33 protein-coding genes and 1 tRNA gene are annotated in these 44,093 nt (G+C 35.6%); 10 read left to right on the forward strand and 24 right to left on the reverse strand.

What is annotated here, in order from left to right:
- The 4 genes from AC07XN_RS04885 to AC07XN_RS04900 form a co-directional block, all read right to left on the reverse strand.
- The coding region (locus tag AC07XN_RS04885) for an HlyD family secretion protein (RefSeq protein ID WP_494742224.1) at positions 1–829 on the reverse strand (829 nt) is incomplete at its 3' end.
- 78 nt (positions 830–907) lie between these two features.
- On the reverse strand, positions 908–3,097 hold the full coding sequence (locus AC07XN_RS04890) for a peptidase domain-containing ABC transporter (protein WP_494742225.1): 2,190 nt from the start codon (positions 3,095–3,097) through the stop codon (positions 908–910).
- Positions 3,098–3,132: 35 nt separating this feature from the next.
- Positions 3,133–4,689: a cysteine peptidase family C39 domain-containing protein gene (locus AC07XN_RS04895; protein ID WP_494742226.1), complete on the reverse strand. Its 1,557-nt coding sequence runs from the start codon at positions 4,687–4,689 to the stop codon at positions 3,133–3,135.
- A gap of 1,000 nt (positions 4,690–5,689) precedes the next feature.
- Entirely contained in the window at positions 5,690–5,911 is a 222-nt protein-coding gene (locus tag AC07XN_RS04900; protein WP_494742227.1) for a hypothetical protein, read from the reverse strand.
- 231 nt (positions 5,912–6,142) lie between these two features.
- Between AC07XN_RS04900 and AC07XN_RS04905 the strand changes: the two genes are divergently transcribed.
- Positions 6,143–6,352, forward strand: coding sequence for a helix-turn-helix transcriptional regulator (locus AC07XN_RS04905; protein WP_494742228.1), 210 nt, complete (start codon positions 6,143–6,145; stop codon positions 6,350–6,352).
- Positions 6,353–6,445: 93 nt separating this feature from the next.
- Here the strand turns inward: AC07XN_RS04905 and AC07XN_RS04910 are convergent, their stop codons facing one another.
- The 3 genes from AC07XN_RS04910 to AC07XN_RS04920 form a co-directional block, all read right to left on the reverse strand.
- Positions 6,446–10,399: a S8 family serine peptidase gene (locus tag AC07XN_RS04910; protein ID WP_494742229.1), complete on the reverse strand. Its 3,954-nt coding sequence runs from the start codon at positions 10,397–10,399 to the stop codon at positions 6,446–6,448.
- A gap of 332 nt (positions 10,400–10,731) precedes the next feature.
- Complete coding sequence (locus tag AC07XN_RS04915; protein WP_309921692.1) at positions 10,732–10,977, reverse strand: hypothetical protein; 246 nt, start codon at positions 10,975–10,977, stop codon at positions 10,732–10,734.
- Positions 10,952–11,554 (reverse strand): RNA polymerase sigma factor, encoded by a 603-nt coding sequence (locus tag AC07XN_RS04920; RefSeq protein ID WP_309921688.1) that lies wholly within the window; start codon positions 11,552–11,554, stop codon positions 10,952–10,954. The genes AC07XN_RS04915 and AC07XN_RS04920 overlap by 26 nt, the downstream gene beginning before the upstream one ends.
- 455 nt (positions 11,555–12,009) lie before the next feature.
- Here AC07XN_RS04920 and AC07XN_RS04925 point away from each other — a divergent pair, with 455 nt between their 5' ends.
- On the forward strand, positions 12,010–15,129 hold the full coding sequence (locus AC07XN_RS04925) for a serine hydrolase domain-containing protein (protein ID WP_494742230.1): 3,120 nt from the start codon (positions 12,010–12,012) through the stop codon (positions 15,127–15,129).
- A gap of 196 nt (positions 15,130–15,325) precedes the next feature.
- On the opposite strand, the gene AC07XN_RS04930 is transcribed toward AC07XN_RS04925, so the two are convergent.
- The gene (locus tag AC07XN_RS04930; RefSeq protein WP_494742231.1) at positions 15,326–15,901 is read right to left on the reverse strand and encodes a peroxiredoxin-like family protein; all 576 of its coding nucleotides are present in this window, start codon (positions 15,899–15,901) and stop codon (positions 15,326–15,328) included.
- 224 nt (positions 15,902–16,125) lie between these two features.
- Between AC07XN_RS04930 and glyA the strand changes: the two genes are divergently transcribed.
- Positions 16,126–17,418: a serine hydroxymethyltransferase gene (gene glyA / locus AC07XN_RS04935; RefSeq protein ID WP_309921678.1), complete on the forward strand. Its 1,293-nt coding sequence runs from the start codon at positions 16,126–16,128 to the stop codon at positions 17,416–17,418.
- Positions 17,419–17,523: 105 nt separating this feature from the next.
- Here glyA and AC07XN_RS04940 read toward each other — a convergent pair whose 3' ends face one another.
- The 8 genes from AC07XN_RS04940 to AC07XN_RS04975 all read right to left on the reverse strand — a co-directional run bounded on the left by AC07XN_RS04940 (position 17,524) and on the right by AC07XN_RS04975 (position 29,070).
- Positions 17,524–20,547: a type I restriction endonuclease subunit R gene (locus AC07XN_RS04940; protein ID WP_494742232.1), complete on the reverse strand. Its 3,024-nt coding sequence runs from the start codon at positions 20,545–20,547 to the stop codon at positions 17,524–17,526.
- On the reverse strand, positions 20,525–21,505 hold the full coding sequence (locus tag AC07XN_RS04945) for an HNH endonuclease family protein (protein WP_494742233.1): 981 nt from the start codon (positions 21,503–21,505) through the stop codon (positions 20,525–20,527). The genes AC07XN_RS04940 and AC07XN_RS04945 overlap by 23 nt, the downstream gene beginning before the upstream one ends.
- Positions 21,502–23,406, reverse strand: coding sequence for an AAA family ATPase (locus AC07XN_RS04950; RefSeq protein WP_494742234.1), 1,905 nt, complete (start codon positions 23,404–23,406; stop codon positions 21,502–21,504). Before AC07XN_RS04950 ends, AC07XN_RS04945 begins: the two co-directional genes overlap by 4 nt.
- 55 nt (positions 23,407–23,461) lie before the next feature.
- Positions 23,462–24,898: a restriction endonuclease subunit S gene (locus tag AC07XN_RS04955; RefSeq protein ID WP_494742235.1), complete on the reverse strand. Its 1,437-nt coding sequence runs from the start codon at positions 24,896–24,898 to the stop codon at positions 23,462–23,464.
- Positions 24,898–26,724 carry a type I restriction-modification system subunit M gene (locus AC07XN_RS04960; protein ID WP_494742236.1) on the reverse strand — a complete coding sequence of 609 codons (1,827 nt, stop codon included), beginning with the start codon at positions 26,722–26,724 and terminating at the stop codon, positions 24,898–24,900. The genes AC07XN_RS04955 and AC07XN_RS04960 overlap by 1 nt, the downstream gene beginning before the upstream one ends.
- A 236-nt stretch (positions 26,725–26,960) precedes the next feature.
- A tRNA-Asn gene (locus AC07XN_RS04965) sits at positions 26,961–27,034 on the reverse strand.
- 161 nt (positions 27,035–27,195) lie between these two features.
- Entirely contained in the window at positions 27,196–27,837 is a 642-nt protein-coding gene (gene rsmG, locus AC07XN_RS04970) for a 16S rRNA (guanine(527)-N(7))-methyltransferase RsmG (RefSeq protein ID WP_309921665.1), read from the reverse strand.
- Between the two features lie 171 nt (positions 27,838–28,008).
- Complete coding sequence (locus AC07XN_RS04975; protein ID WP_494742237.1) at positions 28,009–29,070, reverse strand: glycosyltransferase; 1,062 nt, start codon at positions 29,068–29,070, stop codon at positions 28,009–28,011.
- Positions 29,071–29,327: 257 nt separating this feature from the next.
- On the opposite strand from AC07XN_RS04975, the gene tgt reads away from it, so the two are divergent.
- From tgt to AC07XN_RS04995, 4 genes are all read left to right on the forward strand, one after another.
- Positions 29,328–30,461 carry a tRNA guanosine(34) transglycosylase Tgt gene (gene tgt / locus AC07XN_RS04980; protein WP_494742238.1) on the forward strand — a complete coding sequence of 378 codons (1,134 nt, stop codon included), beginning with the start codon at positions 29,328–29,330 and terminating at the stop codon, positions 30,459–30,461.
- 7 nt (positions 30,462–30,468) lie between these two features.
- Positions 30,469–31,569 (forward strand): non-hydrolyzing UDP-N-acetylglucosamine 2-epimerase, encoded by a 1,101-nt coding sequence (wecB, locus tag AC07XN_RS04985; RefSeq protein WP_309921656.1) that lies wholly within the window; start codon positions 30,469–30,471, stop codon positions 31,567–31,569.
- A gap of 257 nt (positions 31,570–31,826) precedes the next feature.
- Positions 31,827–32,528 (forward strand): hypothetical protein, encoded by a 702-nt coding sequence (locus AC07XN_RS04990; RefSeq protein ID WP_494742239.1) that lies wholly within the window; start codon positions 31,827–31,829, stop codon positions 32,526–32,528.
- A gap of 33 nt (positions 32,529–32,561) precedes the next feature.
- A complete protein-coding gene (locus AC07XN_RS04995; RefSeq protein WP_494742240.1) occupies positions 32,562–34,292 on the forward strand; it encodes a hypothetical protein in 1,731 nt (576 codons plus the stop codon).
- 237 nt (positions 34,293–34,529) lie between these two features.
- Here AC07XN_RS04995 and AC07XN_RS05000 read toward each other — a convergent pair whose 3' ends face one another.
- Entirely contained in the window at positions 34,530–35,255 is a 726-nt protein-coding gene (locus AC07XN_RS05000; RefSeq protein ID WP_494742241.1) for a pyridoxine 5'-phosphate synthase, read from the reverse strand.
- A gap of 213 nt (positions 35,256–35,468) precedes the next feature.
- On the opposite strand from AC07XN_RS05000, the gene AC07XN_RS05005 reads away from it, so the two are divergent.
- From AC07XN_RS05005 to AC07XN_RS05015, 3 genes are all read left to right on the forward strand, one after another.
- Complete coding sequence (locus tag AC07XN_RS05005) at positions 35,469–35,921, forward strand: GatB/YqeY domain-containing protein (RefSeq protein WP_323252206.1); 453 nt, start codon at positions 35,469–35,471, stop codon at positions 35,919–35,921.
- Positions 35,922–36,130: 209 nt separating this feature from the next.
- Positions 36,131–36,640 carry a CvpA family protein gene (locus tag AC07XN_RS05010; RefSeq protein ID WP_309921642.1) on the forward strand — a complete coding sequence of 170 codons (510 nt, stop codon included), beginning with the start codon at positions 36,131–36,133 and terminating at the stop codon, positions 36,638–36,640.
- 19 nt (positions 36,641–36,659) lie between these two features.
- Positions 36,660–37,997 carry a dihydroorotase gene (locus AC07XN_RS05015; protein ID WP_494742242.1) on the forward strand — a complete coding sequence of 446 codons (1,338 nt, stop codon included), beginning with the start codon at positions 36,660–36,662 and terminating at the stop codon, positions 37,995–37,997.
- Between the two features lie 151 nt (positions 37,998–38,148).
- On the opposite strand, the gene AC07XN_RS05020 is transcribed toward AC07XN_RS05015, so the two are convergent.
- The 7 genes from AC07XN_RS05020 to AC07XN_RS05050 form a co-directional block, all read right to left on the reverse strand.
- Positions 38,149–38,565, reverse strand: a complete 417-nt coding sequence (locus AC07XN_RS05020; RefSeq protein ID WP_494742243.1) for a type II toxin-antitoxin system VapC family toxin — start codon at positions 38,563–38,565, stop codon at positions 38,149–38,151.
- Between the two features lie 4 nt (positions 38,566–38,569).
- Positions 38,570–38,716, reverse strand: a complete 147-nt coding sequence (locus AC07XN_RS05025) for a hypothetical protein (protein WP_494742244.1) — start codon at positions 38,714–38,716, stop codon at positions 38,570–38,572.
- Positions 38,717–38,844: 128 nt separating this feature from the next.
- Positions 38,845–39,522 carry a DUF2306 domain-containing protein gene (locus AC07XN_RS05030; RefSeq protein ID WP_494742245.1) on the reverse strand — a complete coding sequence of 226 codons (678 nt, stop codon included), beginning with the start codon at positions 39,520–39,522 and terminating at the stop codon, positions 38,845–38,847.
- 252 nt (positions 39,523–39,774) lie between these two features.
- Entirely contained in the window at positions 39,775–40,569 is a 795-nt protein-coding gene (gene trpC / locus AC07XN_RS05035; protein ID WP_494742246.1) for an indole-3-glycerol phosphate synthase TrpC, read from the reverse strand.
- 15 nt (positions 40,570–40,584) lie between these two features.
- Positions 40,585–41,571, reverse strand: coding sequence for an anthranilate phosphoribosyltransferase (gene trpD / locus AC07XN_RS05040; RefSeq protein ID WP_494742247.1), 987 nt, complete (start codon positions 41,569–41,571; stop codon positions 40,585–40,587).
- A 49-nt stretch (positions 41,572–41,620) separates the two neighbouring features.
- Positions 41,621–42,187, reverse strand: a complete 567-nt coding sequence (locus AC07XN_RS05045; RefSeq protein WP_309921626.1) for an anthranilate synthase component II — start codon at positions 42,185–42,187, stop codon at positions 41,621–41,623.
- 217 nt (positions 42,188–42,404) lie between these two features.
- On the reverse strand, positions 42,405–43,829 hold the full coding sequence (locus tag AC07XN_RS05050; RefSeq protein ID WP_494742248.1) for an anthranilate synthase component I family protein: 1,425 nt from the start codon (positions 43,827–43,829) through the stop codon (positions 42,405–42,407).
- Positions 43,830–44,093: the final 264 nt, after the last annotated feature.

Consider the following 44,093-nt stretch of genomic DNA (forward strand, 5'->3'; position numbering starts at 1 on the left):
CTGCCAATTGCTTTTGTCTTTCCGAAAGTGTTAAACTATTTTCTACTAATACTTTAGCATAGTTCTCATTGTCTTTCTTCTTTTGTAAAAAGGTATTTTCGAAGGCTAAAAACTCTAATTTCCCATATACTTTATCTTGATAAAGCTTTTTGTCCGCTACATATTTAATCTCTACATTGTGAAACTCTTCTTGGTTGATTTCAACTTGTCGCTGATTGATAACCACTAGCTTTTTATAATCTGTAATTTGTTGTATTAAGATATTCTTACGTTGCAAGTAAATCACATCTCCTAAAAGTCGTTCGGATTCTTGGTAATTTTTTAGCAGATTATTATACTCTATTTGTAAATCACCAAAGGTGAATGTGTTAGAAGGAAAAGCTACTTTTAAAGAAGTGTTTTGTAAATACGATTTTAATTGCTGCGAAAGTGTTTGAAGAATTGGTCGGTTTTCCAAACGAGTAGTATTTTCAATTTCGGCAATAAAATCTCCTTGTCTAACTAATTGATTGGGATTAACCAATAATTTTTGTAATCGCCCCGATACTTTGGGAATTACTTTCAATGGTGGAATTTCAGTAGTAATCATCACACTTCCTTTGATGACTTCAGGATACTTAATATACCACGAAGCAACGATGCCTAAAATCCCTAGAAAAGCAATTATTGTTAAACCATAACGAATAATTAGAGCTGGTCTTTTACTTAAAATCTCATTGACTTCTTCTGAACGTAGTTCCAATTTGGGTTTTGGCAAATCTACTTTTTTCAGTTGTGAGCCGTTCAAGTAGACTATTGGAGGCTCTATGTCTTTAATATTAATTTCCATATTAGGTAGCACAGGTTTTCAACCTGTCTTGGTCTTACTTAAAGATACACAGGTTGGAAACCTATGCTACTATACTCATTAATTCCCTAATTCTAACTGATTTTTCACTAAGTTGAAATATTCTCCTCGTTTGGTTGTTAGGCTCTCATGCGTACCAATTTCTGTTATTTCTCCATTATGAAGCACTACAATCTGGTCTGCATTTTTAACAGTACTTAATCGGTGTGCAACAACGATAACCGTTCTTCCATGAAAAAACTCATCAAGATTTTCTAAAATCTTCTTTTCATTATTAGCATCAAGTGCATTGGTAGCCTCATCAAAAAACAAGTATTCTGGGTCTTTATACACAGCTCTAGCAATCAATAAGCGTTGTTTTTGTCCTTGACTTATTCCATTTCCTTCCGAACCTATTTTTGTATTAAAGCCTAAAGGCAAGCTTTCAATAAAGCTTAAAATATTAGCTACTTCACAAGCATGATAAAGTTTTTCAAGATTTGGTTGTTCGTCGCCTAAAGCGATATTACGAGCAACAGTATCCGAAAAAATAAAACCATCTTGCATTACTACCCCACATTTCCCTCGCCAATCTCTTGCCCTAAAACTATCGAATGGTGCATTGCCGATTTTTATTTCTCCTTTTATGTCATAGAATTTTAATAATAATTTCAGTAGGGTCGTTTTACCACTGCCACTCATACCAACAATTGCCGTTATCTTTCCTTGGGGAATTTCTAAATTAATATTTTTCAAAACAGGTTCATTGCCTGCCCCTGGATAGGTAAAACTTATGTTTTTCAACATAACACTTGCCCCTTTATCTCCAGCATGTTTATACGATAACACTTCATTTTTTTCCTCATCCTGCAATTCATGTATTTCATTCAATCGTTCTAAACTAATTTTAGCACTTTGGGCTGATTGTACAAATTGGATTAGTGATTCTATAGGGGCATTCAGTTGTCCTATGATATATTGTATCGCCAACATTGTCCCCAAAGTTAGTTGCCCATCTACCACTGCTTTGGCTGAGAAAAAAGTGATTAAAATATTTTTTCCTTCATTCAAGAAAAAAGCCCCTGCCTGTTGATACTGATTAAGTGCCAAGCCTTTGGTTTGAAATTGAAATATTCTGGTTTGAATACGCTCCCATTCCCAACGTTTTAGATGTTCGGCATTAGCTAATTTAATTTCTTGCATTCCTTGAATCAACTGCACCAAAGATCCTTGATTTTTAGCAGCCACATCAAACATTTTAAAATCTAATTTGCGTCTTTCTTTCAAAAACAATACTACCCAAAATGCATAGAGAACAGACCCAATCATAAAGATTGAAAAAATGGGTAAACTATACAAAGCCAACACACATCCAAAAATCAAGAGATTGACCAAAGAAAAAAGTGTATTAAGCGCTTGCCCAGTCATAAACTGTTCGATACGACTATGGTCTCCAATCCGTTGCATGATGTCGCCAAACATCTTTGTATCAAAAAATGACATGGGCAACTTCATCAATTTTATCAGAAAATCAGAAAGAATTGAGAGATTGATACGGATACTGATATGCAATAATATCCAAGAGCGGATAAATTCGACGACTGTTCTACTGGCAAACAACATTAATTGTGCCGCCAACATCATATATATAAAGTTAAGATTACGGGTCTGAATACCAACATCAACGATAGATTGTGTAAGGAAAGGGAAAACCAATTGTAAACCACTCCCGACCAATAGACCAATGGCTAATTGAAATAATAGTTTTTTATATGACCAAACATATTTAAGGAGATAACTAAAATCTAAGCCTTGTTTTTTGTCGTCTTCTTGCTCATAGAAAGCAGGTGTTGGGTCTAATAATAAGGCTATGCCTACTGGTTGACCATCTTCTTTCGTAGTAGCCCAGTGCTCGCAAAAATCGGCTTTAGATATTGTCCTTAAACCTTTGGCGGGGTCTGCCAACAAAACAGCATTTTTGTGTACTTCTACCAAAACCACAAAATGCTGTTGTTGCCAGTGAATAATACAAGGAAACGGAACATCCTTGAGTAGTTTATCAATAGGGACTTTTACGGCGATGGTTCTAAAGCCTATACCCTCTGCTGCCTCTGCAATACCAAGTAATGAAACTCCTTCCCTACTAAACCCCGAAGCATCTCTCAGCTTTTGAATATTTAAGCTCAGTCCATAATGTTTAGCTATCATGCGTAAACAAGTAGGACCACAATCCATTTGGTCTAGTTGTTGGTAGAAGGGAAAATTGGGCATTTTTAATGTGTTTCTTTGTTATAATTTCGAAACTCTCAAACAATTACTTGTTCTGTAAGTACCTTGACATGATATTTCAAATCCTGAATAGTGTAAGGAGATACCAACTCTTTTCCATTTATAAAGAAAGTAGGTGTATGAGTTATTCGTGCATTACTACTCCACTCCAAAAAGTTATTCATTTGACTTTCAGAGTATTCCGAAATTTCTGTAGGATATTTTTCTACCCATTGTTCAAAATTAACCATCTTATACCAATCATTTAGAGCTTCTTGAGTTTGTGATTCATCTAAACTACAAATATGTTTTATTACTTCTAAACTTTCCCCCCTACCCGTGAAAATAAATTCAATCTTGAGATAATCTCCATAACTCGCCATTAGGTTTTCTAAAACTTCGTGTGCTTTGGCACAAGGTCCGCAGAAAGGATTGGAAACCATTGTTATCAATACATTAGCATTTCTATTTCCTTGAGTGATGGGACTGTAACCAACTGATACAACTCTTTGGGTTTCGAGGTGGCTTATAAAAATTTCACTGTTGTATTTGTAGGTCATTACAGAACGTTCCAAATTGGGAACGATACGTGCTTTTTCAAGTGAAGGCTTAATAAAAAACCAGACAGACATAGTAGCCAACATATTAATTATCAACAATATAACCGAAAAAAAATCAGGAATTTCAAGTGAATTATTGGTAATTAAAACTATAAATTCCAAAATCAAAATAGCCTGAATCACTAAACAAAGTGTACACCACTTCTTAACGATTTGCTTTTGATAATAGACTGAAAAAATGGTGTAAGGTAAGCTAATCGTTGAAATAATGGTAAGCGTATTTAATGATGAAAAATCTTTTATCAAGAAAATAATAATCGTAAAAATACTTGTTCCAACAAAATAGCAAAAGCCAATCTCCGCCCAACTAAAATGATTGAATAATTTTGAGCCAGAAGATTGCAAAACCATATCACAATTAGTCTGATTATTTAAATTACATAATTTTTTTATAGTGGGGCTTTTGATACCGTATTCACCCAACATAATGATGGTACTTATTGTAGTACCTAAGACCAGAATCAACCATAATAAAGCATTTTTCCAAGTTTCAGAAATAGCAAAACCACATAAAGCTACAAGCCCTAATGTGATAAATCCAATCCATTTTTCTATACTTCTAAAGGTTTCTTTTCTTGTAACTTTTTCATAATCTGGCTCTCCTGAACTTTCAGATTGTTCTAAAAGTAATGTTACACCTTGCCATTTTGAAGTAAAGAGTTCAATAGTTTCTGTAACAATTCCATTTTCAGAATCCCAGTAAGTAACTTTCTGATTTTCAAATTTTTGCAACAAAACAAAATAATCATCCCTTTCATCTTCTAAGTGTGCAATAGCGGGGTAGGTTATTTCTTTCAATTGTTGCGGAGAGATTTTGACTGCCAAATTATCAACCTTCCATTCAAATAAAATATCTGAAAGAGTAGATAGACTTGGATAGTCTGGATGAAATTTGAAAGCAGTTTTTATAGTATTTTCTGTAACCTTTAGTCCTAAATGTTTTATGACTGCTTCGACATTATTTTTATATTTCATAGAGGGAGTTGAGTTGATTTTTGAAATAATTACCATTATATCAGAGACTAGCTAAATTTAATTTATGCAAAACAAACCACGATACTACTAAAATACCAAGTATAATAATGAGTATATTCCATTTTAAACTATTAAAACTTGTCTCTCCATTTTTATTCATTTTTTCCCAATAAAAAGTGTTTTCAACAATTGCGTTTCCATTATCAAAATTGGTAGCACTTATATATTTTATGAGCGATATTTCTTGTCATTTGTCGTTTATATAACCAAATTTATCGTTCTTCTGTACGAGTGCTATACTTTCTTTAAAAGGGTACAATTGGTCAATTCTTTTTGTAGAAGAATTCCAAAACACTTTCCTTTTCGAATAATAGCTTTTCCTAATGTGTCGAATTATATTACTGAATCACATTCAAATGGTATTTTCCGTAGAGGTCTATTACACCTCATTTATCTAATTTTTTACCCATACAATATTTAATTTAGATAGAAATACTTTTTAAAACCAATTCTTGGCTGGACTACTTCAAACAATTACATCTAGAAAAGTATATAGATTGTTTTTAAAATCAAACTCTAATCCTCCCATAAAACGTAATCACCAGAATTTTCAATAACAAAATCATAAAATGGTATTAATTTTCATTTCTAATTATTAAGATTTCTTTGTACAAGAATAATATAACCTTCCGAAAAATCTGATGAAAAAAAATTGAACTAACTGTTTTAAAATCTCTTGATATCTTTCTGTAAACTTTATATTTATAGTTTTTAATTCTCAATCAATGTTCTTATTTACCTAAAAAGTTCAATTTTAATTATAGTATATTATTAATACTATCTTATTGTGTAATAAAGCATTAATCTTTATTTTCTTTCTTAATCTTAAGAGTTTTTTTTGTATTAACAAATTAGTATTAACTTTTTAAAAAGGTACATTCACATTAGGAATGTACCTTTAAAGTAGTCGTAATACAAGAATAACTATTCTTTGATAAGGTTACTTAGGATCATAGCATCCTTCACGTCCTCCCATTGCTGCCACATCACTGCATTTAGCACGAGTCCAGGCACAACCAGCACCAGGACAGCAGCATTGATGCCAAGGTCTTGCACCTAGATCATCTCCTCCATCTTCATCACCATCAGATCCGCCAATAATTGTTTTCATTTGTGCTTTTGATAAAAACTGGTCACTCAACTTTAAAAATGTATTTTTCATAAAAATAGAAACCAAAGTGATAAACCAATCACACAGTGTGATTGGGGCTTTGATTAAAACAAATTTGCCAAACTCCTTCCTACTCTCCAATCTGAAATCAGATAATTTTCATCTACTTTTAGATAATTAGAAAATTTTACAATTTTTACTTGTGAAATACGTTCATCTCTAAGATATTTGGTTTAGAATCAATAATTCATCATTTAATTCTACTTTAAAAAATTAATAGTTATGTCCAACCTAGGAAAAAACATTAGAAATCTACGTATGAAAAATCACCTTTCACAAGCAGCTTTAGCTGATTTAATTAACATTCCTTCTCAAAGTAAAATATCAGCTTGGGAGAGTGACCAAAGTCTTCCAAATATCGTTGAAGCAAAAAAACTTAGCCAAGTATTGGGCATTTCAATAGAAGATTTATTAAGTAATAATTTTCAATAGCTATTTATTCTTGATATTTCCTCAATAAAAAAATCCCAGTCGTAAGTAGTAAGCACTACAAACAACTGGGATTTTTTATGAAGCTTTAAGACCCTAGTTTCTATTGATTACAATAGGTACTACTTTCACAGATTTTTCTGAGTAAATTCTGATAAAGAATGTACCCGCATTTTGTTGAGATACATCAAACTCTGTTTTATAAATACCATCCGATTTTACCAATTCTTTCGCAGAAATAGTTACTCCTAATAGATTTATCATTTCGGCATAAACATATTTAGGATTTTGTGGCGTTGTATATTCTACTTTAAACGACTGGGGAGCAGGATTTGGATATATTTTGGCTGTTTCCTCTGTATTTACTTCAGCCTCAACCGCAGTTACTGTAAAGGTATATCCCTCAGAAAAAACTGAACAGCCATTGGTGTCAGTCACCTTAGCCATGTACACGCCTGATTTCGTTGGAGTAATGGTATTAGTAACAGCATCAGCAATAATGCTTCCACTAAGGTACCAAACGGGATTCGAACCAGAAGTAAGGCTTAATGCACCAGCTTCCAATTTTACTTGTGGAATAATAGGTGTTATAAGAGTGCCATTCACAGCCGCTGACGTGGCAGAACAAAAACCATTTTCAGTAACCTTTACACTATAAGCTCCTGATTTTATCACTGAATACGTCGCTGAGGTAGCTCCAGCAATTGACTGACCATTTAATAGCCATTGATAAGTATAATTAGTACCACTGCTTGCAGTTAATAACTTAGCGTCATCTTGACAAATACTAAATGCTGTGGATGGACTAACCGTTACTTTTGGCGCTGCTTGTGTAGTAATTGGCACTTCTACCCTAGTACTTGGACAACCATAAGATTTTACTTTCATGTCATACGTATAGTAATATCCCGTTTTGATGGTAGAGCTGTTGTATAATGAGCCTGTGATGCTTATTACATTAGGAATAGTAAAGGGGAAACCGATTAAATCAGCGCCAGATACAGTCGAATTAGCATTTAAGTTACTTCTATAAATAGATGCTCCGTTTGTACATTCTTGTGATAATACATACGTACCTGCTGTTGGAATCGCTAAATTTAGCGGTAACACAATTCCTTGGTCGGTCAAATCATCCACCAACTGATTACTTGAACGGGTTGAGTTGGCTGTTGTACGAGTAGGCGTAACATCAAAACTCACCGAAGAAATTGGTGTCGAGTCTGACTGTCGGTAAATTGTAAAAGTAATTTTACCTGCTGTACCAATATATACTCTTGCACTTTCAATCACCAAAGGGGTTTGTGTAACAATGATTGGTTCTGGGCCAAACGATTCATAATAACTTCCTCCGCCGTAAACATACTTATCTTTTGGTCCCACAGAACCCGCAATATCATTTACACCAACATATATTTTATCTGTATTGGCTGGTTTAGTAAATGAGCCCGAATTTCCTGTGAACAATAGGTTTCCGCCCGTTAGTGCATCATACCAAAGCAAAGTAGATGTTTCAGTACCTTTAACATTTAAAGTAGTCGCTCCTTCACAGACCGCCGCAATGGCCGTTGTTGGTGTTGCAGATGCCGTAACTTGGCGTACAAATGTTTTTGTATCATTCGTCACATCTTGATCATTAGCTAAGCCTAATTTTACGGCAAAAGTATAATTCCCCCCAACCTTAGCACTGAAAGTACCATCTAACAAAAGTGTTCCATCACTTAAAGTAGCTAATTGATTTTTATAAGTACCTGTCAATACAGCTATTACGCCTGTACCGTCTGATACATTTACAGTTACAGGAATATTTTGTAACGTAGCAGTACCATTATTCCTTAATGAAATGGATACTGAACCTGATGCAGAAGCACAAAAGTTACTCACTTCTGGTGTTATCAAATCTAGGACAGCCACATCTATGCTCGGGCGAACAAAATCTATTTTATAGTCTTGTGTGATACCTTTTGCATAAGTTCCACAACTACTAATACTGGCAGTACCAAGGTCTTCTCCTGTAACTACCCTCATGATAGTACTGTTTCCAATCGTTAAGCCAGATGGCACAGCAATCGTGGCTTTGAAAACACTCGCTCCTACAATATCACCAGAACTTGCAGCTAATTCTGTAGCTTCTTCAAATGTTCCGTTAGCATTCCAGTCAATATAAACACGTACTTTTTTAGTACTAGTACCCTTTAAACTAATTTCTAATGGTAAACTCTGAGAAGAAGATGCTTTATATCCTGTCGTTACATCTCCTAATTTGATACTTTCAATATTGTTCAATGAAGTAGTTGGTACTGAGGCACAATACTCTGTCCCTCCTATTCCACTCAATATCAAAGCATAGTCTTGTGTACTGTTTTTCAGCGTATTCTTATGATTGATAGTTATCGTATAGCTTTTACCCGGAACAGCATCAGCAATCAAAATCTGTTCAACGTTATCTCTGATGTTATCTCCTTTGGTAGCTAAAGCACTTGGTTGGTCGGGATTAAGAATAAAAGGCAAATAATTATTGGTGCCATCTGAAATCCTGATATCTAAATCGTTAATTAATTTAGGTGTACGATTATTCAAATTCGCAGCAGTTGCGCTCGTTGCTGTTCCTTCTGGGTCTGTCCAACAAATAGTAGCAGTTAAAGCCCCTTTGCCAGAAGCAATAACTTTTTGAGTGTATGAACCTCCATTCGCTAACGTTCTTTCAGAAATATCATACGATTTATCAGCATTCTGAATCACTTTCCCTGCTCTTTCCATGTTTAATAAACCCCAACCATAAATATAGTCTGGACCAACATTCCCTGCATCGTCGGCTGTATGCAATACCAAGCCTTTTAGTGTGGACGAACGCATCAATAAACCATCATTTTTTTGAGCATACAATTCTTGTAACAACAAGATACTTCCAGCAGCCTGTGGTGAAGCCATCGACGTTCCACTTAAAATAGTATAGCTAGTCGCAGAAGCATTTGAGCTTGAAAGTAAGTTAACGCCAACCGCTACAATATCTGGTTTTATTCTACCGTCGTCTGTAGGGCCCCAACTACTAAAAGATGAAATACTAATATCTGATGCCCTTAAAGGTGCTTTGCCACTCGTTCCATTTACAGCACCTACTGTCAAAATATTTTTGGCTGTGCTAGTTGTGGCTAAGATATCATAGCTATCATTTTTACTTCTTACAACCGAGCTTGTATCACTCGAAGAACCCAAGTAATAATATTCTCCTGCTGTAGGCCCTGTTTCACCCCTGTTATTCCCTGCTGATTTTACGATAAGGTAGTATGGTGCGTTATTAGCAACCTTATCCCACGACTGTGTGTTGGTGTCATAAAATCCAAACTTATAGTCTTCCGTTTGGCTAATGCTTGTATTACCATACCATGCCCAACGGCTTCTAGTATCATCATAACTCCAGCCTGCTAAAAATCCATAAGAGTGATTCGAAACTAATAAGTCTGCTGCTCCAGCAGTCATTTCAGAGACATCACTGGTAAAATCCCAAGCTTTTAAATTTGCGCCAAAAGCCATTCCTTTGGCAAGGGGTGATATGCCTTGGGCAATTAATGTTCCTGCTACGTGCGTAGAGTGTAAGTTCGTTCCTGTTACTTTATCTTGCTGAGTTACTCTTGATGTTAGTTCCTGATGCGTTGCCAATACTCCTCCGCCATCCCACACACCTAATTTATTTTTTACAGAAGCACTACTCCCATTCAATGACACTCCTAATGAACCTCCCGTATACAATTGATCAGTACGCGTAGTAGCAGCCGCTTGTGCATTACTCTCAGTAGCTACATATAGCGGATGTCCTGTTTCGTCTATTCCGTAAAGTTTAAAGAAACGATTGTTTTTTAGATTTCCATTGAGTTGCCATTTCTTTTCGGTAGCAACTTTAACAGCTTTTTGATAATTATTATCTTGTTGAGTAGAAAACTCAGCCGATAAACTTTGTAGCCTTTTTTGTTGAGAAGTATTATACAATTGTTTCTCTTGAGCAAAAGAAGCAAATCCCCCCAACAAGAGTGTCAGTGTAATCAGTCGTTTCATGCTATGTTTTTTGTTAATGGATAGGGAACGATTTATCGTGTAAGTAAAATGACCTTGAAAAACAACATTTTTAAAGTAAGGATTATGTGATGTTAGACAACCCCAATCTTCCAAGCGTTGCTTCGTTGATAAATTATATTTTTACTTATTCCTATAAACCTACGACTATCAAGCAATTAAGGGTTTATTGATGAAAAATTATAAAATTTGGAAAGTCAAAATACTCTTTTTTATTGTAACCCCAAAGGACTATAAAAACAAAGCTGTACCAAGAAGCCTCGGCAAGGAGGTTTCTTAGTACAGCTTCACAAAAAAAAGTCATCAATCCTAGGTTAAACAACTAAGGGTTGATGACTTTCTGTATGGTTTCTCGAATACGCAAGAATGTTGTCTATGCTTCTTTCGGAAGGTTGTTGGAAACTTTTATCTAAACCTGCTTTCACATCAAGCATATCTAAATAAAATTCTAGCATCTCATTATCATGGACAAGTCCGTCCTGAATCATAAGATTTTCCTCTTCCGTTGTTTCTTGATAGACGTAACGGATAACGTCATGCTGCGTAAAGGTTTGTATCATAGCTCGGAGAATGTTTACTCATCATTTTGCGTAGATTTATCAACGCATAACGCATTCTTCCTAGTGCCGTGTTAATGCTTACGCCTGTGGCGTCTGCAATTTCCTGAAAACTCATATCTTCGTAATGACGCATCACTAGCACTTCTCTTTGCGAGTCTGGAAGACGTTTAATCAGGTCTCTTAGATGAGCATGCGACTCATTACGAATTTGCAAATCTTCATAAGAATCTTCTGCAAAATCTAATGTATTAAACACACTGCTACCATCTTCGAATACGACATTTGGATAGCGTTTATCACGACGGAAATAGTCAATCGCCATATTGTGAGCAATTCTGAGCACCCATGGCAAAAATTTCCCTTCATCATTGTATTTTCCCGAACGAAGCACGTCAACAGCTTTAATGAAAGTATCTTGCATTAAATCTTCGGCTACGAAGGTGTCTTTAACAATTAAGTAAATCGTTGTGTAAACTTTGGATTTGTATCGGCGAACAAGAGTTTCAAATGCCTTTTCGTCACTGTTTTTTATATAGCGTGATACAAGCTCGCTGTCGTTAACATGGATTTTTTCCATTTTGATAAATCTATTTAGTTAACGTAAAGCTTTATATCATATTATATCTCCTATATTTTTATTTTAGCGAATTTTGTAAACTCTTTTTAGTAGTTATTCTGAAAGGTTGATTCAAAGATAATTGTTGTAATATTAATTCCAAAAAAAATGCTAAAGTTTTTAAGAGCATTAACAAATATTAACAACCTGTTTTTCGTTTAGCCATATTTCTTGCATTATGCCCTAAATATATACAAAATATATGCATTGTTTTCTGTTTTTTAGCAAAATTTTATTCTTTTTCTCAAAATCATGCAATCTACCCTGCTCTAGTATTTCTTAAATATTGTTAAAAAATCTTGCCAGATACGCTTCATCAAAATATAAAAAAATCCATCTCTTTCAGAAATAGGCTGTCCTGAACTATCCCTATTTTTTTTTGTGTAAATTGCATAATCAACTAATCAGCATTTTGTATGAAAAAATTCAGCTTCATCACTTTTATACTTTGTACTTTCCTTACTCTTCACACTAAAGCCCAAGACCTTTTCCCAAATGCTAACAAGCGTTGGGTCGATTCTATTTTCAATTCCCTTTCTGTAGATGAAAAAATAGGACAACTTATGATGCCTAGGGGCAATTATAGTTATGATTATGATACTGCACGTTTATATAAAATAGTAAGAGATTATCACGTCGGAGGTTTTGTTTTCTTTAGGAATCGCCCAACGGCACAAGCATTGATGGTAAACAAGCTACAGGCTATGTCTAAAGTACCTATGTTAATAGGAATGGATTTGGAATGGGGACTTGAAATGCGTTTAGATAGCACAGTGCGTTTTCCATACCAAATGACCTTGGGCGCTATGCAAGGTAACGAGCAATTGTTAGAAGAAATGGGCTTACAAATTGCCCAACAATGTAAGCGAATGGGCGTGCATATTAATTATGCACCAGTGGTGGATGTCAATAATAACCCTAACAACCCCGTTATCAATTTCCGTTCTTTTGGTGAAAATCGCGAGAAAGTTACCTCTAAAGCTTTGGCTTATATGCGTGGCTTACAAAAAGGTGGTATTATTACTTCTGCTAAGCACTTCCCAGGGCATGGTGATACTGGGGTGGATTCTCACACAGACTTACCCGTAATTCCCCATAATAGAACCCGACTAGATTCTTTAGAGCTTTTCCCGTACCGTGCGTTAATCGAAAATGGTTTACAAGGTGTGATGGTTGCTCATTTAAGCATTCCTTCGCTGGATACTACCAAAAATTTAGCTTCTACTTTATCTAAAAATATTGTTACTGATTTATTAAGAAAAGATTTAGGCTTTAAGGGATTGGTTTTTACAGATGCGATGGATATGCAAGGGGCTGTAAAATTCTTTCCTGAGGGAACTGCCAATGTAAAAGCTATTTTGGCGGGTAATGATGTGTTAGAAACTTTTATTGATGTGCCAGCGGCTTTCAATGCTATTAAAAAAGCCTTGGTAAAAGGAGAAATCTCGCAAGCGGATATTGATTTAAGGGTAAAAAGAATCTTGACGGCCAAAGCTTGGGCTGGTTTGGATAAATACCAACCTATTGAGCTTAAAAACTTGATTGCTGATTTGAATCCTAAAAAATCAGAAGTATTAAATCGTCAGTTAGCTGAAGAAACTATTACGTTGTTGAAGAATGACGAGAATATTATTCCACTCAGAAACTTAGACACGTTAAAAATTGCCTCTCTGAATATTGGCAATCCTACTTTTGGTAGTAAAAAACCTACTGATTTTCAGAAGATGCTTTCAAATTATACCGATGTTCAGCATTTTAATTTAGATGAAAATTCGAGCAATGAAGTGATTCAAGCGGTGAGAGATTCTTTGAAAAACTATAATTTGGTATTAATGGCTATCAATGGGCAATCGGTTCGTCCTGCCAAAAACTATAGTATTCATCCTAAAATACAGGAATTGGTAAAGGAGTTTGCCAATTCGTCTAAAACCATTGTTTCGCTTTTCTCCAACGCCTATACCTTATCTAAATTTGAAAATCTTGACAAAGCCAAAGCTTTAATGATTACATATCAAGAAAGTCCGCAGATGCATGAGTCTGTCGCAATTGCTGAATTGATTTTTGGTGCTATTGGTGCTAAAGGTAAATTGCCAGTAGGCGTAAGCATGGCGTTTAGATACAATGATGGTATTAAAACAGAAGCAATCAAGCGTTTTCAATATGCCGTACCAGAAGCTGTGGGCATTGATACGAAATTCTTAACAAGCAAAGTTGATTCAATTATTAATGAAGCTATCAGACAAAAAGCTACTCCGGGGGCAGTAGTATTAGTGGCAAAAAATGGCAAAGTAATTTTGCATAAAGCCTACGGAAAACAAACTTATGAAGGCACAGCAGTTTCTACCAACGATTTATACGATTTAGCTTCTATTACCAAAATCAGTACGTCTGTGCCTTCGATGATGAAAATGGAAGACGAAGGGAAATTTACGTTGAATACTACTATGGGTGAATTGATTCCAGAATGGGCAAATTCAAACAAAGCTCCTTTGATTTATAAAGATGTCTTTACGCATCAGGCACGTTTAAAAGCATGGATTCCCTTTTGGATGGACTGTCTGGATTCTACTAAAATGGTATTAGCTAGTAAGATTTATAAAGAAAAATATGCTGATAAATACGCTATTACTTTCTGGGATAAATTGTTCCGTCGTAAAAAGGCGTTAGCTAGAATGTGCCAAATTATCCAAACCGACAAGGCTCTTTGGAAAGATTGTATCAATTTGGTAAAAGACCCAACCATTTGGAAGCCAAAGACGTTCTCTTACACCAAATCAGGTGATTATTCTGTACAAGTAGCTGATAATTTGTGGTTGCATAAAGACTACAATAAAACAATTTATAAAGCCATTGAAGATTCACCTCTAAGAGAGAAAAAGGAATACGTTTATTCAGATTTATCTTATTATATGTATCCCAAAATCATTCCTCGCCTAACGGGAAAAGATTTTGAATCATTCTTGAAAGATACTTTCTATAAACCTTTGGGGGCTACTACGCTGACTTATAATGCGCGTGAACATTTTCCATTGTCGAGAATTGTTCCTTCTGAGTATGATTCACTGTACCGTAAAACGCTTATTCATGGGCGAGTACACGACGAGGGGGCTTCTATGTTAAATGGTATTTCTGGACACGCAGGACTTTTTGGTACAGCACAAGATTTGGCTAAATTGATGCAGATGTATCTTCAAAATGGATATTATGGAGGCAAACAATTTATCAAAGAATCTACGATGAAAGAATGGACGGCTTATCCTTTTTCAATAGAAGAAAATAGTAGGAGAGGAGTAGGTTTTGATAAACCCGACCGCAAACGTCCGGGCATTAGTGCGGCTGCAAGTGCTAGTCAATCAAGTTTTGGGCATTCTGGTTTTACAGGAACTTATACTTGGGTAGACCCAGAACATCAATTGGTATATGTTTTCCTTTGTAATAGAGTGTATCCAACCAGAAACAATTCAAAACTTTCTGACTTGAACGTACGCACAAATATCAACGAAGCGATTTATCAGGCTATTAAGAGAGGGATATAGGGGATTTGAAAATTTGAAGATGAGGTGATTTGAAGATTGATATTTTCAAATCACCTCATCTTTTTAGCATCTAGAAATGGTTTAATTTTATAATTAATATTTAAAATTATTACATTTTTCCAGAATCGAAAGATACTTCAATTTCATAATTAACATTTTCAAATCACCAAATCTTCAAATTTTCAAATTCAATCCCTTACAGCTTCATCAAAATATCCTTAATTTCTGCTCTTTTCTGGTAATTTTCGTCGAAGTGAAAGAATTCTATTTTACCGTTCTTGCCAATTACGTAGGTTGCAGGTACGGGCAGCATCCAATCTCCCTGTTGTTTTTGCAAATCTAAACCATAGCCTTTATACTTAGTTTGTAATTCGGGCGACATCTCATAGGCTACCTTCCACTGTTTCATGATTGCTCTGTCTTTATCATAAATAATTGAAAAGGTAGCCTTTGTTTTTTCAACGGCTTTGCTGATAGATTCTTCTGGTTCAGGCGTTATGGCAACTACCGTGGCATTTTTTGCAGAGAAATCTGGTAAGGCTTCTTCAATCTGACTCATGTACTTATTACAATACGGACACCACGCTCCGCGATAGAACATCACGACTACCTTTCCTTTTTTAGTTAATTCTTTTAAACTAACGATATTTCCTGCATGATCTTTCGCTGTAAAATCGGGTGCTTTATCACCAATTTTTAATGCCGTTGGGCCATCTTGTGCAAAAACTGATAATACACTGATTGTTAGCAGAATTGTTAATAACTTTTTCATTTATTCTGTTGATTTTAGTTAAATTTTCATCACAAATTTCAAAGATTTTACTTTCTTGGAAGGTAAGCATGCCGACATTTACAAAAATGTTTTTACAATCCATTTTTAAGCAGTATTTTTACCCATAAATTATCACATTGTTGATGAATTTATAACAATTTGTTGATTTTCTTTAACAGAACCAACCATGTACGGCATTTTAACCCGTGCAATCTTCTAATAAAATGGCAACAGCAACTTTCACGCTCGAAAGAGATACCGAAATTTTCAACTTGATTAATCAAGAAGCTCACCGTCAGGAGTACGGTATCGAATTGATTGCTTCAGAAAACTTTACTTCAAAGCAAGTAATGGAAGCTCAAGGCTCAGTTTTGACAAACAAGTATGCAGAAGGACTACCAGGGAAACGCTATTATGGCGGTTGCGAGGTAGTTGATCAAGTAGAAACAATTGCAATCGAGCGTGCTAAAGCATTGTTCGGTGCCACTTGGGCAAACGTTCAACCGCACTCTGGTGCACAAGCAAACGCTGCGGTTTTCTTATCTTTCTTGAATCCAGGGGATAAAATTTTAGGTTTCAACCTTTCGCATGGTGGTCACCTTTCGCATGGTTCTCCAGTAAACTTCTCTGGAAAATATTTCCAAGCGTTTTTCTACGGTGTAGAAGAAGAAACAGGATTGATTGATTGGGATAAAGTAGAAGCAACAGCTTTGAAAGAACAACCAAAATTGATTATCTGTGGTGCTTCGGCTTATTCTCGTGATTGGGACTATGTACGTTTACGTGCTATCGCTGACCAAGTAGGCGCTATTTTATTAGCAGATATTTCTCACCCATCGGCTTTGATTGCTAAAGGTTTATTGAACAACCCAATGCAACACTGCCATATCGTAACGACAACTACACACAAGACGTTAAGAGGTCCTCGTGGTGGTTTGATTATGATGGGTCAAGATTTTGAAAACCCATTCGGCTTAAAAACCTTGAAAGGCGAATTGAAAACAATGTCAGCTTTGTTAGATGGCGGTGTTTTCCCAGGTACACAAGGTGGTCCATTAGAACACGTAATTGCCGCTAAAGCAATTGCTTTCGGAGAAGCCCTTACAGACGATTTCCAAGCGTATGCTGAACAATTGCAGAAAAATGCCAAAGTAATGGCTCAGGCATTTGTTGACAAAGGATATAAAATTATCTCTGGCGGTACAGATAACCATTTAATGCTTATCGACTTACGTCCAAAAGGATTGACAGGTAAATTGGCTGAAAACACGTTGATTAAAGCTGATATTACTATCAACAAAAACATGGTTCCATTTGATGACAAATCTCCATTTGTTACATCAGGTATGCGTGTTGGTACTGCTGCGATGACTACTCGTGGTATGAAAGAAGCTGAAATGTTACATATCGTAGAGTTAATCGATAGCGTATTGATGAATCACGATAACGATACATATTTAGGTTCAGTGAAAACAGAAGTAAATAAATGGATGGAAGCATTTCCATTATATGTTTAATCGTTTTTGATTGTTGACCAAAACAAAACCCTGATAATTCTTGTGATTATCAGGGTTTTGTTTTTTATACGTCTTGTGTTTCTTTTTAAATCTGTATATGCTGATTTATGGTCTCAAATTATTAAGCCCTTGATTAAATATTTCTTTTACCATTCCAAACAGCATCGAGTTAAAATCTTCTTTGGCTTCTTTGTTATCTGTAATCAATTTGTAGAAGTCAAAATTGGTCATTACGTGTTTTAATAACTCTTTCTGTCCTACTGAATCACTGGTTATTCTTGCATTTTGTTCATCAGAGTATTTTAGGGAATTGGCTAAATCTTCATTTCTTGCCACATCATAAGCAATACTTTCAACCATTTGCCTTACTTTGTCGGCATCTTCAAATTGTGTCCCAAAACGGTCATTAAAACTTTGTAGAATATTCGATAACCTATCTATTTCTGGTTGATTTTTTCCACCTCTCATATCCGTTGGAATAGGCTTCAAATCTTCTCCTTGCTCCATCGCAATATTGGTTGTTGCTTCTAACTGCAAACGGTAACTATCCATATCAATATTATCTAATATTCCTTGTGCAAAATCGGTGGGTGTTTCTGCCCCCAATTTGTTTTGCAAATGATTCAAGAAAATATACAGTCTTTCTAAATATGGGTTTTCAAAAGGTACAATCTGAGAAAGGAAAATATACAAACGAACATAGGTTTTAACCTTTGCTCTAAAATCCATCTGTTGTTCTTCGTCTAAATCATTCTTGAATATATACGATGACCTATCGAGGATGGCATGGAGTTGGTCGATAGCACCATTCGACAAAATCTTTTCAGAAAATTCATATACCTGCTCTTTGGTATAAACTTGGTAATTATCTAAAACATCTTGCAAATCAAACAATTTATTAGGGTCTGTTCCTTCACCTAAAATGGTGCTTTCATAATATGGTTTAAATGCGTTCTCTATTTCTTCAGCTGAGTTTGCAAAATCTAACACGAAAGTATCATGCTTTAATGGATGACTCCTGTTTAGCCTTGATAACGTTTGAACAGCATTTACTCCACCCAATTTCTTATCTACATACATGGTATGCAAAAGTGGCTGGTCGAAACCTGTTTGAAATTTATTTGCTACCAATAAAAAACGATACTCGTTTTTCTTAAACTCTGAAGGAATAGCATTACTTGCAAATCCGTTTAAACTTGCTTCTGTTTGCCCATCTACCTCTCCAGAAAATGCTACGACTGCTTTAAATGGGCTGTTTATTTTAAGTAAATAACTATCAAATGCCTTTTTGTATTTTACAGCATTGGCTCTCGAACTCGTAACTAACATTGCCTTTGCCAGCCCTCCCATTCTTTTTTTACGGATTACGTTTTCCATAAAATGTTCAACCATTAATATTGTTTTCTTTTTTATGGCATGTTCATGGCTTTCTACATAGGCTTTTAATTTCTTTTGTGCCTTTGTTTTATCATATTCTGGGTCGTCTTCAATCCTTTTCAGTAATGCGTAATAGCTTTGATAGGTAGTGTAATTCTGTAAAACATCCATGATAAAACGTTCTTCTATGGCTTGTTTCATTGAATACAAATGAAAGGCTCTATACTTCGTTTTATCTCCTTCCTCAAAAGGAACACCAAACAACTCTAAGGTTTTGTTTTTAGGCGTTGCCGTAAATGCAAAGTAACTGGCATTAGGCAATAGCTTTCTCGACTTTATTAAATCCGTAATTAAGTCTTCCCCTGTTACGGTATCATGGTCTTCGGTTTCTATTTCATCATCATCATTTGGTTTTGATAATGCCTCATTTAGCTTCCTTGCCATCTGCCCACTTAAACTACTGTGGGCTTCATCAATGATAACCGCAAAATTTACACTGGGCAATTCGCCAATTTCGGCTACAATATGTGGGAATTTTTGAATGGTAGTAATGATTAATTTTTTACCTTCTTCTAATGCTCCCTTCAATTGTTTACTTCCTTCGGTGATGGCTTCAACTACGCTATCAACTTGCTGAAATTGTTTAATATTTTCTCTGATTTGAGCATCTAAAACCCGACGGTCTGTTACGACGATTACGGTATCAAAAACATTGTTTTTCCCTGCTTTATCATGCAAACCCACTAATTGATGTGCTAACCAAGCAATAGAGTTTGATTTGCCCGAACCTGCCGAATGTTGTATTAAATATTTTTGTCCAGAACCTTTTTCTTGTGCATCTGCCAACAGACTACGTACTGCCATTAATTGGTGATAGCGTGGAAAAATAAGTTTTCGCTCCTTACTCGTTATAATTTTGCCTTTGTCGTCTAAGCTCTCTTTATCTTCTACGATGAGTTGACAAAAATTCTGAATAATGTCGGTAAGGTTTTTTTTAGTTAAAACCTCTTTCCATAGATAATCGGTTTTGATACTATTTTTCGGTGGGTTGCCAGCACCATTGTTATGTCCTTGATTAAAGGGTAGAAAATAAGTTTTATCTTTTTTGAGTTGGGTACACATCCAAACCTCTTCGGTATCTACCGCAAAATTTACCATCAATCTCCCTAATCTAAAAAGCTCTTCTTTGGGGTCTCTATCGTTTTTATATTGTTTTATGGCATGATGAACATTTTGTTTGGTAAGCTCATTCTTTAATTCAAAGGATATAACTGGAATACCATTAATGAATATCATCATGTCCAACGATTTTTTGTCGTTGGGTGAATAATAGACTTGTCGCATCACCGAAAACAAATTGGCTTGATATAATGTATTTGCCTCTGTATTGTAGGTAGAAACTGGCTTATCGTAAAATAAGTGTAGTTTGGTATTGGTAAAACCCTCTGTTATTCCTTTGCGAAGCAAGTTGATAAGACCACCCATTGGCATATTTTTAGCGAGGGTTTGGTCTGTTATTTTTTTATTAATCAACGACACCACTACTTTTTGCCATTGTTCTTTATGGTGTTTTTTAATTTTATCTATCGCTTTGGCTTGGGTAGATTCTAAGAATTGAAAAAGTAGGTCTGTATCAAGACACAAAACATTGTTATATGCCTTGTTGTCTCGTAATAGGTATTTATTTTCTTCAACTAAATATTGTGTAATATGGGCTTCTAAGCCTTTTTCAGTGGTGTCGGTGTGTAGCATAGTTTTTAATTAATTTTTGATAAAATGCCACTTCTACAAAATAAAAAGGTTCCAATTCATTATTTGAATCAGGTAATGCTTTTTGAACAATTAGTTTACTTATGGATTCCCTTAACAAAACAGGGTCTTCCAAGAGGTAATTCATATTCTCCGTAAAATAGCGTTCAACATTATTCCACTTATTCTTTCTGCGGTCTTTTAGTGAAGAGCAATTTAAGTTCAGTACTTCTATCGAATTTTCTATTATTAAATCGTCTGCATTGTTAATTATATCAAAATCAATATCCCCTTCATTTGAAAATTGTAATCGATTTATAATCGAGATGTGGGCATTAAGGCATGGATTAATTATGTTAGTGATAGTAGTATTACCATCAAAAACGCTCTTACTGTCATCACAATGTGGGGGAATTGGGATTTTTATCTCATCTCCAGCATTAACAGCTTCACCTATCCCTGCATTATGTTCTAAGATATTTGCCTCTGAAATATCTGTAATTTCGGCAAGGTCAGCAATTGAGTTGATAAGTTTGCCTTTATATGATTTTCCGATTTCAACCTTTTTCACATTGCTACTTTCTTTGCAGGTGAGCATTAGATTGTTGTAACTAAAAATTAAATCTTTATGACGGTTCTTTGGAAGAAAGTGTTCGATGGCATAATTTGAGTATTTCCAACAATTATTTTCTTCGTCCCAATTTCTTTCGATTTTATTAGCACAATAGCAACACAGCCCATGTTGCTCTTCGTATAAGGCATCTAACAATTTGTTTCTGACTTCAATGTCACTAATTTCAGTTGGGGTTTCAAGACCAAAAGTTTTACCAAATTCAGCCCAAATTGTACTGCCTTTTCTTGGGCTTGCAATCCATTCGTTAATAACAGCCTCATTTTCGTTTAGCCATTGGGTAAAAATTGCAGGATGGTTTATTGCTTGCTTTTTCTCAAAATATCTCATTTGGCTAATATTTCTTTAGTTCTAATAAGCATTTTCATTCTTAATAACTCAGAATCATTGGGATCTATATCTGAAAAACTATTTGAAATAAACTTTTTAGCCTCCTCTAATTCGTTGTCATTGATTAATTTAGAAAGTTTGGTAAATCTTTCTTGGACTTTTGATACAAATCGACCGTTTACTCCAAAAAGCTTTTCAGATAGCTTATCAAGATTAGCACCATAAGCATTAAACTCTTCAAAAGTCTCAATATCAACTACATTTTGGGTTTTGATGCAGGTATAAATCTTTATTTTATCGCCTGGAATACTACCAATAATGTAGGGAGAATGAGTTGTTACGACAAATTGCACATTCGGAAATCTTCTAACCAAAACCTCTAAAATTTTGGTTTGCCAAAGTGGATGCAAATAGGTGTCTATTTCGTCAATTAATACAATGGCTGGTGTTTTTGTAAAATCCGTTTCGCTTGATGGTGTAACTTCTTTCAAACGCTTCATAAAATAGCCAATCCATCCAAAAACATTATTGTACCCTTGACTAATTAAGTCGAATAATATTGGAGAGCCATTTTCACCTATTTTAACCCAAATAGGATGCGTACTGTGCTCGGTTACAACAATTCTGTCTAAGGTGATTGTTTCACCTGTTACTTCCGAAATAATTTCAAATACTTCCTTCAACAATGCTCTCTCTAAAGGGGTAGCTTCACCTTTGACTTGTTTATCGTTGGCTAAATTATTCAATCCTCTTAGCCAATCGGAAAATGCCCCAAATCTATTATCTGGTTTATTGTTGAGCATTGAAATGGCATCACTTATATGAGGGAAAACTTTATTTTGAGCAGCATTCTTTTCCTTCTCTTCTTCTTGAAGTTGGGGAAAAGCTAAAAATAAACTTTTGTATTTATCATCACTGATATTTCTGAAATCACTTTCACTATCATCACTTACTTGAGGGTCATTATTTTCTGAGAATAGAATCACCTTATTATGATAAAGTGTTGCATCATCGCTCTGCAATGTAGATTCTACTCGGTAATATATTTCAGAAAACCCTTTTTCGGCATATTTAGGTGTTCCTGAGTCTGTTACGCCTTTGATATGCAGTAAATTTCTTAGACGTGAAGTAAGCAACTCAGAATCTTCAATTCCCATTGTTTCATTTTGCTCATAACCTGTAAAAGCTAAAACCAAGGCTCTCAAAATGGACGTTTTACCAGTTCCGTTCAATCCTATAAAGCAAGTTAGGCTTTCGTGGAAACGTATTTTATTGGAATTTGAGAATAATGAAATATTATTGATTTCCAATGAGTCAAGAGTAATTGACTTCACTTCATCATAATCAGCTTTAAATTCATAATCTTTCTTTATCTTCTTTCTTTTAGTATCAATACGTTTCTTGTTTTTTTTAAACTCTTCCTCAGAAATTGGCTCAAACAAATCACTTAATTGATTGCTCAGGATAAAAGCATCAATAATTTTCTTATCCCTTCTCAAGAAGTCATCTAAGGCCAAAATGTAATCGTTACCTTTATAGTTTTTTACCCAATGTTCAAAGGTGTCGCCTGATTTTGCTCTTGTTTTTTGTTGCATACCGAGAGCTTCCGCAACGTTGGTAAAGAATTCTATTTTTATTTTATCGTCATAAGAAACAAATTCTAAGCGACTATCTCCTTCTTTAGAAATGGAAAAGTAAATATTGGGTGTTTTATTTCTCCAATCTAAACCAGACCAGAACGAAAATGCCAAATAATCATCGTTGCCACTAAACCAGTAACCTTTGTCTATTCTATCGGCTCTGTTTTTGGCTCTGAGGGTAAATCTCAATTTCTGGTCACTAAGGGTTTCGGTCAAATGATTAAATACCTTTTCATGAATTATTGAAATATTATTTTCCATTGTTTTACTGATTATTTTACCAATACTTTTTGTGTTCAATAAAGATAGTTTTTATTTATTCAATTCCATACTCAACTTCATCTTCAGCCGCCAAACTAAATTCTCCTTCCAATTCTTCATAGACTTCCTCTTCTAAGACTTCAGCAATTTCATAATCTCTTACATCTATCTTCCCAGTTACGGCTTCGGCTATCAGTGCTGTTTTATATTCTTCTACCAAGGAAATTTCCTTCTCTATGGTGGAAATGGTAGTGTTAATGAAGGCGGTTTCTTGTTCGATGTAGGAAACAATATCTTTTTGCTCAAAAATATTTGGAAGCCATATATCTATCTTTGACAAGTCCTTATAATAGATTGCTGAGACATTAGTCGTGCCTTTGGCTATTAGCTTTAGAAAATTAAGTATTGCGTGTGAATTGAAAAGGTAATTCATAAATTCATTATTTACCTCCGATTTGAAAGATATCCTAAGTATGTTTGAATTGTAAAGTGATAAAGGAAGTTCATTTCTCCAAAGCCCAACTTTTCCAACTAAGTCTGCACTATTTCTGGTATTGAACAGGAAATCACCATAGTTCAAAATGTGCCTTACTTCGTAAAAGGAATCTTTTTTTAGATATTCGATTCTGCTTAACTTGATAAATGACCTATCAAGATTTCCCATTTTCATAACCGGAATTCCGTCTGAAACTTCCGAACTGTCATAGTTTCCACCTAATTCGGCACTTATTATTATGGTTGACAACTTCCTAACCTCCCAATGCTCAGGAATATCGCCCAACCATTCAATACCCGAAGGTTTCATTTTTACATTTGGGTTTAAACCTTTGGTAACTGCATCATTAATAATAGCAGATTTTTGTTCATTCAACAACTTTATCAATTGCTTTTTCTTAGCTATAAAACGGTCTATTTTGGATAATTTATAATCTAAGAAATTGGCAATGGCTTGTTGTTCAGAGTAAGATGGTTTTATTCCAAAGGCGTTAACTAAATCATATACTCCTAATCCTACTCTTGTTACTCCGTTAGAGCAAATTTCAAATTGTGAGTTAAATTTTTTATGTTGAAATAATCTAAAAAGGTATTTTGCATAGACATCATTGTTAGCCCTAATAACAGATAAATGATAACCGCAAACGACATTTGTTAAACTTTCAGTTACAATGGCTGGTACAGCAATATCATTTGATGTTTCAGAATCCTTTGTAATAATCACATCATCTTTCAATAATGTAAATTTTTGTATTTGTTCATTAGAAGCCGTAGCAAGCATGAATTTCATTTTGTCAGAGATAAAGTCATTTTTGTAAACATCTGTATAATTACAAAGACGAACTTGAGTTTCTCCTTCTCTTGAATGTTTATCTACATTACTTGGAAAGCAAACAGCTAAATATTTCAACTTCCTCACCTCCCAATGCTCAGGAATATCCCCCAACCAAGCAATGCCAGAGGGTTTGTATTTAGCGTATGGTTTTATATTTTTCATTATTCAATAATTTCTTTTAAAAGCCCGTCCGTTTCTTGTTCTAATTTCAAAATATCTGCTGCTATTTCGCTTAAAGGTCGTAAGCCTTGGTACTGGTAAAAATATTTATTGAACGCAATTTCATAGCCTATTTTCATTTTGGTTTTATCATACCAAGCATCAGGAGCAAAAGGCAATACTTCTTTTTTGAAATAGTTCTCAATCAATACTTCATGCGATACTCCTTTTTGCATGGGTACATTTTCAATATCTTTTAAACTACTATCAGATTTTTTCTTGCCTTTACTATCCAAAATAAGTTTGCCATGCTCATCTTTTTCAGGTTGATGTACCGATATTTGATAAAACCCAAAGTCTTCATTATCAAATATTTTACTGTAAGTATTCTCTTCAAAAGCAAAATACAATGCTTGAACGGCTTCAATATGTCCTGTTGTTAATTCGTTTCGTTTGCTTCCCAATGATTTACGCATTTTTTGGTAAAACTCAGCAGAAGAAGCATTGATAAGCTGTATTTTTCCCTTGCGTTTTTCTTCTTTTACATTGCTGATAAACCATACATACGTAGCGATACCAGTATTGTAAAAAATATCGTTTGGTAGTTGTACAATACATTCCAGCAAATCATTTTCGATAATGTATTGGCGAATCCCACTTTCACCACTACCAGCATCGCCTGTGAACAAAGCAGAACCATTATGAACAGAGGCAATTCTACTACCACCGTCTTTAGGGTCTTTCATTTTAGAAAGCATGTGCAACAGAAACATTAACTGTCCGTCGTTACTTCTTGAAGTCAAACAAGTTTCCTCCAATTCACCTTTAAAGTTTTTGATTTTAAGGTTAAAGCGTTTGTCAATGATGCTTACTTTCTTTTCAGTACCCACATTTAGGTTATCAATATCTTGTTTCCAAGTAGTGCCATAAGGAGGGTTTGTGAGCATGAAATTGAATTTCAAATCTGGGTCAAAACCATATTCGCTTAGGGTAGAGCCAAACTTAATTTTGTCAGGGTCTTCTCCTTTCAGCAACATATCCGACTTACAAACCGCATACATTTCACCTGTATTTTCCTGTCCGTATAAGTGAAATGTAGCCGTAGATTTGATTTCACCTTCGGGATTAGTGGCGAATGATTTAGATTGAGTAAGCATCGCCCCCGACCCCGCACAAGGGTCATATACCAAGAAAGTACCTTTTTGAATTTTATCTTTTACAGGCAAATACACCAAATGTGTCATTAATTCAATGATTTCTCTCGGTGTAAAGTGTCGCCCTGCTGCGGCATTTGTTTTTTCATTGAATCTGCGAATCAAATCTTCAAACATATAGCCCATAGCCATTGGCGATATTTTTTCAGGTCTTAATTCTACTTTAGGATTGCAGAATTTTTCAATGAGGGCAAAGGTAATTCCAGTCGTTTCAAAGGTTTCTAATTGATTTCTGAACTTAAACTTACTGATAATGTCTTGCACATTTGAAGAATAACCATTGAGGTAATCTACAAAATTGGCATCTATATTTTTAGGGTCAGCCAATAGCTTTTTCATCGTAAAAGCAGAGGTATTATAAAACGCCAAGCCAGAACCATGTTGCTCACTGCTAAGCAAACCTGATAAATCATCCATTTTACCTTTAAAAGCCTCATAAGTTTCCAAAACTTTATCTTTAGTAGGCTCAAGAGCCAAATCCAAACGACGTAAAACTGTCATTGGAAGAATTACATCTTGGTACTGGTTTTCAAGGAATTTATTAATCAAAACATCATCTGCAACTGTCCAGATGAAATTGATAATAGGTTGGAGAGATTGTGTATTTAAACTCATAATGGAAGACTAATGCTAGTTTTTTTGTTTAATATAATTTCGTGAAATTTTGCTTTAAAACAAAAAGAGGACATTGCGTTTACAATGTCCTCTTTTTGCTAATACTTAAAAATGTTTGAGGAACTCAATAAGTTATTATCAATTATTTTGTTCCAAACCTTATGGAACACTCTTTAAACTTGTTCCAACAAAAAACCCCTCATACGTTATGTATAAGGGGTTTTTGTGATTTTTTGCTCCCTCTCCTGGGCTCGAACCAGGGACCCCATGATTAACAGTCATGTGCTCTAACCGGCTGAGCTAAGAAGGATTGTTGTTAATCGTGATGCAAAAGTAGTCCGTTTTTGAATATCATGCAAGTGTTTCCTATGAAAAAAATAGCAAGATTTTAAATAAAAATGATTATTCCTTGATTTTCAGATTATTACAAAAAACATTTTTTTTCATTTTTATTGATTTAAAAACCACTTTTTACTTCATCGGAACGTGAACGACCATCTTTGTCTCGAAAAATTCTTCTTCAAAATAATCAGACAATTCAAATACTCTTGTCTTTTTACCTAATTCTTTTAATTCTTCTTTCATATCGCCACCTTTTAAATAAAGAATGCCATTATTCAACTTATTATAATTATTGATGTTTATCTTCCCTTTTACCCATCCGTAAAATGGTAAAAGGCGTGTAACGGCACGACTTACAATAAAGTCATATTCTCCATCTATCTCTTCTGCTCTGATTTGTTCTGCACGAACGTTTTCTAATCCTAACGCTTTTGCTACTTCATTGACTACTTTTATCTTCTTACCAATGCTGTCTACCAAATGAAATTGGCAATGAGGAAACATAATCGCTAAAGGAATCCCGGGGAAACCTCCGCCTGTGCCTACGTCTAGTATTTCACTGAAATCTTTAAAGGTTATTACTTTGGCTATGCCCAATGAATGTAAGATATGTTTTTCATAAAGATTGTCCATATCTGTTCTCGAAATCAAATTGATTTGAGCATTCCAATGCGTATATAATTCTCCTAACTGAGCAAACTGTTGTTTTTGCTTTTCTGTAAGTTGTGGAAAATACTTTTCTATTAATGTATGGTTGTTTGTCATGTTCATAATTTATTGTGTGATTGAGCGAATTGATTTTACCCGCTGATTTTCAGAGATTTGTACGCAGATTTTCGGAGACAAATAGCTTCTGCGAAAATCTGCGATATTAATCTGTCATATCTGCGGGTAAAAAAATAATTTAATCGAAAAACTCATCATTCAAAACTCAAAATTCCCTTATTTCCATCTCATTTTTTTCTTTCTCGGAATCAAATTATTGGTTCCCATAATCAAAAAATAACTGGTAAATATAAAATCCCAAAAGGGTAATGTTGCAGTATTAAGTGTCTTATCTAAACGATTGTTGGCCTTGGCAAATACAATCCACTGTGCTAATAATCTTATTCCAAAAACACCTAATACGCCATATAAAAGCACTGAGTGAAATGTAAATGGAATTAATACGCCTAATAAAACCCAAGAAAATATCTGGGTAGAAGCTAGGCTTCCTAACACTAATTTGTTTTCAAAACGATAATATTTACTAACTGAAAGATGTCTTGTTTTTTGTCGATACCAAGTTTCCCACGTTGTTTTGGGTACGGAATACATAAATGTATCAGCGTTTAAACAAATAGCGGTGTTTTCAGCAGTCGCTACGTCGTTCATAAATAAATCATCATCGCCACCTACTATGTTTGTATGTTTTGCAAAGCCTTTGTTTTCAAGAAATAACGATTTGCGGTACATCAAGTTTCGCCCAACACCCATATAAGGCTGTCCTTTTAAGGCTAATGAAAAATATTGTACAGCCGTAATAAAGGTCTCGTAACGAATCAGCTTATTCAGGAAAGATTTTTCGGAATAATAAGGCGAAAAACCTAGCACAATCTGTTTTTCTGGCAATAAACATTCCGCCATTCCTTTAATCCAAAATTCATTTTGAGGTCTGCAATCAGCATCTGTTAGCAATAACACATCATATTTTGCCGATTTGATGCCTAATGTCAAAGCATATTTCTTGGCTGAAAGATGGTCAGGCGTTTTTTCTATTTGAATAAACCTAACGTGCTGAAATGCTTCACATTCTTGCATTAAATATTCGTGCGTGCCGTCCCAAGAACGATCATCCATGATGATTACTTCAAAAGTAGGATAAGCCTGATTATCCAATAGCGGAATTAATGCTTTCAAATTTTCTAATTCATTCCATGCGCAAACAATTACTGATACGCCTTCGGAAATATTTGCTTCATGAATTGGTGTTTCGTGCGTATTGACTTTGGCAAAAACGAACAAAATAAAAAATAGTTGAAGGCCAACAGAAAATATGTATATGCTAAATAGAAAGGGTATCAAGGTATTAAATATCAGTTGGTTAATCTTTTGGGAGTGCAAAGATAAGTAAAAGCCTAAAGGCTATGAGTAAAAGAAGAAAGATTTGTTGAGAAAACTCGTAATTTTGTAATCTTTTCGGTAAAATAAATTCAGAAAGGATCATTAAACGCATAATCAATCTGTTTTAAGTCTTTTAAAAAATCCTTTTTGTTCAGCAAATGACTTTCGATATACTTAACAATGACCCTAATTCTAAAGCCCGTGCAGGCGTTCTTCAAACTGATCACGGACAAATAGAAACACCTATATTTATGCCTGTGGGTACAGCAGGCTCGGTAAAAGCTGTTCATCAGCGTGAATTAAAAGAGGATATCAATGCCCAAATCATTTTGGGTAATACCTATCACCTGTATCTTCGTCCTGGCTTGGATATTATTGAAAAAGCAGGGGGTCTGCATAAATTCAATGGATGGGACAGACCTATTTTGACGGACTCAGGAGGATATCAGGTATATTCTTTGGCAGATACTGGTCGTAAAATCAAAGAAGAGGGTGTTACCTTCAAATCTCATATTGATGGTTCTAAACACTTTTTTAGTCCAGAAGGAGTGATGGATATTCAAAGAACCATTGGCGCAGATATTATCATGGCTTTCGACGAATGTACGCCGTATCCTTGCGAATATGGTTATGCACGCGAGTCGATGGAAATGACGCACCGTTGGCTAAAACGCTGTTGCGACCATTTCGACCGTACCGAACCTAAATATGGTTATAGTCAAACACTTTTCCCCATTGTTCAAGGCAGTGTTTACAAAGATTTAAGAGTAAAATCGGCGGAGGTAATTGCGAGTTTTGAACGTGAAGGAAACGCCATTGGCGGACTTTCGGTAGGAGAGCCTGCTGAAATGATGTACGAAATGACGGAATTGGTAACGGATATTTTGCCAAAAGACAAGCCTCGTTATTTGATGGGAGTGGGGACACCAGCCAATATTTTAGAGAGCATAGCTTTGGGAATAGATATGTTCGACTGCGTAATGCCTACCCGCAATGCCCGCAACGGTATGTTGTTTACTACTGAGGGGACAATCAATATGAAGAATGAGAAATGGAAAGATGATTTCTCACCGATTGATACGGGGTTAGACTGTTTTGCCAGTAATTTTTATACAAAGGCTTATGTTCGCCATTTGTTGAAAGCTGATGAAATGCTAGGGGCGATGATAGCGAGTGTCCATAACCTAAGCTTTTACTTATGGTTGGTAAAACAAGCTCGAGAACATATTATCGCTGGTACTTTCAAACCTTGGAAAGATACTATGGTCGTGAAATTAATGCAACGTTTATAATAACATTATGATAAAAATATTAAACATCGTCGGTGCAAGACCAAACTTCATGAAAGTAGCACCTTTGCACCGTGCTTTTGAACAACGTCCAGAGATTGAATCGAAAATTGTCCACACTGGTCAGCATTTTGATGCCAAGATGAGTGACGTTTTCTTCGAGCAACTTCAAATGCCAAAACCTCATTATTTCTTGGGTGTTGGTGGTGGTTCGCATACGGAAGTAACAGCCAAAACGATGCTTGAATTTGAGAAGGTTTTATTAGCAGAAAAACCTGATTTAGTGTTGGTCGTAGGCGATGTAAACGCTACGTTGGCTTGTACGTTGGTCGCTATCAAATCACATATTCCTGTGGCACACGTAGAAGCAGGTTTAAGAAGTGGCGACCGTGCGATGCCTGAGGAGCTGAACAGAATCTTAACCGATAGCGTATCAGAATATTTATTTATTACTGAACAGTCGGGTGTGGATAATTTAAAGCATGAAGGCGTACCCGATGAAAAAGTATTTTTTGTAGGCAACGTGATGATTGATTCATTGGTGCATTATTTAGAAAAAGCGAAACAAACGAGCGTGCTGGATGATTTGAATCTGCAAAAAGATGGCTATGCTGTAGTTACCATGCACCGCCCTGCGAATGTGGATACGTCAGAAGGTTTAGAAGCGATTTTGAATGTAATCGAAGATACTGCTCGTTACAAAAAAGTGGTGTTGCCCATTCACCCTCGTACGGCTAATAATTTCAAGAAATTTGGTTTATCTGAAAGACTTGAAGCTATCGAAGGCTTAGTTTTAACTGAACCACAGGGATATTTAGAGTTTTTGCAGTTGATGCAAAATGCCACTATTATTATTACAGATTCGGGAGGGATTCAAGAAGAAACTACTTTCTTACAAATCCCTTGTTTGACTTTTAGGGATTCTACTGAAAGACCTATTACGGTTGAAATTGGTACAAACCAACTTTTAGCTGATTTAAATCCTGTAACAGTCCATGAAAAGTTCTTAGAAGTTTTAGCAGGAAAAACGAAAAAAGGACAAATTCCTCCACTTTGGGACGGACATACTTCTGAAAGAATTGCTGATATTCTAATAGAGAAATTAGGATAAAAATAAGTGCTTTAGTGAATTGGTTGTAAAAGTACCTGATTCACTAAAGCACTATTCATTACCAACCCGTTCTTATTATCAAACCACTTCCGTTCTATCACTCAACTTAGGGATTAGTGTCATCGAATACCTACTACTAGGTATTTTTCTTCTGTAAAGTAAAGTTCCTACCTACCGTATAATAAAAACAACAAGCAATATATTGCTCAAAATCAAAAAGAAACTATATTTACCATCATATCTTAAACTTAACTCCGATGAAAACAAAAACTACCACTAGTTTATTGCTTTTGTATTTGTGTCTCATAAGTAGTATAACCTTTAGTAAAGGTATTACCACAGGTGACTCGTCAAAAACTAAAAACAATCATAAACTAGGTCTTTCTTTGAATCTTGGCACAACGCCAGGAATTGATTTAGCCTACGCATTAAGTCCTAAAGTAACAGCACGACTTGGTTTTGCGTATTTCAAGTACAATGTAAACACTACTGCGAAATCATCAGACGAAGAAGTAAAATTAAAGGGTGATGCCGACCTAGCAATGGTAGGATTATCATTTGAATATTTTCCTTTCAAAAAAAGCAGCTTCAAGCTTTTTGGAGGTGCATCATATATCGATAAAGGAAAAGTTTCAGTGGTAGTTACTCCTTCTGGATCATATACTTTTGGTAACACTACTTTTTCTCCTGATGATATTGGTAATGTTAAGTTTTCTGTAGATTATGGAAAAAGCATCGCTCCATTTGCAGGTATTGGCTTTGGACGCACTATCCCTAAAAGCAGAATAGGCTTTGGCTTTGAGCTAGGCACCTATTACACAAAAACTCCAGAAATAACCTTAACTGGTGAAAAAAGGCTAAGTAGCATGAGCGAACAACAAGCTAAAGTACAGGAAAACATGAAGGATTGGCACTATTGGCCAGTTATCAACTTAAGATTGGCTGTTAGATTAGACTAATCGAAATCATTTAAACTTTATTATTTTAATAAAATGAAAACAACCTTTACCTCTGTTTTTCGTCCAATATTATATATTTTGTTTGGACTTACTATAACTGTTGCTTGCCAAAAAATCAATCCATTAGATGGCGTTGAGTTGACGGTGAATGAAGAAATAGCCGTTTCTCCTCTTCTAGTACAATTTGCCAATGCCAATAGTAGTGGTACACAATTACCTGATTTTAATGTAACTATAAGTGGGGCAAACGCCAACTTAGTTCGTATGGATGGGGGAGCGACATCATTTCGCTCTCAAGGAGGGTTTTTACCATTATATCTCATCTCAGATGCACACCCTTCTGCTTCAAACCCCATTAAGTTCAATATCTATGCAGAAATCCCTGGCTTTTCCCCTATTTCTCAGTTAGTAACAATCACTTCTGATTCTGTCAAAACTGTTGATATAACAGCTATTGAGATGGCAAAACCTGCTGATGGTACTTCTGTTTCAACAGCAACTATTGCTGTAACAGGTGGAACTGTAACTACTCCGCAGACAATAAAAACTGCAAGTAGTGCTACTATGGCAGAAACAACTACTATCACCTTGCCAGCTGGTACACAAATTCAAGATGCTAATGGCACTCCTATTAATGCAAATCAGGTTTCAACTGCAGTAGTTTATTATGACCCTAGCTCGCCTACATCTTTTAGTGCTTTCCCAGGGGGATACAGCCCGACCAATGTAGTAGATGCAAACGGGCAACAAATTAATAATGGTCAGGGTGTACAGTTTATGTCTGCTGGCTTGGTTTCAATTAATATGAATGCAGGAAATACGGCTGTAAAAAAATTCTCTCAGCCAATCACTGTATCAATGGAACTTGACCCTAATACTACTAACGCTGTAACTGGCGATAATATAAAAGCAGGAGACATAATACCCTTATGGAGCTTAAATGAACAAACAGGACAATGGAAAAGTGAAGGAAATGTTACTGTAAAAAGTGTAAATGGAAAATTAATTACCGATTTCCAAACTACACACTTGTCTTGTTTTAACTTAGACTGGGATATATTCTATGGTATACCTAGTTGTAATAACTCATTAAAAGTTACTCTTAATATTGGTGCTGGGAAATCAGGTGTCTATGATGTTGCTTTAGTAACTCCGAACAATCAATATTTAGCGGCAGCCCACTATGTAAACATTAATCAGGAAAAAGTGATAACTTTTCCTAGAGTTCCTAATATCAAACAAGCGAAAATTGTCATTTCAGCATTTAACCTTTATCTATACCCTAAACTTCCTATATTAGCAGAAACACCATTGTTTGCTCCATGCTCACAAGGGGCTATAACGCTAAACTATGGTGCACCAGCTCCTCCTACGTATATTAACCTAAATGTTACTATAAAAGGAAGTTGTTCAAATAAAAATGTAACTGTTTTACCAACAGGTTGGTACAATATTATTGACAAAACTAATAAGGATGCAGGTTTACCAAGCACCATTAGCGTTTATATAGCAAATGGTCAAGTTGCTCAAATCATAGGTGGTACATTCACTAAAACGGGTTCTGTATATAGTACTAAACTTATTAGTGGTCATACTTATTATATTCAAAATAATTATAATAACAAACTTTATACCTCGCCAACATTTGTTATCTCTAATGCTAATATTACATTAACAGGTAGTGATGCTTCTGGTAAGGGTGTTTATAATTCTCAAACAAATACAATAGATCTTGCTGTATCACTTAATATAAACTGTAATTAATTCCGGTTTTAAGATTATCTTATTTGCATCGATGAACTTGAGTCATCCCGAATTTTAAAATCATAAAAGAGCGGTCGAAATTAGTTTTTCGACCGCTCTTTTGATTTATGGATACAGATTATAGTTCCCTTAGGAACACTATATCGGCGGCGACCGACATTTCGCCTCTATGAGACTATTTTATCAAACCTCCCTATTTTAATGACTCATGTTTATCTTTTAAATAAGTATCAATACTTAATCAATCGCCTTCGTCTCTCTCAAATACAACTGTACTGTATTCTCTAAACCCAAATAAAGGGCATCGCAAACTAATGCGTGACCGATAGATACTTCTAAAAGGTTAGGAATATTTTGTTGAAAATACCTAAGGTTATCCAAACTCAAATCGTGTCCTGCGTTCAAGCCTAAACCTAATTCGTTGGCTCTGGTAGCGGCAGTTACAAAATCACGAATGGCTAATTCTTTGTTTTTAAAGTAATGTTCGGCATAAGGTTCAGTATAAAGTTCGATACGGTCTGTACCAGTTTCTTTCGCCCCTTCTACCATTCTTACATCGGCATCTACAAAGATGGATGTTCTGATGCCTGCGTCTTTGAACTGAGCCACTAAATCAATTAACTGACTTTTGTATTTTATGGTATCCCACCCTGCATTAGATGTCACTGCTCCTAAGGCATCGGGTACTAAGGTTACTTGTGTTGGTTTATTAGCTAAAACCAACTCTACAAACTTTTTCTCTGAAGGGTTTCCTTCAATATTAAATTCCGTCGTTACCACCTCCTTTAAATCAAATACATCACGATAACGGATATGGCGTTCGTCTGGTCGGGGGTGTACTGTAATGCCTTCTGCACCGAAACGCTCGCAGTCTAACGCTACTTTTACTACATTGGGGTTATCGCCTCCTCTTGAATTTCTTAAAGTAGCAATCTTATTGATATTAACACTTAATTTAGTCATACTGAAAAATGATAAAAGCTCCGTATTTGTATATTTTACCACCATCATAGATAAAATACTGATACGCTAAGCCAAATAACTGATAACTGTTTTAGTACCTTTGTAAAAAGAACATTTATCCAAATAATAATGTTCTGTGAATGGGCCAAAGATACGTATTTTGAAAAAGAAACATTTTCAAAATTACATATTTTCAAAATCTCAAATAAAATCATGTCATTAAAAACCAATATTGAAAGCGGCATTAAAGATGCCATGCGTGCAAAAGACCAAGACCGTCTTCGCACTTTACGTGCTTTAAAAGCATTAATTCTGTTAGAAGAAACTTCTGGAAACAATGCCAGTGGAGACTTGCCAGCAGATGTTGAATTAAAATTATTGACAAAAGCTGCTAAACAAAGAAGAGATTCTTTAGATATATTTACAACACAAGGTCGTGCGGATTTGGCTGAAAAGGAACAAATCGAGCTTGCAATTATCGAGGAATTCTTACCAAAGCAATTAACAGAAGACGAACTTCGTGCTAAATTAGAAGAAATCAAAGTACGTGTAGGTGCTTCTGCTCCGTCTGATATGGGTAAAATCATGGGCGTTGCTACGAAAGAATTAGCTGGACTAGCTGACGGTAAAGTAATTTCTGCGATGGTGAAAGCTATTTTGAGTTAGTTTTTTGTTTTAAGGAAATCTTATTATAACAAAACGACCAGTTTTGCATAACCTTATCCGTAGGCACAGCACCTCTAACCGAGTATCTGTTGGGCTATTAAGTTAATTTTCTATCACTAGCGAGGGACTTAAGTCCCTTGCTAGTGACAGAAAATTGAGGATGAGGTAATTAATATAGGAAAAATCCTATATTACTCAATCTCGTATCTATGCAACCAATCGATATTTTCATACTTCTTCCAACCCTCTGGGGAGCTTACATTGGTTATCAACGGGGCATTATCATTGAAGTCATTTCTATCATCGCTTTCGTAGTTTCTGTCATTATTGGTTTTCGCACATTAGGGTTTGCTAGCGACCTTGCTTCGCCTTATATGAGCAATAGCGTAACGAACAAAATCATGCCTTATATTGGTTTTGGAGCCGTTTTCTTTCCTATTGTTTATCTTATCAATAAACTAGGATGGACCTTACGCAAATCTATCCGTTATACTGTTTTAGGAAATTTTGATTCTTTTGCTGGTGCTGTTGTCGGGGCCTTCACTTGGGCTTTTGGTATCAGTATCTTCATTTGGTTAATTACCGCTATTGGCATTAAAATTCCCGCAAGTGATGCTGAAAAAGTTTATCTTTACCCACTGGTACAACCACTCGCACCGAAAGTGGTGGAAAGAGCCATCGATATAGTACCCAAACAAATTGATAAATTAAGCAAGTAAATTTGAGCCTGATTTAAGGATGAACACAATACTTATTCTGAATGCCCAAGTAGTTAACGAAGGCAACATTCAATCGGTAGACGTTTTTGTAAAAGACGGATTCATTGAAAAAATTGACAATAATCTATCTGGCTTAACTGCCGATACTGTCATTGATGCTAAAGGTAAATACCTTTTTCCTGGCGTAATTGACGACCAAGTACATTTCCGTGAACCAGGACTTACCCATAAAGCCTGTATTCATTCAGAAGCTCGTGCTGGGGTAGCGGGTGGTGTTACTTCCTTTATGGAAATGCCTAATACGGTTCCCAATGCTTTGAACCAAGACTTATTAGCTGATAAATACGATATTGCTGCTCGCACGTCGTTGGCCAATTACTCTTTTTATATGGGGGCATCTAATGATAATATTGAAGAAGTACTGAAAACCAATACTCAAAATGTTTGTGGTATTAAGGTTTTTATGGGTTCTTCAACAGGCAATATGTTGGTAGATAATGAGAAAACACTTGAAAATATTTTCTCTAAAAGTCCAATGTTGATTGCGACACACTGCGAAGACGAAGCAACGGTTCGCGCCAATACGGAGATTTATAAACAACGCTTTGGCGATAATCCACATCCGAGAGTCCACCCTGAAATCAGGAATGTGGAGGCTTGTTATAAATCATCATCAATGGCGGTTGAATTAGCCAAACGTCATAATGCTCGACTGCATATTCTGCATATTACTACTGGCGAGGAAACAGCATTATTCACCAATGATATTCCTTTAAAAGAGAAAAAAATTACGGCGGAAGTTTGTGTTCATCATCTTTGGTTTGATGCCCGCGACTATGAAACCTTGGGTAATCAGATAAAATGTAATCCTGCGGTAAAAGCGGATGGACATAAACAGCAATTGCTAAAAGCGTTGTTAGACGATAGAATAGACGTAATTGCTACCGACCATGCTCCGCACACTTGGGCTGAAAAACAAAATCCTTATTGGTCATCGCCATCAGGTTTGCCTTTGGTACAGCATCCTTTGAATTTGATGTTAGAGTTTTATAAAGAAGGTAAAATCTCTTTAGAAAAAATTGCAGAGAAGATGTCGCACGCTGTGGCAGATTGTTTTCAGATTGCTAAAAGAGGCTATATTCGCGAAGGCTATTGGGCTGATTTAGTGTTGGTAGATTTGAATGAAAGTACTACAGTTACCAAAGAAAATGTTTACTACCAATGTGGATGGTCGCCATTAGAAGGACAGACTTTGCATTCTAAAATCACGCATACAATCGTTTCAGGGCATTTAGCATTCCAAGACGGTACATTTGACGAAAGTGTTACGGGCAAAAGAATGTTGTTTGAAAGGTAGTATTGCTTTAGGCAATAGGCAGTAAGCCTTAGGATTTTGTTCAATACTCATGGCATGACTAACAAGTTGTTTTCAGAAGAAATAATAACGATAGTCATGCTATGAGTGTTTTCTTAGTACTTACTTTACGCTTATAGCTAAGATATTAGTTTTATATCACTACACTGATTTTATCATAAATCGGGAAGTACTCATCTGTACTCAATACAGGCATTTTCTCACAAATTGCTTGAGCAATAATCAATAAATCAAATGGGTCTCCATGTGATTTTACGCTACCTGTTTTTATTGGAACAAAAGACAATTCTAATATTTTATCGTAATGGGCTTGTTTTAGCTCAAGTATCCTAATCTTTCTTTTTGAGATTTCAACAATAGCTTCTTGATACGAAATATTAAATGGATTACTCCCTTTTCTTACCTTAATTGCTAATTCATGAAGACTGGCACTACTAATCCAAAGCTGATTTAAAGGATTTGTAAGAATATCAATTTGCTCTTTTGACATTCTATATTTATCATCATTTAACCAGAAGATGTAGATATTTGTATCTAAAAGGTAGTCCATACTACTATTTATTTACTTTCTTATATAATTCTTTATTCCGTTCTACGGCTTTTTTCCTCTCCTCAGGAGTTGATAACTCATAAGGTTCAAGTATTCCTTTGTATTGTTTTTTAGGAATGATTTCAGACTTATTTTGTGTTTTCGCTACCATTTTTGAAACGATTATCTAAAACAAATATAGCAAAATTTACTTAATGATACTCATGACATGACTACCAAGTTATTTTCAGAAGAAATAATATTATGTTAGTCATGCCATGAGTGTATATTAATATTTGCCTAAAGCCTACTTTTTGCCTTCTCCATATAATATCTACGAGTTCTTCCAATAATTATTCCGCCTATTACACCCGGTGCAATCCAAACTACTAAACCTGGAATATAAGGAGGATTGTTTACTACTAAAAATGCTGTTACGGTAGCGATATAGGCACCACCCATTCTCGAAATATGGTTTTGAAACCAATATCTTGCTTGTACAGCTCCTGTATTATTGACAACCTTCTTCCCTAAAAATACCCTTAAGTCTTCTGTTGCCATCAATAAAGAAAACACGCCAAAAATAGTAAACAAAATAGCATAAAAAGCAACCCCTTTTTGATAGGCTAACACCCCAAAAGCCATCATAGCAAAAGCACTAACAACGGTTAAGATAGCACCAAACCAATCAACAAATTCAGGTTGTAGATTTTTCTTCATACGTACCAGTCTCGCTCCCGTGAAGGTATTATAAAAACTAAAAACGGCAATACCTGTCAAGAAAATTAGGCGAAATTCCATTTTAAAGCGCATCAAAGCAGTTAATGCTACTAAGAACATCGCCCAGTAAAATACATTGCCCCAAAACACATGAGCCTTTCCTCCTTTTTTGGTAAACATGGGTACTAAACCAGTTGTTAAAGCTGTAAAGCCTGCAACGATATGAACATATAATGCCATTTTTAAAACTATTTCCATTTCAGTATTCGATTTGTGTTAAATGCTTGTTTTTTGATTGGTTCAAAATTAGCACTTACATAAAAGCCTGTGAAATTCTTGGGGGAATGAGCAAGAAAATGGGATATTTGGCAAGAATAGGGGAGTTTTAAGCCTGTTTGGGACATTTGACAAAGCTTAATGGGAGCATAATAAGGGAGAAAAGCCTACTTTTCTATTAGCTGGCGACTTAAGTCACCAGCTAATAGAAAAGTTTTGAGGGAGTAGTAAGTTTTAAGCATTAACCTCATCAATCAATGTTTTCAAAGCCTCCGCAGGATTATTGGTTTTCATAAAGGTTTCGCCAATTAAAAAGCCTTTATAACCCACAGTTTTTAATAATTTAATCGTCTCAGCTTGTGAAATACAGCTTTCTGAAATCTTGATACATTCAGCAGGAATTTTTTCGGCTAATTCCAATGATGCATTTACATTTTGCTCAGCAAAATTTTTGAGGTTGCGGTTATTGACACCAACGACATCAATATACTGATTCAAACTACGATTCAATTCTTCTTCGTCATGAATTTCTAAGAGGGTTTCCATGCCCAATTCTTTCGTCAGCTTTCCTAAGTCTTGTATACGTTGAGGCGTCAAATTTGCTGCAATCAAAAGGATTACATCTGCACCCAAAGATTTTGCTTCGATGATTTGGTATTCATCTATCATAAAATCTTTGCGTATCATCGGAATTGTCGGATTGGTACGACGAGCTTTGAGAAAATCTTCGCTAGTACCTCCAAAAAATTCAAAGTCTGTCAATACCGATAAGCACGCAGCACCAACTTTTACATAGCCAGCCGTTACTTCCTCTACCGTTACATTTCCATTGATAATGCCTTTTGAAGGCGATTTTCGTTTAAATTCAGCAATGATGCCCGAAGAAGCAGGATTAAGCAAACTTGTTTTTAAGGAATTATTCGTTTTGGCAAAAAAGCCACTTTTTTCTAACTCCTGAACAGAAACTTGCTCTTTGCGTTGGGCTACTTCCTGTGCTTTATGGGCGATAATTTTATCTAAAATAGTCATTTGTATCTAAATATTTTACTGAATAAATTGCTTGAAACCCGCCAAGGCTGTACCACTTTCTAATGATTCTTTGGCCTTCAAAATGGCATCTGGTAAGCTCAAAGTATTATCGGCACAATATAATGCCGTAGCAGCATTGGCGATTACAGCCTCTGTTTGGGCTTTTGTACCTTTATTTTCAAGAATATTGATTAATATTTTAGCCGATTCTTCTACCGTACTTCCTCCATGCAAATCTTCTTGTTTGCATCTTGTAAAACCCAACTGCTCAGGTGAAAAAGTCTCTTCTCCTTTTACCGTAATCAATTTAAAATCTGATGTCAATGACACTTCATCATAGCCATCTAAGGCATAAATTACACCATAATTCTTATACGACTTTTGAAGTAATTCGCCATAGAGTTTCAAGACATCTAAATTATAAACTCCTGTGATTTGCTTTTGAACTAAAGCAGGGTTTAAAATTGGCCCAAGCATATTAAAGAACGTTTTCATACCTAATTCTTTGCGAATAGGGCCAACAAAACGCATGGCAGGGTGGAACAATGGCGCATGTAAAAAGCAAATTCCTGTAGTTTCTATTTTCTGACGAAGATAATCGATGTCATTACTGAATTTTACCCCAAGATATTCTAATACAGTTGAGGAACCCACAGACGATGACACCCCATGATTACCATGCTTTGCCACGTTCTGACCAGCTCCTGCTACTACAAAAGATGCCGTAGTTGATATATTAAAGGTATCTTTGCCATCACCGCCTGTTCCGCAAACATCCATTGGGTCATAAGCAGAAAGGTCTATCGTAAGGGCTAGTTCCAACATCGCATCACGAAAACCAGCTAATTCTGCCGACGTAATGGGGTTCATCATATAGGTAGTCAGAAATGCTGCAATATGACTATTATTGGCTTCACCTCTAGCTATGATTCCCAAAGCTGTTTGGGCTTCTTCTTGGGTTAAAGCGTTACCTTCTGTTCTTTTTTGTAAGTAAATTTTCATACTAATTCGCTGTTAGCAATGGGCAATCAGCTATGGTTTATTTTTTGTATTAGATTTTAACCCAGTTCTCTACCATTTTCACGCCATATTCGGTAAGATAAGCCTCCGGGTGAAACTGTACACCCCTTACATCATAAAGCGAGTGTGCTTCCGCCATTACATAGCCTTGTTCATCAAGTGCTGTTACTTTTAATTCAGCAGGCATGGTCTCTTTTACGACTGTCCATGAGTGATAGCGACAAACATTTACTTCATTTGGTACTCCTTGGAAAAGAATCTCTGATGGCTCTGTAATGATACATTTAGTGGTTACGCCATGCAATACATCGCCCATGTTGTGTAATTTTGCACCAAAGGCTTCGCCAATGGCTTGGTGCCCAAGGCATACTCCAAAAATAGATTTTGTTGGGGCATATTCACGAATGACATCTAATAAAATTCCTGCTTCTTCGGGAATACCTGGGCCAGGCGAAAGCAATATTTTATCGTATTTACCTACCTCTTCCAATGAAATTTTATCGTTGCGGAATACATCCACTTGATTGCCTAAATCTTTTAAGATGTAGACTAAGTTATATACGAAGGAATCGTAATTATCAAGGACTAATATTTTCATGATTGTATTTTTAGCTGTCAGCTTTGAGCAATGAGCCTTGAGCTTTAAGTTGCATTCTTATTTTATTTAAACGGGAATAATGAATATTGTTAGCTATCAGAAATCGGCTATCTGTCATCGGCTGTGTACTTTTTTAATAACAAGCAATCTTCCTTTATTTGAATGGTTGATTTTAAAATCCGACGACCGAAATCCGATTACCGAAATCCCAAATCTACTAAATTCCCTCCGCCATATCCAAGGCTTTTCTTAATGCGCCTAATTTTAATTTGATTTCTTGCATTTCGTTTTCAATCACCGATTTGGCTACTACACCCATTCCTGCTTGGTAATAAAGTGTATTGTTTTTACTCATGAAAGTACGAATAGCGATAGCGTGATTAAAGTTTCCGACAAAATCCATATACCCAATTGCTCCACCATAAATATGACGGTTCACGTTTTCTAAGCGGTTAATGATACTCATGGCATTATGCTTTGGCGAACCAGAAAGCGTTCCCGCTGGGAAAGTATCTGCTACTAATTGCAATGGATTTGTACCAGCAGTCATTTTGCCTGTTACCTTAGAAACCAAATGAATAACGTGTGAGTAAAATTGTACTTCTTTAAAGGTTTCTACTTTTACTACGTCCGAGCTTCTTGATAAATCGTTTCTTGCTAAATCTACCAACATTACATGTTCGGCAGACTCCTTAGGGTCGGCTAATAATTCACGTGCCAATTCTGCATCTTTTTCATCATCACCTGTTCTTCTGAAAGTACCTGCAATAGGATGAATTTCTGCCATTCCATTTTTGATACCGATTTGTTTTTCGGGTGATGCACCAAAAATTCTATATTTTTCATAATCGAAATAGAACATATAGGGCGATGGGTTGATAGAACGCAAAGCACGATATACCTGAAAATCATCTCCTTCAAAAGTACGGCTAAAACGACGAGAAGGTACTATCTGGAAAACATCTCCACGCAAGCAGTGTTTGATACATTCTTGGATAATTACCCGCATTTCATCATCTGTATAATTGGTAATTTCTTCGCCTGTTAATTTGAATGACTTTGTAGCATAATGAGGCATACTTAACAGCATTTCTAGTGACTCTAGCCCTTTTACACTATCCGTATTTTTTCTTTTCTCTCCTTCGTATTCATGTTCGTAGAGGAACATCTCATCTTTAAAATGATTGATGGCTATTACATAACGATAAACATAGTAAATGATAGAAGGCATTTCTGTGTTTTCGTTTTTCTCCTGTATTTCAATATCTTCAAAATACTCTACGGCATCATAAGCAATATGTCCAAACATGCCATTGGCCATTGGGGCATAATCAGGTTGACGTTCCCATTGAAAACGATTGGCAAAGTCCATCAAGGCTTTTACAGCATCTTTGCGGTGATTCAATTTGAAAGTTTCCGTTGTACCATCTGGAAAATTTTGTGTAACTACGTCATTATCGACAATAATACTTGCCACAGGGTCGCAAGCAATATGGCTATAACCATGTTCTTTTCCGTGATAGTCGGCACTTTCTAAAATAACCGAATTCTTGAACTTATTACGCAATTTCAGAAAGATTCCAACGGGCGTAATGGTATCGGCTAAACGTTTCTTTTGGGTTGTTTTTACTGAAAAAGTCATGCTTAATTAGTGATTGTTTGAAAGAGCAAAACAAAAAAGGCTTACTGGTTGAACAGTAAGCCTTTCGTGAAGAAAAATATCTTTATCGAAAATACATTATGATTCTGTTCAACGGACGTTTGCCAGTTGCCACCACCATGAAGTATTTTTGAATGTTGTTGTCATTTTTTATGCATTTGATTTCACAAACTTAGTATTTAAAAATTAGATTCAAAAAATATTGTGGAAAAAATTATGGAAAAGGGATTTTAGTACATTTGAAAC

The organism is Arcicella sp. GW458-12-2-14-TSB2 (assembly GCF_059423785.1).

Excerpts from the sequence above, each read along its gene's own strand:
- wecB (WP_309921656.1), top strand. The coding sequence starts at position 30,469 with ATGATAAAAATATTAAACATCGTCGGTGCAAGACCAAACTTCATGAAA.
- AC07XN_RS04905 (WP_494742228.1), top strand. The coding sequence starts at position 6,143 with ATGTCCAACCTAGGAAAAAACATTAGAAATCTACGTATGAAAAATCAC.
- AC07XN_RS05030 (WP_494742245.1), bottom strand. The coding sequence starts at position 39,522 with ATGGAAATAGTTTTAAAAATGGCATTATATGTTCATATCGTTGCAGGC.
- rsmG (WP_309921665.1), bottom strand. The coding sequence starts at position 27,837 with ATGAACATGACAAACAACCATACATTAATAGAAAAGTATTTTCCACAA.
- trpD (WP_494742247.1), bottom strand. The coding sequence starts at position 41,571 with ATGAAAATTTACTTACAAAAAAGAACAGAAGGTAACGCTTTAACCCAA.
- AC07XN_RS04960 (WP_494742236.1), bottom strand. The coding sequence starts at position 26,724 with ATGAGTTTAAATACACAATCTCTCCAACCTATTATCAATTTCATCTGG.
- AC07XN_RS04920 (WP_309921688.1), bottom strand. The coding sequence starts at position 11,554 with ATGGAAAAAATCCATGTTAACGACAGCGAGCTTGTATCACGCTATATA.
- tgt (WP_494742238.1), top strand. The coding sequence starts at position 29,328 with ATGACTTTCGATATACTTAACAATGACCCTAATTCTAAAGCCCGTGCA.
- AC07XN_RS04895 (WP_494742226.1), bottom strand. The coding sequence starts at position 4,689 with ATGAAATATAAAAATAATGTCGAAGCAGTCATAAAACATTTAGGACTA.
- AC07XN_RS05015 (WP_494742242.1), top strand. The coding sequence starts at position 36,660 with ATGAACACAATACTTATTCTGAATGCCCAAGTAGTTAACGAAGGCAAC.
- AC07XN_RS05000 (WP_494742241.1), bottom strand. The coding sequence starts at position 35,255 with ATGACTAAATTAAGTGTTAATATCAATAAGATTGCTACTTTAAGAAAT.
- AC07XN_RS04930 (WP_494742231.1), bottom strand. The coding sequence starts at position 15,901 with ATGAAAAAGTTATTAACAATTCTGCTAACAATCAGTGTATTATCAGTT.
- AC07XN_RS04945 (WP_494742233.1), bottom strand. The coding sequence starts at position 21,505 with ATGAGATATTTTGAGAAAAAGCAAGCAATAAACCATCCTGCAATTTTT.
- AC07XN_RS04900 (WP_494742227.1), bottom strand. The coding sequence starts at position 5,911 with ATGAAAAATACATTTTTAAAGTTGAGTGACCAGTTTTTATCAAAAGCA.
- AC07XN_RS04990 (WP_494742239.1), top strand. The coding sequence starts at position 31,827 with ATGAAAACAAAAACTACCACTAGTTTATTGCTTTTGTATTTGTGTCTC.
- AC07XN_RS05005 (WP_323252206.1), top strand. The coding sequence starts at position 35,469 with ATGTCATTAAAAACCAATATTGAAAGCGGCATTAAAGATGCCATGCGT.
- AC07XN_RS04995 (WP_494742240.1), top strand. The coding sequence starts at position 32,562 with ATGAAAACAACCTTTACCTCTGTTTTTCGTCCAATATTATATATTTTG.
- AC07XN_RS04915 (WP_309921692.1), bottom strand. The coding sequence starts at position 10,977 with ATGATACAAACCTTTACGCAGCATGACGTTATCCGTTACGTCTATCAA.
- AC07XN_RS05020 (WP_494742243.1), bottom strand. The coding sequence starts at position 38,565 with ATGGACTACCTTTTAGATACAAATATCTACATCTTCTGGTTAAATGAT.
- AC07XN_RS04890 (WP_494742225.1), bottom strand. The coding sequence starts at position 3,097 with ATGCCCAATTTTCCCTTCTACCAACAACTAGACCAAATGGATTGTGGT.
- AC07XN_RS05045 (WP_309921626.1), bottom strand. The coding sequence starts at position 42,187 with ATGAAAATATTAGTCCTTGATAATTACGATTCCTTCGTATATAACTTA.
- AC07XN_RS04955 (WP_494742235.1), bottom strand. The coding sequence starts at position 24,898 with ATGAAAAATATAAAACCATACGCTAAATACAAACCCTCTGGCATTGCT.
- AC07XN_RS04925 (WP_494742230.1), top strand. The coding sequence starts at position 12,010 with ATGAAAAAATTCAGCTTCATCACTTTTATACTTTGTACTTTCCTTACT.
- AC07XN_RS04950 (WP_494742234.1), bottom strand. The coding sequence starts at position 23,406 with ATGGAAAATAATATTTCAATAATTCATGAAAAGGTATTTAATCATTTG.
- AC07XN_RS05050 (WP_494742248.1), bottom strand. The coding sequence starts at position 43,829 with ATGACTTTTTCAGTAAAAACAACCCAAAAGAAACGTTTAGCCGATACC.
- glyA (WP_309921678.1), top strand. The coding sequence starts at position 16,126 with ATGGCAACAGCAACTTTCACGCTCGAAAGAGATACCGAAATTTTCAAC.
- AC07XN_RS04940 (WP_494742232.1), bottom strand. The coding sequence starts at position 20,547 with ATGCTACACACCGACACCACTGAAAAAGGCTTAGAAGCCCATATTACA.
- trpC (WP_494742246.1), bottom strand. The coding sequence starts at position 40,569 with ATGACTATTTTAGATAAAATTATCGCCCATAAAGCACAGGAAGTAGCC.
- AC07XN_RS05010 (WP_309921642.1), top strand. The coding sequence starts at position 36,131 with ATGCAACCAATCGATATTTTCATACTTCTTCCAACCCTCTGGGGAGCT.
- AC07XN_RS04910 (WP_494742229.1), bottom strand. The coding sequence starts at position 10,399 with ATGAAACGACTGATTACACTGACACTCTTGTTGGGGGGATTTGCTTCT.
- AC07XN_RS05025 (WP_494742244.1), bottom strand. The coding sequence starts at position 38,716 with ATGGTAGCGAAAACACAAAATAAGTCTGAAATCATTCCTAAAAAACAA.